Genomic DNA, 54,074 nt, shown 5'->3' on the forward strand with positions numbered 1-54,074 from the left:
CTGTCAGTTGCAGCCGGTTCACGAGATGATTCTGCTTCCCTGGTGGCTTGACAGTGATGAACTGTCGTTAAGCCTGCGCTTCGGTCGGCTGAGCAGCCGCCTTCTTGGCTTCTTCGCGCTGCACTTCCTTCATCATCGGCGACGGGCCGGTTTCGGCCTTCTTCATCTTGACGATCAGATGGCGCAGAACGGCGTCGTTGAACTTGAACGCGTGTTCCAGTTCTTCGAGCGTCGCCTGGTCGCATTCGATGTTCATGCAGACGTAGTGAGCCTTCGCGAGTTTCTCGATCATGTAGGCCAGTTGGCGGCGGCCCCAGTCCTCGATGCGGTGGATCTGGCCACCGTGCGACGTGATCGTGGCCTTGTAGCGCTCGATCATGGCGGGCACTTGCTCGCTCTGATCGGGATGCACGATAAAGACGATTTCGTAATGACGCATATTCACTCCTTGGGCTACTTGTGGATTAGAGCCGCCCGGGCGTCGGACCGGTGCGGCAAGTGAGAAGCCGAAGATTATAGCTTTTTGTATGCGCTCGCGCAAATCCGATTTGAACGCGTTTTCAAGCAGTTAGCTTGCGTGCGCGTGAATCGGCTGCGGCTCGCCTGGCCACGTGAGGCGGCGGCTCCAGTATCCCGGCTGCGCGTAGATTTCCTTAAGGTAATCAATGAAGTAGCGCACCCGCGCGGGGACATAACGCTGCTGCGGGTAAACGGCGAGGATGTCGTAAGCGGGCAGTTCGAAGTCGTCGAGCACGGTTTCGAGTTCGCCCGCCTCCAGTTGCCGCTGGATTTCCCACGTCGATCGCCAGCCGAGCCCCAGCCCTTCCGATACCCAGCGATGCAGCAGTTCGCCGTCGTTGCAATCGAGGTTGCCGGCCACGCGCACGGTCGCGAGCTTGCCGTTGCGCTGAAAGTACCAGCCGCGGTTCTGCCCGCCCTGCAGGTTGAAGGCGAGGCAGTTGTGATTGGGCAGATCGTCCAGCGTCTTCGGCTTGCCGTGCTTCCTGAAGTACGCGGGCGTGCCGCAGACGACGCGCCGGTTGCCCGCGAGCTTCACCGCGACGAAGTTCGGATCGACCGCCCCGCCGATGCGGATCGACAGATCGTAGCCCTCGCGCACGAGATCGACGACGCGATCGGTCAGATTGAACGACATCTGCAATTCGGGCTTGTCGGCGATGAATGCCGGCGCGTGCGGCGCGACGTGCATCCGGCCGAACGCCGCCGGCGCCGACACGATCAGATGGCCGCCCACCGCGCGGCGCCCCGCCGCCAGTTCGTTCTCCGCCTGGTCCCACTCCGCGAGCAGATTCTTGCAGCGGTCGAGAAACGCGGCGCCGTCCTCGCTCACGACGAGACGCCGCGTCGAGCGATACATCAGCTTGACGCCGAGACGCTTTTCGAGCGCATCGATGCGCCGTCCCAGAATCACCGGCGACACCCCCTCCTCCAGCGCCGCAGCCGCGAGGCTGCCCGCCTCGGCTACTCGCACGAACGTCTCGATCTGTTTGAAGCGGTCCATTTGCGTGTCTCCTGGCTCAAAAGCGAGCCGCACAGCATGGGCATTCGATACTTTTGGTTTGGGAAAAAGCGACTCGTGCTGATCTTATCAAACCTTTTTCACAGTTCTAAAGTGCAACGGAACCCTGCTTCGATGCAGACAGCATTCACGGATAGAGACAAACGAAGGAGACATTCATGGCCAAGATGAGAGCCGTCGACGCAGCCGTTCTCGTGCTGGAAAAAGAAGGGATCGACACCGCGTTCGGCGTGCCGGGCGCCGCGATCAACCCGTTCTACTCGGCGATGAAGAAGTCGGGCAGCATCAGCCACGTGCTCGCGCGTCACGTCGAAGGCGCGTCGCATATGGCCGAAGGGTATACGCGCGCCGCGGCCGGCAACATCGGGGTATGCATCGGCACGTCGGGACCTGCGGGGACGGACATGATCACGGGCCTCTACTCCGCTTCCGCCGATTCCATCCCGATTCTCGCGATCACCGGCCAGGCGCCGCGCGCGCGTCTCTACAAGGAAGACTTTCAGGCGGTCGATATCGAATCGATCGCGAAGCCGGTCACGAAGTGGGCCGTCACGGTGCGCGAGCCCGCGCTCGTGCCGCGCGTGTTCCAGCAGGCGTTCCATCTGATGCGCTCGGGCCGTCCGGGTCCGGTGCTGGTCGATCTGCCGATCGACGTGCAGGTCGCCGAAATCGAGTTCGATATCGATACGTACGAACCGCTGCCGGTCTACAAGCCGAAGGCGACGCGTGCGCAGATCGAGAAGGCGCTCACGATGCTCAACGAAGCCGAGAAGCCGCTCATCGTCTCCGGCGGCGGCGTGCTCAACGCGGCTGCGGAGGACCTGCTCGTCACCTTCGCGGAAACGCTCGGCGTGCCGGTCATCCCGACGCTGATGTCGTGGGGCGCGATTCCCGACGATCACCCGCTGATGGCCGGCATGGTCGGCTTGCAGACGTCGCATCGATACGGCAACGCGACGATGCTCGCATCCGACTTCGTGCTCGGCATCGGCAATCGCTGGGCAAACCGTCATACGGGCAGTGTCGAGGTCTATACGAAGGGCCGTAAGTTCGTGCACGTGGATATCGAGCCGACGCAGATCGGCCGCGTGTTCGGACCGGATCTCGGCATCGTGTCGGATGCGAAGGCGGCGCTCGAACTCTTCGTGGAAGTGGCGAAGGAATGGAAGGCCGCGGGCAAGCTCAGGGACCGCAGCGCGTGGGTCGCCGATTGCCAGCAGCGCAAGCGCACGATGCTGCGCAAGACGCACTTCGACAACGTCCCGATGAAGCCCCAGCGCGTGTACGAAGAGATGAATCTCGCGTTCGACCGCGACACCTGCTTCGTGACGACGATCGGTCTTTCGCAGATCGCCGGTGCGCAGTTCCTGCACGTGTTCAAGGCGCGCAACTGGATCAACTGCGGTCAGGCGGGGCCGCTCGGCTGGACGATTCCGGCTGCGCTCGGCGTTCGCGCGGCGGACCCGCAGCGCAAGATCGTCGCGCTTTCGGGCGATTACGACTTTCAGTTCATGATCGAAGAGCTGGCCGTCGGCGCGCAGTTCAAGCTGCCTTATGTGCACGTCGTCGTGAACAACTCGTATCTCGGACTGATCCGTCAGGCGCAGCGCGGCTTCGATATGGACTACTGCGTGCAGCTTGCCTTCGACAACATCAACGCGCCGGAACTCGAAGGCTATGGCGTGGATCACGTCGCGGTTGCCGAAGGCCTCGGCTGCAAGGCGCTGCGCGTGCACAAGCCGGAAGACATCGCCGGCGCGCTGAAGCAAGCGCAGGCGCTGGCCGCGGAGCATCAGGTGCCGGTCGTCGTCGAGATGATTCTCGAACGTGTGACGAACATCGCGATGGGCACGGAGATCGATGCGATCAACGAGTTCGAAGAGCTCGCCGAAAGCCACGCCGATGCGCCCACCGCCGTGATGCCGCTCGACTGAACACGTTCACCCGCTGACCGACCATCAGCAAGACAATCAGGAAGACACATGCCGAAATTTGCCGCGAATCTGACGATGCTGTTCAACGAAGTCCCCTTCCTCGACCGCTTCGCCGCGGCCGCGAACGCGGGCTTCAAAGCGGTCGAGTTCCTGTTCCCCTACGCCTGCTCGATCGGCGACATTCAGACGCGCCTCAGGGACAACGATCTTCAGATCGTTCTGCATAACCTTCCCGCCGGCAACTGGGATGCGGGCGAGCGCGGCATCGCCTGCCTGCCCGATCGCGTCGCCGAGTTCCGCGAAGGCGTGCCCCGCGCGATCGAATATGCGAAGGCGCTGAACGTGCCGCAACTGAACTGCCTCGTCGGCATTCCGACGGCGGGCGTATCGGCGGACGAGGCGCGCGCGACGATCATCGAGAACCTGCGCTTCGCCGCCGACGCGCTGAAGAAGGAAGGCATCAGGCTGCTCGTCGAACCGTGCAATGCGTACGACATTCCGGGCTTCGCGCTGAACCGGTCGCAGGAAGGACTCGACGTGATCCGCGCGGTCGGATCGGACAATCTGTTCCTGCAGTACGACATCTATCACATGCAGCGAATGGAAGGCGAACTGGCCGCGACGATCAAAAAGAATCTGCCGTCGATCGCGCACATTCAGCTTGCCGACAACCCCGGCCGCAACGAGCCGGGCACCGGCGAAATCAACTACCCGTTCCTCTTCGGGCTGCTCGATTCGATCGGCTATGAAGGATGGATCGGCTGCGAATACAAGCCGCTCAACGGCACCGAAGCGGGCCTGGGCTGGCTGCAAAACGTCGGCGGTGTGGAAGCTGCCGTTACCGCGTGAATAAAGGAGGAGCACACAGTATGGCAACGATCGGTTTCATCGGGCTCGGCATCATGGGCGCCCACATGGCGCGCAATCTTCTGAAGGGCGGCCACACGCTTGTCGTGAACGGCAAGTATCCGGTTCCCGACGATATCCGCGCGCAAACGCAGGTCGTCGCGGACTCGACGGCCGTCGCACGAGCCAGCGAGATCGTCATCACGATGGTGCCCGACACGCCCGATGTCGCCAACGTACTCTTCGCCGACGATGGCGTCGCGAACGGTCTGACGAAGGGCAAGGTCGTAATCGACATGAGTTCGATCAGCCCGCTGGATACACAGGAGTTCGCGAAGAAGATCAACGCGCTCGGGTGCGATTATCTCGATGCGCCCGTGTCCGGCGGCGAAGTCGGCGCACGCGAAGCCACGCTGACGATCATGGTCGGCGGCCCGCAGAAATCGTTCGATCTGGCAAAGCCCCTGTTCGAACTGATGGGCAAGAACATCTCGCTCATCGGCGATAACGGCGCGGGCCAAACAACGAAGGTTGCGAATCAGATCATCGTCGCGCTGAACATCGAAGCGGTGGCGGAAGCGCTGCTGTTCGCATCGCGTTCGGGCGCCGATCCGGAGCGCGTGCGCCGTGCGCTGATGGGCGGCTTCGCGTCGTCGCGCATTCTCGAAGTGCACGGCGAGCGCATGACGAAGCGCACGTTCGATCCGGGCTTCCGGATCGAACTGCATCAAAAGGATCTGAATCTCGCGCTCGATGGCGCGCGCAAGATGGGCCTTACCCTGCCGCATACCGCGAGCGCGCAGCAGTTGTTCAGCGTGTGCGCGGCGAACGGCGGCAAGGCGTGGGATCACTCGGCGCTCGTGCGTGCGCTCGAGATCATGTCGAACTATCAGGTGGCGGAAGAGCCGCAGCAAGCCAAGGCTGCGTGAAGCTTTCCTGCCTGAACCGTGGGGCGTCCCGCGTATGGGCACGCGGGACAAATGCCGCTCTGGGCTGAGGGCGGCAAGTGGGGTCCGAGAGCGGCATCCGGCGGTGCGCCGGGTAAGCCTTGGTCGGTCAGACGGTTTGCCGTCGGGTGTCCGCGTCGGATTGCTGTGTGAGTTTTCATCGATGCGCGCGCGGTGCGGCGTGCGACGAAATACCTTGTTCGAACCGAGAACTATCTGGTGACGCGCGGGACTAATGTGCCTCTAGTTCGCAAGCGGCGCCACTTAGTCATTCAAGGAGTTGAACAATGGGAATCCTCAGTTTCATCAAGGAAGCAGGCGAGAAACTGTTCGGTGCTACGACGCCGTCCGCTCAGGCCGCACCGGCGAATGCGCCCGTGGATGTCGCCGCGCTGAATCAGAAGGCCGGCGAAGCGATCGCCACGTATATCCGCTCGCAAGGGTTGAATGCGGACAACCTGCAGGTCAGGTATGACGGCGCATCCCATACCGTCACGGTCTCGGGCCAGGCGGCGGACCAGGCCACGAAGGAGAAGATTCTGGTCGCAGCGGGCAACGTGCAGCACGTCGACAAGGTCGATGACCAGTTGACCGTGCCGAACGCCGCGCCCGAGTCGCAATATCACACGGTCGCATCGGGCGACAATCTGTGGAAGATCGCGGAAAAGTATTACGGCAGCGGCGCTAGGAACGATCTCATCTTCGAGGCGAACAAGCCGATGCTGAAGAGTCCGGACAAGATCTATCCCGGTCAGGTGCTGCGCATTCCGCCGGCTAACTGATTGTTTTTGCCGCTTGTGAATGAACGGAAAACGCGAACCTCGGTTCGCGTTTTCTTCTTGTCAGTACCGGTCGAACACGCCCTGCAATCCCCCTGCCTCCGTCACCCCCGCCGCAAGCGCGAGCATCAACAGCACGCGCGCCTTGTACGGATTGAGCGTACCCGCGCTGACGCTGCCCAGCGCATCATCCGACGCCGCGCCGTTTCGCATGACATGGCCCGAGCCCACGCGCGATGCCCGCACGACCGCGACGCCCGCCTTCACCGCATCGACGAGGGCTTGCGTCATGCTCGCATGGATGGACCCGTTACCCGTCCCCGCCACGACGATGCCCTTCACCCCGGCCGCAACGAGCGCGTCGACCGTGATGCGCGAAACGCCCGCATGGCTCGTCACGATCTCCACCATCGGCCACTGTGCGCCGATCGTGAATTCGCTGGCCTGCGTATGCGGCTTCGTCACCGCGCGCTGGAACTCCACGCGGCCGTCCTGCACGAAACCGAGCACGCCGACTTCCGGCGAGCGAAACGCATCGACGGCATAGGTGCTCGTCTTGGTCACGTCGCGTGCGCTGTGAATCTGGTTGTTGAACGCGACGAGCACGCCCTGCCCCTTCGCATCGGCTGAGGCGGCGACCGTGACCGCGTTGAGCAAGTTCAGCGGACCGTCGGCGGAAAGCGCGCTCGACGGACGCATTGCAGCCGTCAGCACGACGGGCTTCGCGGTCTTCACCGTCAGATGCAGCAGATACGCGGTTTCTTCGAGCGTATCCGTGCCATGCGTGACGACGATGCCCGCGATATCGTCCTGCGCCGCGAGTTCGTCGATGCGTTGCACAAGCGTCGTCCAGAGCGCGTGGCTCATGTCCTTGCTGTCGACGCTCGCAATCTGCTCTGCCTGAATGCGTGCGACGTTGCCGAGCGCGGGCACGGCGTCGAGCAGGTCGTTCACTCCGACGACGCCCGCCTTGTAGCCCGCCGTCACGGAAGCATCGCCGGCGCGTCCGGCGATCGTGCCACCCGTTGCGAGGACGGCAATCAGAGGAAGATGTTCGGGAAGAGAGTCAGGTTTCATGCCGGCGATTGTAAATCAGCCGGCGCTATTCACGCGGTCTCGCGCAGCTGCGCGGCGATCTGCGTTTCATCGAGCTGCGGCGCGAACATCTCGATCAGCCGGTATGCATAAGCACGCAAGAATGCACCACGGCGCAAGCCCACACGCGTCGTGCTCGCTTCGAACAAATGCTGCGTATCCAGCGCGACGAGTTCCGTATCGCGTTTCGCGTCATACGCCATCGCCGCCACGATGCCGATGCCCATCCCGAGCTCGACATACGTCTTGATGACGTCGGCATCGATGGCGGTCAGCACGATATCGGGCATCGCGCCGGCGCTCGCGAACGCCTGGTCCACATGAGAGCGACCGGTGAAGTCGTTGTCATAGGTGACGATCGGATATTCCGCGATCTGGTCGAGCGTGATGTTCGCGCGCCCGACGAGCGGATGATCCTTCGGCACGACCACCGTGTGATGCCACGAATAGCACGGAAACGTGACGATGTCGGGATAGCGGTCGAGCGCCTCCGTCGAGATGCCGATATCCGCCTCGCCGTTGATGATCATCTGCGCGATCTGCTGCGGGCTGCCCTGCCGCAGCGCGAGGTGCACTTTCGGAAATACTTCGGTGAACTGTCGAATCACTTTGGGCAGCGCGTAACGGGCTTGCGTGTGCGTCGTCGCGACGACGAGATGGCCGTTGTCCTGATCCGCGAACTGACGCGCGACGCGCCGCAGATTTTCGGCATCGAGCAACATCCGCTCGATTACCTGATGCACCTGCTTGCCCGGCTCCGTCAGTCCCGTCAGGCGCTTGCCGCGACGAATGAAGATATCGACGCCGAGTTCGTCCTCGAGGTCCTTGATCTGTTTCGACACGCCCGATTGCGACGTATAGAGCACGTTGGCGACTTCCGTCAGATTCATGTTCTGACGCACCGCCTCGCGCACGAAGCGCAGTTGCTGGAAGTTCATTCTCTGCCTCTCTTGTCTGCTGTCTTTGTTCTATCTTCGTGTCATTGCGCCGGGAAAACGCGCAGCGCGCGCGGCACGGCGCGTACACCATCGCCGATATCGACCCGCAGCGCACGCCACGCTTCCCGGTCCAGTTCGGCTTCGAGCACACCGCCCGCATCGCCGGCGAGCTCCACGCGCACGGACCCGCCCAGCGTCACCACGCGCCGCACGCCGACCACGATGCCATCAGGATGCGCGACGCCTTCTGCATCGTCGGCGCGATACAGCGCGAGATCGTGCGGGCGCACATAAGCGAGCGCGCGCCCGCTGAAATGCGCCTGCGCGGTGATCGCTTTCGCGGCGCCATCGGCGATGAAACCGCTGGCATCCACGTTGCCCTGCAGGCGGTTGGCCGCGCCGAGGAACTCGTAGACGAACGACGTCTGCGGATGGTCGTACACATCCTGCGGGCTGCCCACTTGCTCGACGCGTCCATGATTCATCACCACGATGCGATCCGCCACTTCGAGCGCCTCTTCCTGATCGTGCGTGACGAAGAGCGTCGAGATATGCAGGTCGTCGTGCAGGCGGCGCAGCCAGCTACGGAGTTCCTTGCGGACCTTGGCGTCGAGCGCGCCGAACGGCTCGTCGAGCAGCAGCACTTTCGGTTCGACGGCGAGCGCGCGCGCCAGCGCGATACGCTGCCGCTGACCGCCCGACAGCTCCGACGGAAAGCGCTGCGCGAGCCAGTCCAGTTGCACGAGCTTGAGCAATTCATGCACTTTCTCGCGGATGGCCGCTTCGGTCGGGCGCTCGCGGCGCGGCTTCACGCGCAAACCGAACGCGACGTTCTCGAACACCGTCATGTGCCTGAACAGCGCGTAATGCTGAAACACGAAGCCCACTTGCCGATCGCGTGCGCCGACATGCGCGACGTCTTCGCCGTTCAGCATGACCTGGCCCGCATCGGCGTGTTCGAGGCCCGCGATCACGCGCAGCAGCGTGGTCTTGCCGCATCCCGACGGCCCGAGCAGCGCGACCAGTTCGCCCGCCGGAAAGTCGAGCGTGACGTTGTCGAGCGCGGTGAAGTCGCCGAAGCGCTTTTGCAGATTACGAACGATGATGCTCATGATGATCCTCAGTTCTGTGCGCCTTGTTTCGCATCGTCGAGCGACTGCGACATCCGCCGCTCGGCGATCAGCTTCAGCCCGAGCGTGACGAGCGCGAGCAGGGCCAGCAGCGACGCCACCGCGAACGCGGCCGAGAAGTTGTATTCGTTGTAAAGAATTTCGACATGCAGCGGCATCGTGTCGGTCTGTCCGCGGATATGACCCGAGACCACCGACACCGCGCCGAACTCGCCCATCGCGCGGGCGTTGCAGAGAATCACGCCGTAGAGCAGGCCCCACTTCACGTTCGGCAGCGTCACGCGCCGGAAGATCTGCCAGCCGGATGCCCCCAGCACGTGCGCGGCTTCCTCTTCGTCGTTGCCTTGCGCCTGCATCAGCGGAATCAGCTCGCGTGCGACGAACGGAAACGTGACGAAGATCGTCGCGAGCACGATGCCCGGCACCGCGAAGATGATCTGCACGTCATGCGATGCGAGCCACGGCCCGAACCAGCCCTGCGCGCCGAACATCAGCACGTAGATGAGGCCGGAGATGACCGGCGAGACCGAGAACGGCAAATCGATGAGCGTCGTCAGGAGCGCCTTGCCGCGAAACTCGAACTTCGCGATCGCCCAGGACGCCGCGAGACCGAACACGAGATTCAGCGGCACGGCGATCGCGGCGGTCATCAGCGTGAGCTTGATCGCGGACCACGCGTCCGGGTCCTTCAACGATTCGAAGTAATAGTCGATGCCCTTCGCGAATGCCTGCGCGAACACCGCAACGAGCGGCACGACGAGAAAGAGCGCGAGAAAAAGAAGCGCGATCGCGGTGAGCAGCCAGCGTATCGCGCGCGGCTCCGTCACCGGATTGAGCGCAGGAACTTCGCGCTGGTCAGCGGTGTTCATCGCGATCGCCTTGCTGTCGGGCGTGCTCATGCGCGGCCTCCGTCGACATGCAGCGTCGGGACCGGCGGTGCGACCGTCCTGCTCGTGCGCCGTTGCAGAAACCATTGCAGCGTATTGATGAACAGCAGCATCAGGAACGATACGCACAGCATCACCACCGCAAGCGCCGTTGCACCGGCATAGTCGTACTGTTCGAGCTTCGTGATGATGAGTAGCGATGTGATTTCCGACTTCATCGGCACGTTGCCGGCGATGAAAATCACCGACCCGTATTCGCCGAGCGCGCGCGCAAACGCGAGCGCGAAGCCCGTCAGCAGCGCGGGGAAAAGCGATGGCAGCACGACGCGGCGAAACGTCAGCCAGCGGGTCGCGCCGAGGCACGCAGCGGCCTCTTCCTGCTCTCGCTCGAATTCCTCGAGCACCGGCTGCACCGTGCGCACGACGAACGGCAAGCCGATGAACGTCAGCGCCACCAGCACGCCGAGCGGCGTGAACGCCACCTTGATGCCGAGCGGCGCGAGCAATTGCCCGATCCAGCCGTTGCCCGCATAAACCGCGGCGAGCGAAATGCCCGCGACGGAAGTCGGCAGCGCGAACGGGAGATCGACGATGGCGTCGACGATACGCTTGAACGGAAACGTATAGCGCACCAGCACCCACGCGACGAGAAAGCCGAACACCGCGTTGATGAGCGCCCCGCCGAGCGCGGCGAAGAACGTCAGCCGGTACGACGCCAGCACGCGCGGCGAGCTGACCGCGCGCACGAACTGCGCCCAGTCGAGCGTCGCCGTCTTGGCGAAAGTAGCCGCAAGCGGTATGAGCACGATGAGGCTCAGATACGCGAGCGTGATGCCGAGCGTCAAGCCGAAGCCCGGTAGCGCGCTCGGCTTGCGCAGGTTGAAAGTGGTCATGCTCGAATTGTCCTGTCCAGTGCGCCGGGGCGGGCGCTTGTTGCTGCACGTGCGACGAGCGGCGTCATGGCGCGCCGCTTGGTCATTTGCCGATCCGGCTCGATGCTCCATCATCGAGCCGCCCTGCTCCGTGTCGTTACTGCCTTGCCGTTACTGCCGTGCCATTACTGCGGCTGATAGATCGAGTCGAACACGCCGCCATCCGCGAAGTGCGTCTTCTGCGCCTTCGTCCAGCCGCCGAAGGTATCGTCGATGGTGTAGAGCTTCAGCTTCGGAAACTGCTTCGTCAGACCGGCCGGAACCGTGTTCGAACGCGGGCGATAGAAGTTGCGCGCCGCAATCTGCTGTCCTTCGTCGCTGTACAGATACTTCAGATACGCCTCGGCGAGCTTGCGCGTGCCGTGCTTGTCGACGACCTTGTCGACCACCGCGACCGGCGGCTCCGCCAGGATGCTCACCGACGGCACGACGATCTCGAACTTGTCCGGCCCGAACTCCTTGAGCGACAAGAACGCCTCGTTCTCCCACGCGATCAGCACGTCGCCTTGCCCGCGCTGCACGAAGCTCGTCGTCGCGCCGCGCGCGCCGGAATCGAGCACGCCCGCGTTCTTGTAGAGCTTCGAGACGAAGTCCTTCGCGGTCTGCTCATTGCCGCCGGGCTTGTGCTGCGCATACGCCCACGCTGCGAGATAGTTCCAGCGCGCGCCGCCCGAGGTCTTCGGGTTCGGCGTAACGATGGATACGCCCGGCTTCGTCAGGTCGTCCCAGTCCTTGATGTGCTTCGGATTGCCCTTGCGCACGAGGAACACGATCGTCGACGTGTACGGCGACGCGTTATCCGGTAGGCGCTTCTGCCAGTCGCCGCTGACGAGCCCCTTGCCGGCGAGCGCGTCGATGTCATAGGCGAGCGCGAGCGTTACGACGTCGGCCTGCAGTCCGTCGAGGACCGCGCGGGCCTGGCCGCCCGAACCGCCGTGCGACTGCTTGAAAGTGACCGTTTCGCCGGTGTCGGCCTTCCATTTCTTCGCGAACGCCTGATTGAAGTCCTGGTACAGCTCGCGCGTCGGATCGTAGGAGACGTTCAGAAACGATGTCTGTGCGTGCGCCTGAACACCGATGCCAATCGTCGCCGCCGCCAGCGCCAACGCGGTGAGCAGCTTTCTTCCCCTGGTCCCCAATCCCGCTTTCGTGCTTTGCATTCCCCGTTCTCCGTCTTATCCAATTGACGGAATCAGTCTATCGGCGCGGCTATATGATTAGAAATAATCGTTTTTCATCTTTTTATACCGAAACGTGCTAACGACCGGCGCTTTGGCGTCCTTCCATCGAAAACGCCCGCTGCGGGGCGCTGCCGGGGCGAAGTTAAAGTAATGCTTGAAAAGTATGAAATACTGTATAAAAATACAGTCATCTGTTCATCCATACAGCGCAGCAGGGGCCAGCCAGTGACTAGAACCTCAAGACTTACCGCTCGCCAGCAGCAGGTCTTCGAACTCCTGCAGCGCGCTATCGAGCGCACCGGTTTCCCGCCCACGCGCGCCGAAATCGCTGCGGAACTCGGCTTCAGTTCGGCCAATTCCGCCGAGGAGCATCTTCGAGCGCTGGCGCGCAAGGGCGTGATCGAATTGGCCGCAGGGTCGTCGCGAGGCATCCGGCTGATCAGCGAAGCCGCACGCTCCGACGAGCTTCCGCATCAGTTCACGCTGCCGCATCCGAGCATCATGCAATTGTCTCTGCCGCTCGTCGGCCGGGTGGCGGCCGGCAGTCCCATCCTCGCGCAGGAGCACATTTCACAGCACTACGCGTGCGATCCGGCGCTCTTTTCCAGCAAGCCGGACTATTTGCTGAAGGTGCGCGGGCTGTCCATGCGCGACGCCGGCATCCTGGATGGCGACCTGCTCGCGGTGCAAAAACGCACCGAAGCCAAAGACGGGCAGATCGTGGTCGCGCGTCTCGGCGACGACGTCACGGTCAAGCGCTGGAAGCGTCGTTCGGACGGCGTCGAACTGATCGCCGAGAACCCGGACTACGAGAACATTTTCGTGCGCTCCGGCAGCGGTGAATTCGCGCTGGAAGGCATCGCGGTCGGTCTGATCCGCTCGGGCGAGTTCTAGCGCGCCCGCTTCCCCCACGCCACGCACGACGCGGCGCGTTTCGAGTACATCAAAGCATGACGGCAGCCGTTCGCGGCTTGGCCGCAGTGCGTCCTATCGCCTGGAGAGTCATCATGGAACGTTTTGCCCGTTTGTTGCCCTTCCGCCAGTTCGGCCGCCTGCGTCATCTGCGTGCGTTGATTCCCTGCGGCGTCGCGGCGCGTCCGCTTGCTGAAGCCACGCCGGATCTGTTCGATGAAATGCCGGTGCTGCCGTCGCGTCAGCCGGCGTTCGCCCGGGTGTCGCTTGCCAAGACGGTCCATGCGGAGCCGGCGCAGCGCGCCCCGGTGCGGGTCTATCGCAGCGAATCGCGCGTCATCATGGTCGGCAAGATCAGCGAGGTGTCGCGCATGCTCGACCGCTGCATCGACGAGGAACGTGCCGGCGGCGCGGGCGGGTTTCTGGCGTGAACGTCGCGGGTTGCGGGATCGTTCTTGCACCGGCGCGGTCAATCTGAGTCAGACCGACGCTCGAGAGGCTCGTGCACCGCATGTCGCGAACTACCCGTCTTGTCGCTATTGCACTCGCTGTCGTTCTGTGCGGCGCGGCGGTGGCATTCATGTATGCGTCGCCGTATCTGGCGCTGGATCGCGTCAAGCGCGCGGCTGATGCGCGCGATGCAGAGACTGTCAGCGAGTACGTCGATTTTCCGGCGTTGCGCAGCAGCCTGAAGGAACAGGTCGCGGCGCTGCTGACGCGTCGCATCGACATTCAGAAGAGCGGCAATCCGCTCGCGATTCTCGGGGCGATGATCGGCGCGGCGCTCGTCGGGCCGCTGGTCGACTCCTATGCGACACCCGATGGCGTCGCCGCGATACTCAACGGCATTCCGCCGCGCGGCGTTCCTGGCGAACGGCCGCCCGCGCCGTCACGAAACGGCGCGAGCGTCACGGCGGCGTCCGGTCCGCTGCCGCAACCGCCCGGTCTGCCGCAGCCGCCACAGACGACCGCCAGATACCGCGACATCAATACCTTCGTCGTGACCTATCAGCACGGCGCTGGCGATGCACGGTATTCGGCCATCTTCCGCCGCAGCGGTCTCGTGTCATGGAAGCTCGTCGCCGTCGATCTGAACGGCTGACGAGCGCGACGCCGAACTACGCGCCCTCTTCCGCCTTGACCGGCTTGGCGGCATACGCGGCGGCGTCTTCGGCTTCGGCGGATTCGCCTGCCTGACAGACCGCCACCAGAATGCTGCACGACACGCGATCGAGCAGCGGCGTGTTGCCCGCGCCCATCCACCATCGCGCCAGTCCGCTGCGGCAGCGATGCCCCACCACGACGAGATCGACCTTGAGGTTATCGGCGAGCGCGGCAATTTCGTCGATCGGATGCCCGAACGCGAAGTGCCCCTGGGCCTGCAATCCGCGCTCACGCAGCCAGTCGACGCCCTCCTGCAGGATGTCGCGCGCCGCATCCTCGAAACGTCCGCAAGCCACGTCGGTCAGCAGACCGGCGCTCTGCGCAATACTCGATCGCATGTCGACCACGGCGAGCACATGCGTTTCCGCGTTCAGATCGAGCGCGAGGTTCGCGCCCTGGCGCAGCGCTTTGCGGCCTTCTCGGGAGCCGTCGTAGCAGAGCAGAATTTTTCGGTAGCTTGTCATCATGCCTCCCTGCCGCATCGCAAGAGTGCGGCGTAACTTGATGATCGTGTGCCGCGACCCGCGTCGCAACGATGGAAAACGCTAATCTTGCGCAACGCCGCACCGTGTTAGCTTTAGCCGTGCCAGTTGCTGCCCGCCTTGTCCCGCAAGGCCGGGCACTTGTCGCCCGACACGTGCCTGACGCATCCGGCACGCGATTGAATCGCGCGTGCAGCATGCGGTTGCATGCAAAGCGCCGCACTGGTGCATTGGATTACACTAGCCCGCTGGATTCCCTTCTGGCAGGCGATGCATGACGAGCGACATCCCGCGCGGCGCAGCCGACGCACCCGACGACACTTCAGTGCCCGCGCCCGCCATCGAATTCACCGAAGTCAGAAAACGATACGGCGGAAAGAATGTCGTCGACGGACTGACCTTCCACGTGCGCCCCGGCGAATGCTTCGGTCTGCTTGGCCCCAATGGCGCGGGCAAGACGACGACCCTCAAGATGCTGCTCGGCATGACGTCGCCAGATAGCGGCACGATTCGCCTCGTCGGCGAGCCCGTGCCGGCCCGTGCACGTTTCGCCCGGCAGCGCGTCGGGGTCGTGCCGCAGTTCGACAATCTCGATCCCGACTTCACCGTGCGCGAGAACCTGCTCGTCTTCGGCCGCTACTTCGGGCTGACGGGCGCGCGGATGGCCGCGCTGGTGCCGTCGCTACTGGAGTTCGCGCGGCTGGAGAGCAAGGCGGACGCGCGCGTCGGCGAACTGTCGGGCGGCATGAAACGGCGGCTGACGCTGGCCCGCGCGCTCGTCAACGATCCCGACGTCCTCGTGATGGACGAGCCTACGACCGGCCTCGATCCGCAGGCGCGGCACCTGATCTGGGAGCGCCTGCGCTCGCTGCTCGCGCGCGGCAAGACCATTCTGCTGACGACGCACTTCATGGAGGAAGCCGAGCGCCTTTGCGACCGCCTGTGCGTGATCGAAGAGGGACGCAAGATCGCGGAAGGCCGGCCGCACGACCTGATCGCATCGGTGATCGGCTCGGACGTCATCGAGATCTACGGGCCGGACCCGCGTGCGCTTGCTGCCGAGCTGGAGCCGCTCGTCGAGCGAATCGAAGTAAGCGGCGAGACGATCTTCTGCTACGTCGACGATCCGCAGCCCGTGCACGCGCGCGTGAAGGGCCGCGCGGACGTGCGCTACCTGCATCGTCCGGCGAATCTGGAAGACGTGTTTTTGCGCCTGACCGGGCGCGAGATGGTGGATTGACAAAAAACAATGGACACTTTCGACCAGTCCGGTGTACGCGCCGGCAATCTCCGTGAGCAGGCCGGCCACCTGACGCCGCTTTCGAGCGCCCTGCCCGCCAACGCGACGCACTGGATAGCGGTGTGGCGGCGCAACTACCTCGTCTGGAAGAAGCTCGCGGTGGCGTCGATGATCGGCAATCTCGCCGATCCGATGATCTATCTCTTCGGCCTCGGGCTCGGTCTCGGGCTGATGGTCGGGCGAGTCGACGGCGTGTCGTATATCGCGTTTCTCGCAGCGGGCACGGTGGCCTCGAGCGTGATGATGTCCGCGAGCTTCGAAGCGATGTACTCGGGCTTCTCGCGGATGCAGGTTCAGCGCACCTGGGAAGCAATCATGCACACGCCGCTCACGCTCGGCGATATCGTGCTGGGCGAGATCGTGTGGGCCGCGAGCAAGTCGGTGCTTTCGGGCGTGGCGATCATGGTGGTCGCGGGCGTGCTCGGCTATGCGAATTTTCCGTCGATGCTGCTCGCGGTGCCGGTGATCGTGCTGACAGGACTGGCGTTCGCGAGCACCGCGATGATCGTCACCGCCATCGCGCCGAGCTACGACTTCTTCATGTTCTATCAGACGCTTGCGCTCACGCCGATGCTGCTGCTCTCCGGCGTGTTCTTTCCGGTGACGCAACTGCCGGCGCTCGCGCAGCACGCGACGCAGGCGCTGCCGCTCTTTCACGCAGTCGAACTGATTCGTCCCGCGATGCTCGGACGCGCGCCCGATGGCGTCGCGCTGCACCTGGGCGTGCTGATCGCCTATTCGGTGCTGCCGTTTTTCGCGTGCGCGTGGCTTTTCAGGCGGCGCATCATGAAATGAAAAACGGCGATGAAGTCATCGCCGTTTGCCGTGACGCACCGTAACGCAGGCGCTCACTTCACCGGAAACTCCTTGTGTCCGCCGAAGCCGAAGCGCATCGCGGACAACATGCGCTCGGGGAACAGGTCGGCGTCGCGCGAGCGAAAGCGCGTGTAGAGCGCCGCGGACAGCACTTGCGCCGGCACCGCTTCCTCGATCGCCGCTTCGATCGTCCAGCGCCCTTCGCCGCTGTCGGCCACTTCCGTCGAGAACCGCTCGAGTCCGTCGTCGCTGGCGAGCGCGCCCGCCGTGAGATCGAGCAGCCATGACGACACGACACTGCCGCGCCGCCACACTTCCGCGATATCGGCGAGATCGAGGGTGTATCGCTCGTTCTCCGGCAACTCGGCCGACTCCTTGTGCTTCAGGATGTGAAAGCCCTCCGCGTACGCCTGCATCAGCCCGTACTCGATGCCGTTATGCACCATCTTCACGAAATGGCCGGACCCGACGGCGCCGCAATGCATGTAGCCGTTCTCGACGCGCGGATCGCGTCCTTCGCGGCCCGGCGTTTCCGGGATGTCCCCGCGTCCGGGCGCGAGCGTCGCGAGAATCGGATCGAGCCGGCGGACCACGGCTTCATCGCCGCCGATCATCATGCAATAGCCGCGCGTCAGGCCCCACACGCCGCCCGACGTGCCGACATCGACGTAATGCACGCCCTGCTCCCGGAACTGCGCGGCGCGGCGGATATCGTCCTTGTAAAAGCTGTTGCCGCCGTCGATCACCACGTCGTCCGCGTGAAGAATCTCGTGGAGGTCCGTGAGCGTGTCCTCGGTGATCTTGCCCGCGGGGAGCATGAGCCAGATGACGCGCGGCGCGGCGAGCTTCGAGACGAGATCGCCCAGGTCCTTCGCACCGGTCGCGCCTTCCGTTGCGAGCGCGTCGGTGGCCTGCGGATTGTGATCGTAGACGACGCATTCGTGCCCGCCCCGCAAGAGCCGCCTGGCGATATTGCCGCCCATGCGTCCCAGCCCAACGATGCCGATCTGCATGGTGTGGTCACTCCTTGCCGTTGGCGTCGGCTTTCACGCGCTCGATTTGCTTCTTCGCCGCTTCGTAGACGCCTTCGAGCGTGAAGCCGAACTTGGTCTTGAGCGCCTTGAGCGGCGCGGACGCACCGAACGTATGCATCACGATCTGCGCGCCGAGACGCCCCGTGTAGCGGTCCCAGCCGAGCGTCGCCGCCTGCTCGACCGCCACGCGGGCATTCACGTCCGACGGGAGCACGGATTCCTTGTACGCCTCGTCCTGCTTCTCGAAGATATCCCACGATGGCATCGACACGACGCGCGCCGCGATGCCTTCGCCCTTCAGCTTCTCATACGCCTCGATGCACAGCGAAACTTCGCTGCCGGTGGCGAGCAGCAGCACTTCGGGCTTCTTGCCATCGGCGGCGTCGGCGAGGACGTACGCGCCGCGCCGCACGCCTTCGGCCGACGCGTACTTCGTGCGGTCGAAGGTCGGCAGCGGCTGACGCGTCACGACGATGCACGACGGCTCCTTGTTATGCGACAGCGCCACGCGCCACGCTTCGCTCACCTCGTTCGCATCGGCGGGGCGCAGCGTCGTGAGACCGGGCACGCCGCGCAGCGACGCGAGCTGCTCGATCGGCTGATGCGTCGGACCGTCTTCGCCGACGCCGATCGAATCGTGCGTGAACACGTAGATCACCGGCACTTCCATGATCGCCGAGAGACGGATCGGCGGCTTCATGTAGTCGCTGAAAATCAGGAACGTCGATGCGAACGGCCGCACCCCTGACAGCGCGAGTCCGTTGGCGACCGCGCCCATGCCGTGCTCACGGATGCCGAAGTGCAGATTGCGCCCGCCGTAGTTGTCGTGCTCGAAGCTGCCCGCGCCTTCGAACTTGAGATTCGTTTTCGTCGATGGCGCGAGGTCCGCCGCCCCGCCGATCATCCACGGAATGCGCCGGGCGATCGCGTTCAGCACCTTGCCCGACGATTCGCGCGTCGCGATGCCCTTTTCGTCCGGCTCGAACGTGGGAATGTCGGCGTCCCAGCCTTCCGGGAGCTTGTTCTCGAGCATCAGCCAGGCTTCTTTCGCGAGTTCCGGATTGGCCTTTTCGTAGGCGTCGAAACGCTGCTTCCATTCGGCGTGCGCCGCCTTGCCGCGCGCGCCCATGCCATTGGCGAAGTGCTGCATCACGCCGTCCGGGACGAGAAACTGCGCGTCTTCCGGCCAGCCGTAGAACTTCTTCGCGAGCTTGATTTCCGCGTCGCCGAGCGGCTCGCCGTGCGCGCCCGCGGTGTCCTGCTTGTTCGGCGCGCCCCAGCCGATGATGCTCTTCACCACGATCAGCGTCGGCTTGTCCGTCGACGCCTTCGCTTGGTTGAACGCGGCTTCGAGCGCGGACGCGTCGTTGGCGTCGTCGACATGGAGCGTGTTCCAGTTGTAGCCGCGAAAGCGGGCCTCGACGTCGTCGCTATACGCGAGGTCCGTGTGGCCTTCGATCGTCACGCGGTTGCTGTCGTAGATCCAGATGAGGTTCGACAGTTGCAGATGCCCCGCAAGCGAAGCCGCCTCGTGCGAAACGCCTTCCATCATGTCGCCGTCGCCGCATAGCGCGTAGACGCGGTAATCGAAAAGCGCCGTGTCGGGCTTGTTGAAGTGCGTTTCCTTCCAGCGCGCGGCCATCGCCATGCCGACGCTGTTGCCAAGACCCTGGCCGAGCGGACCGGTCGTGGTTTCGACGCCGGTCGTCATGCGGAACTCGGGGTGGCCCGGCGTCTTGCTGTCGAGCTGGCGGAACTGCCGGATATCGTCGATGGAGACGGCGGGCTTGCCGGTCGGCTTGCCGTTTTCATCGACCTCTTTCACGCCCGCGAGATGCAGGAGCGAATACAGCAGCATCGACGCGTGGCCGACGGACAGCACGAAGCGGTCGCGATTCGGCCATAGCGGCGCATCCGGGTCGTAGCGAAGGTGGTTCTGCCAGAGATGGAACGCGACGGGCGCGAGCGCCATCGGCGTGCCGGGGTGGCCGGAATTGGCTTTCTGCACGGCGTCCATCGACAGCGTGCGGATCGTGTCGATTGTGAGGCGATCCAGATCCTGGGACTGCTGCGTGACTTGCGACATGAGCGACGACTCCTTTCTCGAAGAGCGCGCTGTGGCGAGAGGCGCCGCAGCGGGCAACCAGAACCATCGAGCAAGTGCGGTGCCCTGGCAAGCGGCATCGCACGCGAGTAAGACAGAAAGCGCGCGAACAGGCGCGGCTTTCGCATTCGGCAGACGCACACGCGAGGCGCGTGCGTCCGGTGATTCGGCCGGGCGGCGTCGCGGTGACGAAGCGCCCGGTTCATGCATCAATGCTGACACATCCGCGGCCCGATCACTCGAACCGCGTTGCGGCGTTACGGCGCGGGGTTCGGCTGACGCTCGTGCAAGGCCTCGATTTCCGCGAGGATCTCATCGGACAGTTCGATGTCCACGCTCGCGACATTCTCCTGCAACTGCGCCATCGACGTCGCGCCGATCAGCGTGCTCGTCGTGAACGGACGCGTGTTGACGAAGGCGAGCGCGAGTTGCGTCGGCGTCAGGCCGTGGCGCTTCGCGAGTTCGACGTAAGACGTGGTCGCGGCGATCGCCTGCGGCTTGCTGTAGCGCTGGAATCGCTCGAACAGCGTGATGCGCGCGCCCGCCGGACGCGCGCCGCCTTCGTACTTCCCCGACAGCCAGCCGAAAGCGAGCGGCGAATACGCGAGCAGCCCGACGCCTTCCTTGTGCGTGAATTCGGACAGCCCCAGTTCGTATGTGCGGTTCACGAGACTGTAGGGATTCTGAATGCTGACGATACGCGGAAGCCCCGCCTTCTCCGCCGCGCGCAGGAATTGCGCGACGCCCCACGGCGTTTCGTTCGACACGCCCACGTAGCGGATCTTGCCTGCCTTCACGAGATCGCCGAGCGCGGCGAGCGTTTCCTCGATGGGCACGGTGTATTCGTCGTCGATGTACGGATACGCGCCGCGGCCGAAGGTCATCGTGCTGCGGTCGGGCCAGTGCAGCTGATACAGATCGACGTAATCCGTCTGCAGGCGCGCGAGGCTGCTGTCGATCGCCTCGTTGATGTTCTTGCGATCGAACTGGTTGCCCGCGCCGCGAATGTGACGCGGATTGTGCGGCTGTCGCGCCGGCCCCGCGATCTTCGTCGCGAGCACGATATCGCCGCGCTTGCCCGCGTTTTTCGCGAGCCACGTGCCGATGTATTCCTCGGTGCGCCCCTGCGTTTCAGGGCGCGGCGGCACCGGGTACATTTCGGCCGCATCGATCAGGTTCACGCCTTGCGCGAGCGCGTAGTCGATCTGCTCGTGCGCTTCGCTTTCCGTGTTCTGCTCGCCCCAGGTCATCGTGCCGAGCCCGATCAGACTGACGTCGACGCCCGAATCGCCCAGTTTCCGATACTTCATCGTTTGGTTTCCTTGTATTGAAGCCTGCTGTTGACGCCTGCCGGCGAACTGTCCACGGCGGACCATGCCGACCAACCGCAGAAACTACCATAGGCGCGCGACGTCTGCTTCCACGGCTAGAATTCACGCACCGCGCTTTCCAACCTTCGAACAATCCTGCCGATGTCCTCTTCCACTGCCTCCAGCGGACCCGAACACGCGAAACGAGGCGCCTCGATCATCGTCATGCTGGTCGCTGCGACGTTCTTCATGGAGAACCTCGACGGCACGATCATCGCGACCGCGCTGCCGCAGATGGCGCATTCGTTCGGCGTGCATCCCGCCGACATGAGCCTCGGCATCACGGCGTATCTGCTCACGCTCGCCGTGTTCATCCCGATCAGCGGATGGGCCGCCGACCGCTTCGGCCTGCGCACCGTGTTCGGCAGCGCGATTGCCGTGTTCACGGCGGCGTCGGTGCTGTGCGCGACGACATCGACGCTGCCCGCGTTCGCCGCGGCGCGCGTGCTGCAGGGCATCGGCGGAGCGATGATGGTGCCGGTCGGACGACTGGCCGTGCTGCGCGCGACGCCGAAGGACGGGCTGATGCGCGCCATCGCGATCATCACCTGGCCGGGACTCGTCGCGCCGGTCATCGGGCCGCCGCTCGGCGGCTTCATCACGACGTATTCCTCCTGGCGATGGATCTTCTATCTGAACGTGCCGCTCGGTCTGATCGGCTTGTTGCTGACCTGGCGCTTCGTCGACAACGTGCGTGAAGATGCAAAGCGCCGCTTCGATTTCGTCGGCTTCGTGCTGTGCGGCATCGCCTGCGTGACGCTGCTCTATGCGATGGAACTCGTCGGCCGCAACGATGCGTCGTGGCCGCTCGTGGGCGCGCTCGTCGCCGTGGGCGGCGTGGCGGGCGTCGCGTCGTGGCGGCATCTGCGGCGCACGGAGCAGCCGGTCGTCGATCTGGCGGCGCTTCGCATCCAGACCTTCGCCGTGGCGATGGGCGGCGGCTCGCTGTTTCGCATCGTCATCAGCGCCGCGCCTTTTCTGCTGCCGCTGATGTTTCAGGTCGGCTTCGGCATGAACGCGTTCGATTCGGGCCTGCTGACGCTGGCGGTATTCGCGGGCAACCTGTCCATGAAGGTCGTCACCACGCCGGTGATGCGGCGCTTCGGCTTTCGTCCGGTGCTGATCGTCAACGGCGTGATCGCCGCCCTTTCGCTCGCCGCGATGAGCCTGCTGGCGCCATCGACGCCTACGTTCGTCATCGTCGTGGTGCTGTTCGCGAGTGGCCTGTCGCGCTCGTTGCAGTTCACGGCGCTGAATACGCTCAGTTTCGCCGACGTGCCGAAGGCACAGATGAGCGGCGCGTCGGCGCTATCGAGCACGCTCTTTCAGATGACGATGGGCGTCGGCGTCGCGGTCGGCGCGATTGCGCTGCGCATCGGCGAGTGGCTGCACGGGCACGATGCGCAGTCCATCGCACCGGAGGATTTCAGCGTCGCATTTCTGATCGTGGGGTTCGTGGGTCTCGCCGCCGTGATCGACCTGCTGAGGCTGCCGAAAGACGCGGGGGCGCTCGTGTCGGGGCATGGCAAGGCGAACGAGACGCGGCGCTAAATCTTGCGCGTTGCGTGCCGTAAACCACGGTATGAACATGCAAAGTCTGGAATCGATCGCCGCCGTGAGCGAAGCGGTCGCCGTCATCCGCCATGCGCGCGGCCTCAAGAACCCGAACGATCTCCCGGCCGGCACGCCGGAATGGAAAGCCGCGAGCGATGCGTTCGCCGACGACTTCCTGCGCGCGCTCGACGGCGAGCCGAGCGTGCGCTCGTGGTGGACGTTCTGACTGCCTCACCGTTTCAGCCAGTCTAGCCATCCGAGCGCGATCGCCGCGTTGACGATGACGCCGGCCGTCGCCGCGAGCGCCGCGATCATCGTCCAGAAGGCCGAGCGGCGGGAAGCGAGCGCCGATTCGCGGGCAAGCTGCGCCGCATCGTTCGCGGATGAAACCGACGCGAACATCGCCCGGAACTGTTCGTTCTGGCGCTCGGTATCCTTGTCGCGCAGCCAGGCGCGTTTGCTGGCCGCTTCGGGATCGGCGTGCGAGGCTTCCTCGAGATCGGCGCGAATCGATGCTTCGCCGGCGGATTCGTACCGGCGATAGCGGGCCTGCCGGGCGGCTTCTTTGTCGTTGTCGCTCATCGTTCCTGAGAATATACGGCCGGTCGTCGCGCAAAAGATCGCTCCACGCACCGCGCAGCGCCGTGCGTCGCCAATTGAAAAGCGTCGCCGCTCCTGCGTCAGCGATCGTTCGCCATCGCCTTGAGACGATCGTTGCCGGCGTCGCGTGCGGCGTCGGCGGTGGCGAAGTTTTCTTCCGACACCATCGCGCGCTTGACCTCCTGCGCCTCGAAATCGACGAGCGCGAGCACCCACACGAAGCCGCCTGCCTGTTCCGCCGTCTGCACGAACGCGCGGAGCCTGCCTTCATTCGACGATGCCATCACGATCTCCCATTCTTGAATGCGCTGCCGTCAGGGTTCGAAGTCGAGTCCGCCGAGCAACACCGACGGCTCCGCTTGCGAGCGCGTGACGAAATCGACTTCGCGCGCGCCTTGCCATGCGGCGAACTTCGCGCCGAGCGAATCCAGATACCGTTGAAAGCGCGCTTCGCCGCCGGGGCGCAGCAGGCGCTCGATTTCGTCCTCGTCCCAGGTGAGGAACACGCTCAGATCGAACGGATATTGACGCGCCCGCTCGCCGTTGTCATGCGGCGGCGCACTGACGTGCAGCCGCGTCGGTGCAAAAGGATGTTCGTACGGAACGATGTCGATACGCAGCCCACGGCCGATCTGCCGCGCGACGCATTCGACGATGCGCGGCATGAGTTCGGCTTCGAACCTGAGCGCCTGTTCCCGATTCAATGCATGTTCTCCGCTGCGCCCGAGCCGGATGCGATCAGACGGGCGGCAGGTCTTCGAGCGATTTCTCGATCTGCCCGTCCTGCACGCGCGCCTCGATGCCGACGTGGCCGTTCGCGTAGGGCAACGCGCTGACCTTGGGTCCGAGAAACGTTCGGCCGCCGAGAGTGAACAGCGTGCGGACTTCCTTGCCGCTTTTGATGGCGTCCACGACTTGCCGGACATCCACGATGCTGGTGGGAGCCGCCCATTCGTTCCTGGCGGAATCGAAACTGCCCCAGCGCACGTTGGTCACACGGTCGTTGACCCAGCGCACGCCGTCGATCGCCAAAGTAGCCATAGCTGCCTCCATGGTCGTCGTTCGGGGGTGGTGCTCTGACGATGCTAGCACGGTGCATCGTGCCGTGGCGCACTTGCCCATCGGCTTACTTCGCGATGGCGTCGCTCGCGGGACTGTTGTGCAGCATGCGGTCGCTGTTCGGCGGCGGGTTCGGGCGCTTGACGGGCATGTTGTCGGGGTTGTGCGGGCGCGTCGCGCTCGCTGCGGGCGACCCCGGCGCGTCGGGCGGCTTGACCATCGACGCGTTGTCGTCGGGGCGCGCGGCCTGCGTGTGTTGTGCCTGTGCGGCGAGCGCGGCGCAGAAAAGCGCGCCTGCCGCGATCAGTTGCTTTGCCATGGTCGCCTCCGTTCGAACGCCATCGTTCTGATGTGACAGGCGTTTGTCCGAAAGATTCGCGTCCCGGGCGGCGCAAACGTGATTGTCCCTCTGCGTTAAAATCGTGGATTCGCCGCCATTCGACGCCGTTCGTCTCATCGCCATGTCCGCCGTTCCCCAGATCAGCCCCCGCCGCGTGTCCGTTGCCCCGATGATGGACTGGACGGATCGCCATTGCCGGTCGTTGCATCGGCTCGTCTCGCGCCATGCGTGGCTGTACACAGAGATGGTGACGACCGGCGCGCTGCTGTACGGCGATGTCGCGCGGCATCTTGCCTTCACGCCGGACGAAGCGCCTGTCGCGCTGCAACTCGGCGGCAGCGAGCCCGACGATCTCGCCAGAAGCGCGAAGCTCGGCGAGCAGTGGGGCTACGACGAAATCAACCTGAATTGCGGATGCCCGTCCGAGCGCGTGCAGCGCGGCGCATTCGGCGCGTGCCTGATGAAGGAACCGCAGCTCGTCGCCGACTGCGTGAAGGCGATGCGCGATGCCGTTTCCATTCCGGTGACCGTCAAGCACCGCATTGGCGTCGATGCAGTCGAGGACTACGCGTTCGTGCGCGATTTCGTCGGCACGGTGGCGGATGCGGGGTGCGAGGTGTTCATCGTCCATGCGCGCAACGCCATCCTGAAGGGCCTCAGTCCGAAGGAGAATCGCGAGATTCCGCCGCTCAAGTATGAATATGCGTACCGGCTGAAGCGGGATTTTCCGCATCTGGAAATTTCGATCAACGGCGGCATCAAGACGCTGGATGAAGTCGAAGAGCACCTGAAGCATGTCGATGGCGTGATGCTCGGGCGCGAGGCATATCACAATCCTTTCGTCCTGGCTGAAGTCGATAAGCGCTTCTATGGCGCTACGTCGCCGGTTCCGACGCGGGAGGACATCGAGGCGGGGCTGATCGAGTATGCGCGTGCGGAGCTCGCCCGCGGCACGTATCTCGGCGCGGTGACACGTCATGCGCTCGGCTTGTATCGCGGCGAAGCGGGTGCGCGCGGATGGCGGCGCGTGTTGTCGGACAGCAAGAGACTCGCGAAGGGCGACCTCGGCATCTTCGATGAAGCGCGCGGCCACTTGCGCGATGGCGTCGAAGCGATCGAGGCGTGAAGCATGCCGGCAAGCACGGATCGCAAAAAAATGCTCGAAAGGGCTAGGCAAGCGGAAACTCAGTTCGTATAATCTCGCTTCTCGATCGGCAAGGCAATTCTGCTGAAGCGAGAAGGCAGTAAAACTGCTGTCAGTGGTGGCTGTAGCTCAGTTGGTAGAGTCCAGGATTGTGATTCCTGTCGTCGTGGGTTCGAGTCCCATCAGCCACCCCAAGATCTCAGGCAAAAAGCCCAGTCGAAGACTGGGCTTTTTGCTTTCCGGCGCTTCCAATGTGGTCATGCATCGGCCGGCTGCTCAACGCCCGCCCCTATAATGGCGCTCGTCACGATAACCGAGCGAGCCGCCGTCTCGCCCGCCTGCGGTCCAGCCAATGCAAAAACTCATTCTGCCGTTCGTCTCAGGCTTTCTCGCCGCCCTCTTCTTTCGTGAATCGACATACGCGCTGCTGCACGCAGCCGGACTCATCGATGCAACCGGCTTCTCCACCGCGCCGTTCCTGCCGCTCGGCATCCCCGAGTTCATCGCGCATGCGTTGTGGAGCGCCGTCTTCGCCGTCCTGATGGCGTGGCTGCTGCGCGTCGCGCCCGACAACCGCGCACCGTGGATCGGCGCGCTCGTGTTCGGCGGCATCGTGCTGACGGCGGTGAGCGCCTTCGTGATCGATCCGGCCCGCGGCATCTGGCCGGCCGGCAACATGCTGCCGCGCCTCGCGCCGAGCTTCATCGCGAACGCCATCTGGGGCTGGGGCGCGCTCGTCTTCATGCGCGCATTCATGGGACGCGGCGAGGCGCACTAGGCGCCTCACGCGCGAGTGCAACGACCGTCAGTCCTTGAGCAGCCGCAGCGGGTGCGTCGCCGGCGACCACGCGCTGTCGAACATGTGCTCGACGTCTTTCGGCTCGACATCCTCGGCGCGCCTGACCTTCCATGCCGGCTGATCGTCCTTGTCGACGATACGCGCGCGTATTCCCTCCACCACGTCGCCGCGCTCGAAGACCGAGCGCGTGAGATCGAGGTCGCGGCGCAGCGTCTCGGCCATCGTCGAGAAGCGCGCCCGATCCACCTGCTGAAGCGATACATCGACGGACAGCGGCGAGCGTTCGCGCAACTGCGCCGCCGTGCTGCGCGCCCACTTGCTTCCCGACGCGTCGGCTTCGCGTTCCAGCGACGCCAGAATCGCCGCGCCGTTGCCCGCCGCGAAACACTTGTCGATGAGCGGTCGGGCTTCCGCCAGCGCGCTGGCGTCGGGAATCGGCGAGACCTTGTACTTCGTCGTCTCGTTCTCGATGAAACGCATGATGTCCACGCCATCCAGAAAACGCTGGTGCCGCAGCGATTCGATCAGCCCGGGCAGCGCGCCATCGTCGAGATAGGCGTCGGCCATGCGGGCATAGAGCGCATCGGCCGCGCCCATGCTCGCGCCCGTCGCCGCGAGATAGCGGCCGATCGCGCCCGGCGCACGCGCCAGGAACCAGCTCACGCCGACATCCGGGAACAGGCCGATGCGCGTCTCGGGCATCGCCATCTTCGTGGACTGCGTGACGATGCGCAGCCCGCCCGTATGATGCGCGCCCTGCGAGATGCCCATGCCGCCGCCCATCACGACGCCGCCGACGACCGCGACATACGGCTTCGGAAACGTGAAGATCGCGTGGTTGAGCTTGTATTCGTCGATGAAGAACGCGTCGATCGCATCGCGGTCGCCCGCCTTCGCCGCGTCGTATAGAAAGCGGATGTCGCCGCCCGCGCAGAACGCGCGCGCATGCGGGCTGTAAATCATGACGGCGCGGATGGCCTGATCGTGACGCCAGGCCCGCAGCGCTTCGCTGATCGCGCGCAGCATCGGCGGCGTCAGCGCGTTGAGCGCCTTCGGACGATCGAGCGCAATGAAGCCGATGCCGTTGGCGGTGTCGATACGGATGTCTTCAGTGGTCATCGTGTTGAGAGTCGGAACGTTCTTTCGGTCAATCACCAGAGCCAGCGGCGCGCCCGGAGCCAGCGGCGAGCCATGCATCGAGCGACAGTTCGACGAGCGCCGCCACCGGCGTCGCTGGCGGCGTCGCGCCTGTCAGTTCCAGCGCGACGATGCCATGCAGGTTCGCCCACAACGCCTGCGCGCACGCAAGCGGCGCGACGGCCTTCAGCGCGGCAAACGCATCCGCGAAAACCGACAGCATCGCGGTGTCGGCAGCGCCCGCTGCATCGGCGGGTTCCATGAACATCAGCCGATACATCTCCGGCTCCGCCATGCTGAACTCGACATACGCGCGACCCATCGCTCTCAGGCGCGCGGCGGGATCAGCAAGCGTCGCGTGCGGAGCAAAGGCCGCGCGCAGTTGCGCATGTCCTTCCTCGCGCAACGCTCGCGCGATCTCGCCGCGGCTCCTGAAATGAAGATAGAGCGCCGCCGGCGAGTAGTCGATCGCATCGGCCAGCTTGCGCATGGAGAGCGACGCGAGTCCCTCGCTCCTCACGATGCCGCGCGAGACTTCGAGTATGCGCTCACGCAGCGCGTCGCGCTGCCGTTGCTTGTGCTGGCGCAATTGCCGTGTCCGCTCTTCATCCGGACCTATGCGAGGCATTGTCGGCACCGTTACTTTCCACGTCAATTTTGAAAACGGGCGGCGATGCCGCGCAAGACGCCGCCGCTCAGACGATCATCGGTCCGTCGTCGTCCCTGCGTGTTGCCGAAGCCGCACGATAAAGCGGCTCGTCCGAGTCGCCCAGCACGACCGAAGCGAACACGATGCAGAAGCCAAGAATCAGGACACCGACGGCCGCCCAGATGAGCCACAGTGCATTGGACTCGACGAGCGAATGAAGAAAAGAGTGAAGCATGACGACCCCGAGCGATTTTTATAATGGATGCTCTGTAGAGCGAGTGCTCCCGAGCAAGTAATATGCCGAGCGAATCGCATCGCACGCGGCAGAATCGTTGTCATGTTACTCCGAGGCGCGAGCGCGCGAAAGGAGACCGCCGCCGCTGGAAGCTCTTACACCGCATGCGTGTAAGAGGGTAAGAGGCGCTCATGTCACTCGCCTGTCACCGCAGCACTACTCCACCGTCACGCGTCCCGGCGGAAAATGCCCGCTTTTAAGAAGCACGGGCATGCCGTTCGTCACGCGCAAGTGTTCTCGCGCGACTTCCTCGATGCGCGCGCGCCCCGCATCGAACGCGCCGATCCAGCCGGCGCTGTCGTACGTCTGTGCGCCAAAGTGATCTTCGAGCGCTTCGACAGAAATGGCGCACGGCACGCGCCGGCCGTCGACCAGCGCGGCGAACTCGATCGTGAGATTGGAATCGCGATAATCCGGCGCGTCGGGAAGGAAACGAATGTCCATGATTGTCTCGTTGCAGAAACGTCTTTCCGCTCGGTGTCGCTGCGGCAAGCGGACTCGCGCGCGCATGACGTTCAGGGCGACCATGGTACTCGCCGATGCGCCGGCAGGTCCAGCGCGCGCCATCGCGCACGCGCGACTCAGGCGTCGAGCACGTCGTCGTCGATGTCGACGACGAGCAGTGAGCTCGCGCGCGGATCGGCGTAATTGAAATCGAGGTGACGGCTCATTTCGCGCACGCGCTGGCATACTCGCTCGCGTGCATCGTTCGGCAGATGCGGATAGTCGCGCAGCACGCGCGGGTTGAAGCGGTAATGTACGCCCCACGCGATATTGCCCGCATGATTCGCCACGCCGCCCGTGCGCCAGCTGACGAACAGCGCAGGTGTCGTGTCCGTGCCGATCTCGGCGATATCCGCACTGCTCGGAAACAGATCGACGAGGCAGTGCGCGATATCGTAAAGCACGGCGTGGCGAAGATGGATGGCTCGCATCATGTCGATTGCAGCAACCGGTCGATGTAATCGCGCGCCGCCTGTTCGACGTGCGCGAGTGCTTCCTCCTCGGTGGCGAAGCGCCGCTCGGGGCCGAGGTCGACGAGCGCCTCGAAGTGGCGCGCGTTGTCGGGACCGCCCTGCCCGAGGCTCACCGAACCGACGTAGATGCCCGCGCCCGCCTGACCGTCCTTGCCCTCGTGCGCGTGCACGAGTCGCGCCGATGCGCTGATGTAATAGCTCCGGTACGGTCCCGTGACTCTTTCCGCCATTGCTGTTGCCTCCTTGCCTGGTCGTGTGCTCGCGTCGCTCCGTACAGCACGAGGCGACTGCAAATCGAACCGATTACGAATCGAATAAGGCGCGCGATCCGGCAAATAGTTCACGGCACGTCAATGCTGGATCGAGCTCGCGCCTCGTGATCGACGACTCGCAAGGGGCGCGCCCGCGTCGCGTCGCCGGCGTATGGGACAATGCGGATCTCAAAAAGACGCGCGGCGCGGACTCGGCATCGCGCAGTCAGAACTCAAGAGGTACAGATGAAGGGATCCGATCGGCGAAAGAGCCGGCTCTCCGCTACTGCGAATACGGTTTCGATGCCGCGCGATATGCGCGACGTTTCATGGCTGCGCGCGTCCATGTTCGGCGCGGCGGCGTTAGCGATGGCGGGGCTGGGCGCCTGCGCGTCGTCGAATGATGCTTCGCTCATCAATCTGCCCGATGGGCAGACCGGCTACGCCGTCAATTGCAGCGGCGCGGACGCCGGATCGAGCTGGGCAAGCTGCTATGTGCTTGCCGGCAAGGCGTGCGGCGCGACGGGTTACGACATCGTGTCGAAGGACAACGAAGAAGGCGGGCCCACGGGCGGCGGCATCAGCAACGTGATATCGGCGAACGTGAAGAATCGTTCGATGATCATTCGCTGCAAGTAGGCTGGCGACGCCTGCCCCAAGCGACGCCGCCTTCTAGTGACGATCGAGCTCGAGCGACGCGAAGCTGTGTCCGAGGACGGCGCACAACGCCTCGACGACCATCTCGTGATCTTTCCGCTGCGGCAGTCCCGACACCGCGACCGATCCGATCACGCCCGCATTCGCGACGCGAATCGGAAACGCCCCGCCATGCGCGGCATAGTGAACAGGATCGAGGCCGTATTTGTCGGCGAGCGTGGCGCCGCTTTGCTGGAGCGTCAGTCCGATGGCATATGAACTGCGGCGGAAGTGCTCGACCGTTTTCGATTTACGCTCGGCCCAACGCGCATTGTCGGGCGTAGCGCCATCGAGTGCGGCGAAGAACAGGCGATGGCCGAAGGTGCGCACGTCGATCGCCACGGCTGCATCGCGCGCAAGCGCCATCTCGCGCAATTGCGATCCCAATTGCCAGGCGTGATCGGCGTGGAACTGCGGGAACACGAGCGTGTTCTCCTGCTGCGCGATGGCTTGAAGATCGTGTGGAAGGTCCATCGTCTTTCCTTGCGTGAGTTGGATCGGATGATGCCCGGATCGGCAGCGTGTCGCGCAAAAACAAAAAACCCGCTCAGAGGCGGGTTTGATGATGCGACGGGCTTTCCGGTTCTGCTAGTGGTTGCGGGGGTAGGATTTGAACCTACGACCTTCGGGTTATGAGCCCGACGAGCTGCCAGACTGCTCCACCCCGCGTCCGTCGAAGAAAAGATTATAGGGCATCGTTCTATCAAGCGCAATGATTAGTTGAACATTCGCGCTTTTGCCTAACAAACAAGCCGCGCGTTTTCGGCCACTCGGTCGCAAAGGCGTCCGAAGCGTGCGTGGCATAATCGACGGCTATCAATTCACCATCATCATCGGTACAAGAACGCGGCATGCAGGCTTTGCGTCGGGGAAAAATCGGGAGAGTCGGGGGGATCGTGGCCCTGTGTGCGATGCTGCTGCTCTCCTTCGCGCCCGCCGCATCGCAATGGCTGAACGCACAGCGCGTCGATGCGCAGTTCGCTTCCGTCTGCGCGTCGGGAGACTCGCGGGCGGAAGCGCCATCGCACGCCGATGACCACGCCCTCACCCAACTCGAAGCCTGCGGCTACTGCGACTTCATCGCGCATGCTCCGACGCCGCCGGCGCCTCATGTCGCGCTCGCGTCATTGCGCTTGCCGCGCGACTCATTCCCTGCGATAGAACGCGCCGGCACCATGCATCGCGTCCGCTTCGACGATGCCCAACCGCGCGCACCGCCCGCCCTCGCCTGACCTGCTGTTTCTCTTACAAGCTAATCAGGCATCACCAAGGACAACACCATGACGATCCAATCCGGCTTGCGCGGCATGCTCGCGTTCGCGCTCATCGCGTCGGCACAAGTCGCATTCGCTCACGCGCTTCCCAAGCTGCAGCAACCCGGCCCCGGCGCAACGGTCAGCGCGCCCCACGAGGTGTCGATCGTATTCGGCGAAGCGCTCGAACCGACGTTCAGCTCCATGCTCGTCACCAACGCGCAAGGCACGCAAGTCAATACCGCGAAGTCCGTCGTCGATACGAACGACAAAAAACACATGAGCGTCGCACTGGGCGATCTGCCGCCGGGCGTTTATAACGTGCAGTGGACGGCGGTCGCCGCCGACGGACATCGCACGCAAGGTCACTACAACTTCACGGTCAAGTGAGGCCGCAATGAAAAAAACCGCTGTACTGTTGGGCGCGCTCGTGTGTGCGTCCTTCGCGCCGTTCCTCTCCGCCGCGCACGCGGCCACGCTCGAAGCGCGCGACTGCTGGGTCCGTGCGATGCCGCCGAATCTGCCGTCGTCGGGATACTTCGTGGTCGCGAACAACGGCGACAAGCCCGCGACGCTCAGCGCCGCCGACACCCCCGCGTTCGGCATGACGATGATGCACAAGTCGGAAAACAAGGGCGGCACGGCGACGATGTCCGCGGTCGAAACCGTCGATGTCCCCGCGCACGGCACGCTCGCGTTCGCGCCGAAGGGCTATCACCTGATGCTCGAAGAGCCGGGCAAGGCGGTGCAGGTCGGCGCGACGATTCCGCTCACCCTCACGTTCGCCGACAAGAGCACGGTCAAGGTCGATTGCGCGGTGAAATCGGCGGCGACGGTCGGCAAGTAACGCCGCCGCAGAAGCGTTCGGAAAACGAAGCGCGCCGGGAGTCGTCAGACGCCCGGCGCGCTTTTTCATGCGTTCGACGAAGCCGTTACCTCACGGCCTGTTGAACATGTCCATGATCTGCCGGCGCTCGTCGGTGGTGACTTGCGGCACCGGCGGCGCCTGCATGCCGGCCGGGCCGACGCCGCCCGCCGTGGTGGAATCGCCGGCCATCGGATTGCTGTTGTCGAGGCCGATGCTCGCGACGAAGCCCGCGCCCGGCGTACGGTCGGCGAAGAAGAGTTCGCCGTCGACAGTCGCGATGCCGTCGGGCATCGGCATCTGCTGCTGCGGGATGCCACGCAGCGCGCGTCCCATGTACTCGACCCAGATCGGCAACGCGAGCTGCGCGCCGAACTCCTTGCTGCCGAGCGACTTCGGCTGGTCGTAGCCCATCCACGCCACCGCCACGAGCTGACGCTGATAGCCCGCGAACCAGCCGTCCTTCGCGTCATTGGTCGTGCCGGTCTTGCCCTGCAGATCGTTGCGCTTGAGCACGTTGGTGCCGGAGCCGGTGCCCGACGTCGCCACCGTATGCAGCAGGCTGTTCATCACATACGCGTTGCGCGGCTCGAGCGTCTGCGGCGCATTGCTCCCCGCGGTCAGCGGATCGGCGCGAGAAATCACCGTGCCGCGCGCATCCGCGATCTGCGCGATCAGATACGGATTGATGCGATAGCCGCCGTTCGCGAACACCGAATACGCCCCGCTCAACTGCAGCGGCGTGACGAGTCCTGCACCGAGCGCGAGCGGCAGATACGGCGGCGTCTTGTCCTTGTCGAAGCCGAATTTCTGCGTGACGAAGTCCTGCGCGTAGCTCGTGCCGATATACGAAAGGATGCGGATCGACACGAGGTTCTTCGATTTCTGCAAGCCGGTGCGCATCGACATCGGGCCGTCGGGCTGGTCGTCGTCCTTCGGCTCCCACGGCTCGCCGCCCGCCGGCGCGGGGAAATACAGCGGCGCATCGTTGATGATGGTCGCGGGTCCGAGCCCCTTGTCGAGCGCCGCCGAATAGATGAACGGCTTGAAGCTCGAGCCCGGCTGACGCCACGCCTGCGTGACGTGATTGAACTTGTTCTTGTTGAAGTCGAAGCCGCCGACGAGCGCGCGAATCGCGCCGTCCTGCGGCGTCATCGAAACGAGCGCGCCCTCCACTTGCGGCAACTGCGTGATCTGCCAGTTGCCCTTCGCATCCTTCGTCAGGCGAACGATGGAACCCGGCTTGATCGCAAGCGCCTTCGACGCATTGCTGCGCAGCGCCGCCGCGACGAAGCGCAGGGCGTCGCCGGAGATCGTCGCCGTCTCGCCGCCGACGAACTGCGCCGTCACCTGCTTCGGCGTCACCGACGTGACTACCGCCGCGACGAGATCGCCGTTGTCCGGATGATCGACGAGCGCATCTTCGATCGACTCGGCGCGATCATCCGATGCCGACGGCAAATCGATATGCCCTTCCGGCCCGCGATAGCCGTGACGGCGCTCGTAATCCATCACGCCCTTGCGCACGGCGCGATAAGCGGCGTCCTGATCGGCGGAACTGATGGTCGTCGTGACGGTGAGGCCGCGCGTGTATGTCTCTTCCTTGTACTGCGCGTACATCATCTGCCGCACCATTTCCGCGACGTACTCGGCATGCACGCCGTATTCCGTTCCGGACGACTTCGTGTGCAGCTCTTCGGCGATGGCCTGATCGTACTGATCGCGCGTGATGAAGTTGAGGTCCAGCATGCGTTTGAGAATGTACTGCTGACGCACTTTCGCGCGCTTCGGGTTCACCACCGGGTTATAGGCCGACGGCGCTTTCGGCAGGCCGGCGAGCATCGCGGATTCCGCGAGCGTGATGTCCTTCAGGTCCTTGCCGAAGTACACGCGCGCCGCAGCAGAGAAGCCGTACGCACGCTCGCCGAGATAGATCTGGTTCATGTACAGCTCGAGAATCTGATCTTTCGTGAGCGCGCGCTCGATCTTGTACGCGAGCAGCATTTCGTAGATCTTGCGCGTGTAAGTCTTTTCGCTCGACAGGAAGAAGTTGCGCGCCACCTGCATGGTGATCGTGCTTGCGCCCTGCGATGCGCCGCCGTGCATCAGATCCGTCACGCCCGCCCGAAGAATGCCGATGAAATCGACGCCGCCGTGATCGTAGAAGCGATAGTCCTCGATCGCGAGCACCGCTTTCTTCATCTGATCAGGAATGTCCTGGAAGCGCACGAGGCTGCGCCGCTCTTCGCCGAATTCGCCGATCAGCACGTGATCGGCCGTATAGACGCGCAGCGGCACCTTCGGCCGATAGTCGATGAGCGCGTTGAGCGACGGCAGGTTGGGCTCCATCACGACGAGCGCATACCCGACGATCAGCGCGCCGACCACTGCGGCGATCGCCGCGAGCCCCGCGAACCACATTGCGATGCGTGCGAATGGAGAGCGTCCGCGCCCGCCACGGCCGTCGCGTCCGCCGCCGCCATTGCGGTTATTGCGGTTATTGCGGTCTTTGCGGCCGTTGCCGCCGCCATCGTCGCGTGAGTCGTTGCGTGAGTCGTTCCAGCGAGGCTCGCGGTCGTATCGCGATGTTTTCGAAGAGTCGGGACGTTTGATGATAGGCATGACAGGGATGGTTCCGCGCGCGTAGAAGCGCGCGCTGCGTCGCTGATCGAGGCGCCGGCGAGCGCATGTACGCGGACGCGGCAAAGACGAGACGAGCGGATGAGCGGGCCGGTATCGACCGTGGGTAACAGCGCATTTTAAAGAATTCGGCCACGCTGCTACAAAACGCACCGCATTTTTTTGTAAGTAAATGCCGCCGGTCAGCCGATTCGCGCGGCTCAGGGAAAACGCGCGGTTACCCACAGAAAGTGTTGAGAGCCTTGTGGACAACCTTATGAGAAAATAGGCAAGCCATTGATCGGGCGCGGTTTTCCCTGCACGCTCAAGCGCTGTCCAGTTCGAAGCGAGTGACGGCGAAAGCGGGACTGCGTGCACGCACACTGACGCGCCGAACCGATATGATGGATGCTCGTTTTCCCGTCGTTTCGCCGGCGAACGATCGCAATAATGAAGTGACGCTGTTTCGATAATCAGGACCGCGTTTGCTATGTTTGCAATCGCCTTACTGTCTGCGAGCTGCTCATGACGACCAAGCCAACCGAACGCATCGTTGTATTCGTGACCCCCGCGCAGAAGCTCGCTATCAGCAAGACTGCGGACGATCTCGGCGTCAGCGTGAGCGAGCTGATGCGGCGCGCGGTGCTTAACTTCAATGCGACGAGCGAGCAGATCAAGGCCGCAGGCATCGTCGATCGCCTGCGCGCGCCGAAGACGCCCGATCCTCTCCATATCGCGCTGCGCAGCGTCGCCGCGAAAGCCGCGGCCCGCGAAGCGCGCGAAGCCGCGAACGCAAACCGGCGCGCGGCGAGTACGCAGATCGTGACGGGTTCGCCGACACCGCAACCCGTGCTTCCCGCCGATGCGGAACCTGCTAGCGAAGACGCGTCGCTGACCGGCGACGGACGCGCCGGCCACTGACATCATCGCGCCTCTTTTCGTGCCGCCTTTCCTTCGCGGCATGCGCTCGCGCGCCTTCACGCGCCGTTACACTCCTTAACGTTGCTTAAGTCCACATTAAGTCGCGGCGTGCTCTAATAGACGGGGTAAACCCGCGCACGAACGTGACACGCACGAGGCTTGCAAACCGCTCGACGCCCCCTCACATTCGACGCGCGGACAACAGTTCATGCGCGCATATGCGCAACGCATGCAGCGGTTCCATCAAGGAGAAATACATGTCGCTTTTCGATTCCATCTCGCGCACCGTCAAGGGCCTTCTGAACGACGCCGCCGACACCATGCAGGACCCGTCGCGAGACGCGCGGCAGATCGTGCGCGAACTCGACGACAGCATCGGCAAGGCGGAGAACTCGCTCATCGAGATCGAGGCGCAGGTCGCCACGCAGCAAAGCAAGCGCGACGCCGCCGCCGACAAGGCGAAGAAGTACGAAGACGGCGCGAAGCGCGCCTTGCAGGCCGGCGACGAAGCCCTCGCACGCGAAGCGCTTGCCGCGCAAGCCAATGCCGAGACGGAACGGGATGCACTCGCCGCCGAACTGCTGACCCTCGTGCCCTCGGTCGATCATCTCAAGCAGCAGATTGCGGATATGCGTCAGCGCCGCAACGACCTCAACGCGCGCTCGAACATCCTGCAAGCGAAGCAGCAGATCGCGCAAGCGAAGGACACGGCGGCGACGGCGCTCGGCGGCATCGGCGGAAAGAATCTGTCCGAGGACTTCCAGAAGCTCGAAGACAAGGTGCAGCTTGCGAACGCCCGCTCGGACGCGCGCCTCAATTCCGCTGACCAGAAGTCCGGCAAGGCGCTCGACGACAAGCTCGCCGCGCTCAACCGCGGGCCATCCGTCGAAGACCGTCTGGAAGCGTTGAAGAAGCAGTTGAACACGCCGGCGCAGTAACGATGCCTCTTGCCGCGCCGGGCATCCGCCTTGCGTCGGCCCGGTATCCGGCAATTCGCATGAGACCGGAGCTCGAAGCTCCGGTCGACAATGGAGACGGGCGTTTATCGCGTCCGGCCCGCTCATGAAAAAAACACTGACGGCTCTGGCCTTATCGATGTCCATCGCGCTGTCCGTCGCGTCGCCGCTTGCGTTCGCGGTGCCGACGGCGCAGCAGGTCGAGCAATCGATGACGCAGGGCAACTGGCGGCAAGCCGATGCGCAACTAAGCGAAGTGCTTCAGGCGCATCCGAACAACGCCCACGCGCATTACCTCTACGCGCAGGTTCTCGACCGCGAAGGCCGCTATAGCGATGCCCTCTCGCACCTGCAGCAGGCCCGCTCGCTCGATCCTTCGATCAAGTTCACGGATCCGTCGCGGTTCGCGTCGACCGAGGCGCGCATCCGCAACGACGCGAGCCGCGCGAGCACGAACGCCGGTACCGCAACGAATCGCAGCTCGAATGGCTGGGTCACGCAGAATCCCTTCAACCCGGGACAGGCGGCGGCGCCTCGATCGCATGGCCCGTCGATGGGTATGTGGATCGGCCTCGTCGTCCTTGTCGCGGCGATTGCGCTCGTCTTGCGCTGGGGCCTGCGACGCGCCCGCGCCCGCGACGACGGCCGCGCCACGGACGACCGCCGCGCGCAACTGAAGCGCGCGACCGAACTGCTGAACGACGTGCGTACCCTGAAGCTCGATGTGAAGCTGTCCACGGCGCCCGGCCACGAAGCGCTGCTGCGGGATGTCGAAGGCACGGAAACGCAGCTGCGCGAGATGGTCGAAGCGCTGTCGAACTCGAAGAATCCAGTGCCGCCGTATGCGATCGAGGATCTCGAGAATCAGATGGAAAGTCTGAAGGCGCGCGCGGAAGGCCGGCCCGATCCGAACGCCGCTCAGGCAGGTTCGCCGGGACAATCGCCGTATGCGCAGGAAGCCGAGCGTTTCGGGCGCTATCAGCAGCAGCCGTATCCGCAACAGGGACAAGCGCCCTATCCACAGCAGGGGCAACAGCCGCCCGTCATCATCCAGCAGGGCGGCGGCGGGTTCGGCGGCGGCATGGGCGGGCTTCTGACCGGCGTGTTGCTGGGCCAAGCGCTCTCGCATGGGCGCGACCGTGTGATCGAGCGCGAAGTCCCCGTCGAACATCGCAACGACGGCGGCAGCGGCGGCTTCGACTTCGGCAACAACGGGCTTGGCGACGCGGGCGGCGGCGGCCTCGACTTCGGCAACGGCTCGAACGACTGGAACGACAATAGCGGCGGAGGCATCGACCTCGGCAGCAACGACGACAACTGGCGCGATTCCTGATCGCGTCGTATCGATCAAGGCCCCGTTCCTACGGGGCCTTCGTCATTTCGGCCAGCGATTCACCCGCCGCCCAGAAAGCGGAGCAGCGCCCAGAGAAACTTGAAGAAGCCGACGATGAACTCCCAGACGCGCTCGAGCTGATCCCAGCTCGCGACGCGCAGCACGGTCTGTAGCATCATGCGGCATTGCCTGAAAAACGCATCGGAAACAATAAGGGCGGCTTTCGCCGCCCTTCTGCGATTGCAAAGATCGCATCATAACAATCGACGCCCGGCTCAACCGCCCGACTTGTTCTCGCCCTGCTCCGGCGGCACTTCGTCCGTCAGCGCGTCTTCCAGCCCCTCGATGATCCGTTGTGTCGCGCCACGCGCCTGAAGCGCGAAGAGCAGCAGCGAGCGGCCCGTCACCTGATAGACATCGCCGGCTTCGAACGTCGGCAATTCCTCGCGGATCGGCGCGTTCGTGTCGATCAGACAGCTCCACTGATCCGGCCCGGGGATATCCGGGAGCGTGAAGTCGACGACATCGTGATACGCATTCACGACCAGCAGCAACGTCGCGTCCGATGCCGGCTTGCGGATGCCCGTCGCCTGCGCGCGGCCGTCGATGACGAGCCCGAAGCAGCGCATGCCGGGATCGTCCCATTGCTCGGGCGCGAGCGTATCGCCGCTCGGGCTCAGCCACTTCACGTCGGCGACATCCATGTCCTCGCGATATTCGCCCGTGAGGAAGCGCTGGCGGCGAAGCACCGGCAGCGTATGGCGCAGCGTCGTCAGCTTGCGGACGAAATCGGTCAGCGCGCGGCCGTCGTCGTCGATGTCCCAGTTGACCCAACTGATGTCGTTGTCCTGACAATACGCGTTGTTGTTGCCCTGCTGCGTGCGGCCGAACTCATCGCCGGCGAGCAACATGGGCGTGCCTTGCGAGAAAAGCAGCGTCGCGAGCAGATTGCGCTTCTGGCGCTCGCGCAACGTGCGGATGTCGGTGTCGTCGGCCGGGCCTTCGACGCCGCAGTTCCACGACTTGTTGTCCGAGTGGCCGTCCTTGTTGTCCTCGCCGTTCGCGTCGTTGTGCTTCTCGTTGTAAGAGACGAGATCGTTGAGCGTGAAGCCGTCGTGCGCGGTGATGAAGTTCACGCTCGCCCACGGACGACGCCCGCGCTTGTTGAACTTGTCGCCCGACGCGGTGATGCGTTTCGCCAGTTCCGCCGCTTCGCCCTCGTCGCCCTTCCAGAAGCCGCGCACGGTATCGCGATAGCTGTCGTTCCATTCGGCCCAGCCCGGCGGAAAGCCGCCGACCTGATAGCCGCCGGGGCCGCAATCCCACGGCTCCGCGATGAGCTTGACGCTCGAAAGAATCGGGTCTTGCCGGCAACTGTCCAGAAAGCCGCCGCCTTCGTCGAAGCCGTACGGCTCGCGGCCGAGGATGGTCGCGAGATCGAAGCGGAAGCCGTCGACGTTCATCTCCGTCACCCAGTAGCGCAGGCTGTCGGTGACCATCTGCAGCACGCGCGGATGCGAGAGATTGAGCGTGTTGCCGGTGCCGGTATCGTTGATGTAGTAGCGCGCCTGCTCCGGCATCAGCCGATAGTACGACGCGTTGTCGATGCCCCGGAACGACAGCGTCGGTCCACGTTCGTTGCCTTCGGCGGTGTGGTTGTAGACCACGTCGAGAATCACTTCGAGTCCGGCCTCGTGAAGCCGGTCGACCATCTCCTTGAACTCGGCGACGACGCCCGCGCCGCGCGCGAAGAAGCGCGGATCGGCCGCGAAGAAACCGATCGTGTTGTAGCCCCAGTAGTTCGTGAGGCCCTTGTCGAGCAGATAGCTGTCGTTCACGAACGCGTGGATCGGCAGCAGTTCGACCGACGTGACGCCCAGGCTCTTGATGTAGTCGACCACTTCCTTCTGGCCGAGCCCTTCGAACGTCCCGCGCATGTGCTCCGGAATCGCCGGATGCCGCTTCGTATAACCGCGCACGTGCGTTTCGTAGAAGATGGTGTGCTCCCACGGCACACGCACGCGCGTGGCATGCGTCCAAGTGAAATTCTGATCGACGACCTGACACTTCTGCATGAACGGCGCGCTGTCGCGTTCGTCGAAGGTGAGATCGTCGCCTTCCGCGTTCAGCGTGTAGCCGAACACGGCCGGGTCCCATTTCAACTCGCCGACGTGCGCCTTGGCGTACGGATCGAGCAGCAGCTTGTTCGGATTGAAGCGATGCCCGGCTTCCGGCTCATACGGACCGTGCACGCGATACCCATAGACGGCGCCCGGCGCGAGGCCCTGCACGTAGACATGCCACACTTCGTCGGTGTACTCGGGAAGTTCGATGCGCTGCGTCTCCTTCTCGCCCTTCTCGTCGAAAAGGCAGAGTTCGACCTTGGTCGCGTTCGCGGAGAACAGGGCGAAGTTGACGCCCTTTCCGTCCCACGTGGCGCCGAGCGGGAACGGGGAGCCTTCGGCAATGCGATATTCGTTCGGCATGAGATGATAGTTGGATGAGGTGACGCGCACGGCGTCGGGAAAGAGGTCAGCTGCGTTGCACGGCGGAAATGGCTTAGGTCCGGCCTGGCGTCGCTATGTGTTACGTCGATCGAAGCAACGTCGAGCAAGCCGCGTACCCGCCCGGCGGACGCGGCTGGCGCGATGCATGCTCCCGATCAATCGTTTCGCTCGCCGAAGGAGAACACGCTTTGTCCACGCGCCTCACCTCCATTTCGACGGCAACCGCCACAGGCGCCGCCGACGAGAGCCGCGCGGCCGGCCGCGCGCTGCGCGACGCGGTCCCGTTCGAAGCCCACGCCGCATGGAAACCTGAGCCAGACCGGCCCGATCCCGTCGAGCGCGTGCTCGCGGGCAACGCGGGGCGCCAGGAACGCCTGCTGCCGCTGCGCATGGCGCGCATGGCGGAATCGCCGTTCGCGTTCCTGCGCGGGTCGGCCACCGTGATGGCGTGGGACCTTGCCAGATCGCCGTCCATCGGCCACAACGTCATCATCGACGGCGACGCGCACATCAATAATTTCGGGCTCTTTCGCACGCCGCGTCAGGACGTCGTCTTCGATCTGAACGATTTCGACGAGACGCTCGTCGGTCCGTGGGAGTGGGACCTGAAGCGCCTGACCGCGAGCATCAACGTCGCGGCGCGCGAGAATGGAGTCGACATGCCGGGGCGCGAGCGCGCGGTGCGCTCGGCGTGCGCGGCGTATCGGACGTCGATGGAAAAGCTCTGGCGCGTGAGCCCGTACGAGCTCTGGAACATGCGATCGTATGCGAGCGCGCTGCACATCGATGCACCGACCGTGCTCACCGACGACGAGAAGGCCACGGTCGAGAAGACCGTCGAGCGGGCGATGAAACGCTCGCACGCGACGATGCTCGCCAAGATGGCTGAGCCGGTCGGCAAGAGCTGGCGCTTCATCGTCGATCCGCCGATCCTCACGAAGCTCGACGCCGCCGAAAAGAACCACGTGATCGACGGCCTCAAGGCTTATCTGCAGACCATCGCGGGCGAGTGGCGAATCATGCTCGAACGGTACGACGTCGTCGATGTCGCGCATCGCGTGGTCGGCGTGGGAAGCGTCGGCACGCGCGCCTATCTCGTGCTGATGCTCGGCCGCGCGCTCGGCGATCCGCTCTTCATACAGGTAAAGGAAGGCATCGTACCGGCCGCCGCGCCCTTCGTGCCGCCGCTCGAAGAGCCGTATCGTCATCAGGGCAGACGTGTCGTGCATGGACAGCGGCTGATGCAGAGCTCATCCGATGCGCTGCTCGGCTGGACGACCATCGCCGGCCGCGATTTCTACGTGCGCCAGATGAAGCAGATTCGCGGCTCGATTCCGGTCGACTGGCTCCACGGCGCGACCTTCGACTTCTACGCTTGGTGCCTCGGTCTGCTGCTCGCCCGCGCGCACGCCCGCAGCGGGGACGCCGCGCTCATTTCCGGCTATTGCGGAAGCTCCGACCGGCTCGACGCCGCCTATGCGACGTGGGCCGAACGCTACGGCGCGCAGACGGTGGCGGATCACGCGGCGTTTTGCGCGGCGATCAGCGTCGGGCGCGTGAAAGCGGCTTAGCGGCCCGGCCGGTCGCGGCACGGAATCGGCGGCTGGCGGTTCGATTGACTATCATGGCGAAGCCACGCTTCGATGCACTTCTCATTGCGACGCCTCGCGGCGGCGCGATATCCATCGTTTCGAACTTCAAAAGGAGGAAGCCCGCATGAGCATGATCCAGGAATTCAAGAACTTCGCTCTCAAGGGCAACGTGATGGACCTCGCGGTCGGGGTGATCATCGGCGGTGCGTTTTCGACGATCGTGAACTCCGTCGTGAAGGATCTGATCATGCCGGTCGTCGGCCTCGCGACCGGTGGCCTCGATTTCTCCAATCTGTTCGTCCGCCTCGGCAACATACCGCCGACCTTCAAAGGCAATCCCGATTCGTACAAGGACCTGCAGACGGCGGGCGTCGCCGTGTTCGGCTACGGCTCGTTCATCACCGTGTTGATCAACTTCATCATCCTCGCGTTCATCATCTTCCTGATGGTCAAGTTCATCAACAATCTGCGCAAGCCCGAGCAGACAGCGCCGGCCGCCACGCCGGAAGACGTGCTGCTGCTGCGCGAGATTCGCGACGAACTCAAGAAATCGCCGCGCGTCTAGCCGGATATTCCCGCCTTATTGGCGCCCTGGCGCCTCGATTCGCTCACGGGTCGCGGCGCGTACAGCTTCCGTACGCGCCGCTTGGTTCGCACGCCCGCTTTTTTCTTCGTGAAGGCTATTCGCGCGGCTAGCAGCAGGTCTATTATTGAGACAGAAGTCAGATCGACACCCACAGGGGCATGCCGAGGGGATACCAGCGGGCCGCCAAGGTCATCGGCACGATTCGTGCGCGTCAGGTGCGTATCGGCAACCAGCCGGTCGCACGTCCGGACGGCCCGATTCACCGTGACCTGATCACATCGATGCGCTATAAAAGATCGACGTGCGGCACGCAAGACGGGAGTGGCCGCATGAGGACGCTGCGTTATCTGCAATTCTTTTTCAGGCGAATTTTTATGTCCTTCCCGAAAAAGCGTAGACGCGTGAAGGCCGATGGCGACGAATCGTTTCTCGCCGTGCTGCGGCATTTCAAGCCGTTCGGTCAACTGGATACCAAGATTGCACGCGCTCGCGCGCAGGACGAACCGGTGCTCTATGCGCATGTGCTGCCGGGACTCGATGTCCTGCTGTGCAGCGTGCGGGGCGCCCAGCCGCCCTATCCTGCCATCGACGAGCTGCACAGGCGCTGCGTCGAGTCCATCACGAACGCACTGGAGCAGCCGCTCGACGGACTCGAGAACGGCGGCTACTGGTACGAGGCGAATGGCTTCGGTTTTCTCGTGTTCGCAAGCCGCGCCCGCACCCAGATCCTGAGTGAATTCGGCGCCACGGCGTCAGCGCGCACGCGTCGCGGCACGCGCCGTCAGGATGCCGGCGACGCGGCTTCGCGTCCGCTGCGGTAGTTCTTTCGATGGTTTGAACCGGTCGGGGCCCGTTGGCCAGGGCACGCCGCGGCGCGTTCGCGCAAATGCGTTTCTCTGGCGTGGCGCGTGACTTGCTGCAGTGCGGCTTCGGGCACATCACAAGGAGAACATCATGTCGGAACACGTCTATAAGCAGATCGAACTCACCGGCTCGTCGACGCAATCGAGCGACGACGCCGTGCGCGTCGCGCTGGCGAAGGCATCGAAGACGTTGCGCAACATGCACTGGTTCGAAGTGACGGAGACGCGCGGACACGTCGAGAACGGTCAGGTGCTGCACTGGCAGGTGACGATCAAGGTCGGCCTGCGCATCGAAGACTGAACCGGGCGTCACGCTCAGTCGCTGCAAAAACGAACCGCGCCTCGAAGGCGCGGTTTGTCGTTTGTGGTGAATCGTGCGGGCAGCCGCTTATTTCGGCAGCGAGCCGTCCACGCCTTCCACGTACCAGTTGATGCGCTGCAGTTCCGGATCGGACAGCGTCTTGCCGGCCGGCACCTTCTCCGCGCCCGACTGATCCTTGATCGGACCGGTGAACACGTCGCGCTTGCCCGAGTGAAACTCTTCGCGCTTCGCAGCGACGTCCTGCATCGCCTTCGCCGGGATCACGCCGCTGTTCAGGTCTTCCAGATCGACGGCCTTCTGCGGGATACCGAGCCAGACCGGATCGTTCTTCCACTTGCCGTCCATCACCTTCTGGATCACGTCGTTGTAGTACACGCCCCAGTGCGCGACGACCGAGCCGAGATGCGCGTTCGGGCCGAACTTCTTCATGTTCGAGTCCCAGCCGAACGCATAGACGTGCTTCTCGTTGGCGGTGTTGAGCGTTGCGTTCGAATCGGTGTTCTGCAGCAGCACGTCCGCGCCCTGCCCGATCAGCGTTTCCGCCGCCTGCTTTTCCTTGCCCGGATCGAACCAGCTATTGATCCAGATGACCTTCGTATGGACCTTCGGATTCACCGAACGCGCGCCCATCGTATACGCGTTGATGTTGCGCACCACTTCGGGAATCGGCACGGACGCGACGAAGCCGAGCGTGTTCGTCTTCGTCACATAGCCCGCGGCCACGCCCGCGAGGTACGCACCCTGATACATCCGCACGTCGTACGTGCCGAAGTTCTTCGCCTTCTTGAAGCCGGTCGCCGACAGGAAAACCGTGTCCGGAAAGTCCTTCGCCACCTTCAGCGCGAAGTCCTGATACCCGAAGCTGGTAGCGAAGATGATCTTGTTGCCCTTGTTCGCCAGGTCACGGAATACGCGCTCCGAATCCGCCGATTCCGGCACGTTCTCGACTCGCGTGATCTTGATCTTGTTGCCGAACTTCGCTTCCGCTTCCTTCGTGCCGGCGTCGTGCGCGAACGTCCAGCCGGCATCGCCCGGATTGCCGATATAAACGAACGCGACGCCGGGCGCATCGGCGGCATGTGCGCTCGCCGCCGCGAGCGTCGCGGACAGCGCGACCGTGGCCGCGATCGCCTTCAGTCCTGCTCTATTCATTGCGTGATTCTCCTTTTGGATGTTGTATGCAAAACAGAAAACGGTTCGCCTGAGTGTCGGCGGTCAAAAAGCGGCGGCAGGCTCGGCGGGCGCGGTGCCGCTTGCGAGCAACAGCGCCGCGCGTGATCGTTCGGGGCTGGTTCTGCATGTTGCGTGATGCATGCAATGACTGCATGCAAAGAAAGCATGCAAAAAACCGAACGCAAAGAACCCAGAGCCGGCGCGCATCAGCTCGCCGCGAAAAACGGCTTGCCGAGCGATGCCGGCGCGTTGAGCTTGATCGTGTTCGGGTTACGCGAGATCAGCACGAGCACGACGATCGTCGCGAGATACGGCAGCATCGCGAGGAACTGCGTGGGCACCGGCACGCCGATGGCCTGCGCGTAGAACTGCAGCGCCATCACCGCGCCGAAGAGCAGCGCGCCGATGAGCAGCCGCCCCGGCCGCCACGTCGCGAAGACGACGAGCGCGAGCGCGATCCAGCCGCGCCCCGACGTCAGTTGCTCCTGCCAGACGTGCAGATAAACGATCGAGTAGTAGCCGCCGGCGATGCCGGCCATCGCGCCGCCGAAGAGCGTCGCGCCGTAGCGCACGCCGACGACCGGAAAGCCGACCGAATGCGCGACCGCCGGCGATTCGCCGACCGAGCGCAGCACGAGCCCGGCGCGCGTCTTGTACAGAAACCAGCCGATCAGCGCGAACATCGCGAACGCGAGATAGCCGAGCGGCGTCAGCGAGAAGATTGCGGGCCCGAGCACGGGAATGCCGGAGAGTGCCGGAATCGGCATGACGTCGATACTGGCGCGCACCGCCGCCGACGTGTACGGCTTGCCGACATACGCCGAGAAACCGATGCCGAAGATCGTGAGCGACAGGCCCGTCGCGACCTGATTGGCGAGCATCGTGATGGTGAGAAAGCCGAAAAGCAGCGCCATCGCGAGTCCGGCGAACACCGAGGCGCCGATGCCTAGCCACGGGCTGCCGGTCATCGCCGTGACCGCGTAGCCGGTGACTGCGCCCATCAGCATCATTCCCTCGACGCCGAGATTGAGCACGCCCGATTTCTCCGCGACGAGTTCGCCCGCGCCCGCGAACATCAGCGGGATCGCCGCGACGACCGCACTCGATGCGAGATTGCTGGCTTGATTGATGTCCATCTGTCTCTCTCTTAAGCGACGTAATGCGCGGGCGTGCGACGCCGGATGCGGTAATTGACGAAGAGATCGCAGCCGAGCAGGCAGAACAGCAGCAGCCCCTGAAACACGCCCGCCAGCGCCTGCGGCAGTTGCAGCGACGTTTGCACCGCTTCGCCGCCGAGGTAGAGCAGCGCCATCAGCAAACTGGCGAGCACGATGCCGACCGGATGCAGCCGCCCGACGAACACCACGATGATCGCCGTGAAGCCATAGCCCGGCGACCAACTCGCCTGAAGCTGCCCGATCGGACCGGCGACTTCGCCCATGCCCGCGAGGCCCGCGAGGCCGCCTGACAAGAGCAGCGACGTCCAGACCGTCTTCTTGTCGGAGAAGCCCGCGTAGCGCGCGGCGAGCGGCGCGAGACCGCCGACGTTCATCCGGAAGCCCGCGAAGCTCTTGCGCATGAAAAGCCACACGAGCGGGACCGCGATCGCCGCGAGAAACACCGAGGCGTTGATGCGCGTGCCCTTGAGCCAGGTCCAGTGCCAGTCGCCGTAGAGTCGCGGGAAAAGCGCATCGTCGGCGAACATCGCGGAGATCGGGAAGTTCATGCCTTCCGGGTCGCGCCAGGGGCCGCTCACCAGGTAGATCAGCAACTGGGTCGCGACATAGGTGAGCATCAGGCTCGTGAGAATCTCGTTGGTGTTGAAGCGGCTCTTGAGCAATGCGGGAATCGCGGCCCAGGCCATGCCGCCCGCGACGCCGCCCGCCATCATCAGGGGCAGCGTCCACCAGCCGGAGGCATCGCCGGCGTGGATCGCAATGCCGCCCGCGACGATCCCGCCGAGCAGCATCTGCCCTTCCGCGCCGATGTTCCACACGTTCGCGCGATACCCGACCGCGAGCCCGAGCCCGATCAGGCACAGCGGCGACGCCTTCAGCACGAGCTCCGACCAGCCGTTCACGTTCGACAGCGGTTCGATGAAGAACGCGTGCATCGCGCGCAGCGGGTCCTGCCCGACCACGCTGAAAATCAGGAAGCCGATGACGAGCGTGGTCACCGCGGCGACCACCGGCACGGCAAGCTGCATGACGCGCGACGGCGTCGGGCGCGCTTCGAGTCGATAGGGAAAGATCATGCTTTGTGGCTCAGGGAGTCGGGTTCGGCGGCGGCCGAGCGTTTGCCGTCGAAGAGGCCTGCCATGAAGAGGCCGATTTCCTCGGCATTGGTTTCGCCCGTCGCGCGCACCGGCGAGAGCTTGCCGCGCGCGAGGACGGCGAGCCGGTCGCAGATATCGAAGAGTTCTTCGAGTTCTTCGGAAATGACGAGGATAGCGACGCCGCGCGCGGCCAGATCGAGCAATTGCTGGCGGATGAAACCCGCTGCGCCGACATCGACGCCCCAGGTCGGCTGCGCGACGACGAGCACCTTCGGCGCCTGCAGAATCTCGCGCCCGACGATGAACTTCTGCAGATTCCCGCCCGAGAGACTTTGCGCGAGCGCGCCGCTGCCGCCGCACCGTACGTCGAATGCCTCGATGCAGCGGTCGGCGAATGCTTTCATCGCATTCGACCTGATCCAGCCGCCGCGCACCAGGTCCTGGCGATGCGCGGTCAGCAGGCCGTTATCGGCGAGCGACATGGCCGGCACCGCGCCGCGTCCGAGACGTTCTTCGGGTACGAACGCGAAGCCGAGCCGCCGGCGCGCGCCCGCCGTCAGACGCGCGGCGGGCGTGCCGCAGATCGCGACGGCATCGGCCCGCGCGTGACGATCGCGAATCTCGCCCGAAAGCGCGGAGAGCAACTCCGCCTGGCCGTTGCCCGAGACCCCCGCGATGCCGAAAATCTCCCCCGCCCGCACCGCGAACGATACGTTCTGCAGCGAGGTGCCGAAGGGATCGGGACTCGCCACCGACAGATCGTTGACCGCGAGCCGGACATCGCCCGGCGTATGCGCGCGCCGCGTGTAATCGGGCAGGCTGTGGCCGACCATCATCTGCGCGAGCGACGCGTGCGTTTCGTTGCGCGGATCGACGTTGCCGGTCACGCGGCCGCCGCGCATCACGGTGGCGTTCTCGCAAAGCGACTGGATCTCGTCGAGCTTGTGGCTGATATAGAGGATGCTGCAGCCCTCCGCAGCCAGCCGGCGCAGGACCGTGAAGAGCTTCTGAACGGCTTGCGGCGTGAGAACGGACGTCGGCTCGTCCATGATGAGCAGACGCGGATTCTGCAGCAGGCATCGCACGATTTCCACGCGCTGCCGTTCGCCGACCGTCAGGCCGTGAACGTGCCGTTGCGGATCGACGTCGAGCCCATAGTCCGCCGATACCTCGCGGATGCGCTTCGACAGCGCCTTCATGTCGAACTTGTCGTCGAGCGCGAGCGCGATGTTCTCGGCGACGGTCAGCGTCTCGAACAGCGAGAAGTGCTGAAACACCATGCCGATGCCGAGCTTGCGCGCCGCAGCCGGACTGCCGATCTCGACGGCTTCGCCCTGCCAGCGAATCTGGCCTTCATCCGGACGCACCGCGCCGTAGATGATCTTCATCAGCGTGGACTTGCCCGCGCCGTTTTCGCCGAGCACGGCGTGAATCTCGCCCGGCATGACGACGAGGTTCACGCCGTCGTTCGCCCGCACGGACGGGTACTGCTTGCTGATGCCGGACAACGCCAGGCGCGGTGGCGTCATCGAATTCGAAATGGCGTCGCCCATTGAGTTCAGGAGATGCGTCCGGCCACCGAGCAGGCCGGACTGGAAAAGTTACCGCGACAGCGAACGAACCTGGGAACGTCGCGCATTTTCATGCCGCGGGCAGAATTTACAGAATTCGAGACACTAAGTCGATAACTCAAAATTATGCGCCGCTCCCCGCAGAGCCAATATTTGCGGGTTAGCCACACCTTGACGTCACGTCCGCGTCATATTAAAAATGATATGGTGCACCCCTGCATCGATCAGCCAGAACATATAGTGGAGATAACATGAGTCAGCAACGCGAGGCGATCGATACGTACTTGTTGCGCGTCTTGCACACCCTGCTGATGGAGCGCAGCGTCACCCGCGCGGCCGTCAAGCTCAATCAGTCACAACCTGCCATCAGCGCCGCGCTGCGCCGGCTGCGCGACATCACCGGCGACCCGCTACTCGTGCGCGGCAAGTCCGGCATGGTGCCGACCGAGTACGGCCTGCGCCTTCTGGAGCCGACGCAAAACGCCTTGCGCGAAATCGAGCGCATCAAGGTCCAGCAACACAACTTCGATCCGTCGACTTCCGTTCGCTGCTATCGCATCGGCTGTCCGGACTATCTGAACGTGCTGTTCGTGCCGACCGTCGTCGAACGGTTTCGCCAGGCGGCGCCGAACGCGACGCTCGAATTCCATTCGCTCGGGCCGGCATTCGACTACGAACTCGCGCTGGAGGACGGCAAGCTCGATATCGTCGTCGGCAACTGGCCGGAGCCGCCCGAACAACTGCATCTGTCGAATCTCTTCGTCGACAAGATCGTGTGTCTCGTCAGCAACACGCATCCGTTCGCCAAGCGCGGCGGCCTCACGCTCGATCAGTACCTCAACGCGCCGCATCTCGCGCCGACGCCCTACTCCGTCGGGCAACGCGGAGCAATCGACGTGCATCTCGCGCGCGAGCGGTTGAAGCGCCATGTCGTCGTGACGCTGCCTTACTTTAATCTCGCGCCTTACGTGCTGATCAAGTCGGACCTCGTCTTCACGACCACGCGCCTCTTCGCCGACCACTACGCGAAGTTTCTGCCGCTCGCGGTCGTGCCCGCGCCGCTCGATTTTCCGCCGATGCAGTACTACCAGTTGTGGCACGAGCGCTGTCACTACTCCGATGAAGTCCGCTGGCTTCGCGGTCTCGTCGCCGAAGCCACGCGCTCGCTCATCGATCAGCCCTGACGCTTTCGCGTTATCGCGCGCGGTTCGCGAGATCGCGCGCGAGCGTGTTGTGCCGCTCGACGACCGCCTGAAGGTCCACCGTCGCGAGGCGCCCTTCCTTCACGACCACTTTTCCATCGATGACGCTCGTCGCGACCTGCGACGGCGCGCAGAACACCAGCGCCGCGACGGGATCGTGCAGCGCGCCCGCGAACGCCGGTTGCGACAGGTCGAACGAGACGAAGTCCGCCGCCATGCCGGGCGCGAGCGCGCCGATGTCGTCACGGTTGAGCACTCTTGCGCCGCCGAGCGTCGCGATTTCGAGCGCTTCGCGCGCCGTCATCGCGTCGGGGCCGAAGCCGACGCGCTGCAGCAGCAGCGCCTGCCGCACTTCGGCGACTATCTGCGCGCCGTCGTTCGATGCGGAACCGTCCACGCCGAGGCCGACGGGCACGCCGGCGTCGCGCATCGCTCGGATCGGCGCGATGCCGGACGCGAGCCGCATGTTCGAGCACGGGCAGTGCGCGACGCCCGTGCCGGTGCGCGCGAAAAGTTCGATGCCCGGCTTGTCGAGTTGCACGCAGTGCGCGTGCCATACGTCGTGGCCAACCCAGCCGAGGTCCTCGGCATATTCGGCGGGCGTCATGCCGAACTTCTCGCGGCTGTACGCGACATCGTTCACGTTCTCCGCCAGATGCGTGTGCAGCGAGACGCCGTGTTCGCGGGCGAGCAGCGCGCTGTCGCGCATCAATTCGCGGCTCACCGAAAAAGGCGAGCACGGCGCGACGACCACGCGCAGCATCGCGTAGCGGCCTGCGTCGTGATAGGTCTCGATGAGGCGCTGCGAGTCTTTCAGAATCGCGTCTTCCTTCTCGACGACCGAATCCGGCGGCAGGCCGCCATCTTTCTGGCCGACGCTCATGCTGCCGCGCGCCGCATGAAAGCGCATGCCGATGCCACGCGCGGCCGCGATGCTGTCGTCGAGCCGGCTGCCGTTCGGATAGATGTAGAGATGATCGCTGGATGCCGTGCAGCCGGAGAGCAGCAGTTCCGCCATCGCGGTCGTCGTCGACACGTGGATCATCTCGGGCGTGAGGTGCGCCCAGATCCTGTAGAGATTCGTGAGCCAGCCGAACAGCTCGGCGTTCTGCGCGGCCGGAATGGCGCGCGTGAGGCTCTGATACATGTGGTGATGCGTGTTGACGAGGCCCGGAATCACGAGATGGCCTTGCATGTCGAGCACGTCGTCGGCGGTTTGCGGCAGTTCGCGCGTCGGGCCGACGGCGACGATGCGGTTGTCTTCGATATAAAGCCCGCCATCGGCGATTTCGCGGCGATCCGCGTCCATCGTGACGAGCATGTGGGCGTTCTTGACTAGCAGTGTGGGCATCGATCGATTCTCCGCAGACGGTTCGAACAAGGAATGAGGACAATAAATCCCGGTTACCCAGCGTTCGATCGCCGTCTTCGGGACGCGCATGCGTGCCACTGTCCGCAGCCAAAAACATCGCCGCAATCAGTCAGCCGTCATAGTCGTCGCCAGCCGCGCGATATGTACGCGATTTTTGGCGAAGGTAGCATCGCGCTGACGAGCGCCGCATCTGTCGTCACCGGCCGCCATGCGAAACATGCGCCCGGCATTATCTTTCTTATCGCGGGCGCACGGCGCATCTCAAATTTCTACAATGCTGTACACGGCGCGCATCTGACAACGCCGACGGGTATGTAGCCACTGACGTGGAGCCTCGATCCGCCGCCGCCGCACGACTCCCCAGTGCGGACCTGGATCGATGCGCGAGCCGGACATCGCACAACACAAGGAACATGCGAATGGGCAAGCTCACCACCCACGTCCTCGACACCGCGCACGGCCGACCCGGCGCCAACATCAAAGTCGAGTTGCTCGCGCTCACCGGCGACACCCGCCGCGCGATCAAGACCACGCTCACCAACGACGACGGCCGCTGCGATTCCCCGCTGCTCGAAGGCGCGGAACTCCAGCCGGGCGAATACGAACTCGTTTTCCACGCAGGCGATTACTTCGCGGCGCTCGGCGTGCGCGTGCCCGAGCCGCGCTTCGTCGATCGCGTGGTCTTGCGCTTCGGCATCGCGGATGCGGCGGCGCACTATCACGTGCCGCTGCTCGTCTCGCCGTGGGCGTACAGCACTTATCGCGGCAGCTAATCATCAAGACCAGCACGACGTGCATATAACGAATCGGTAGTGGAGGAGTACATGGAAGGCTTTATCACCGACTGGCTCAATCTGGCCTTGCGCTGTCTGCACGTGATCGTGGCGATCGCGTGGATTGGCGAATCGTTCTACTTCGTCGCACTCGACAACAGCCTGAAACCGCCGCAGGACCCGAACGCGCGCCGGCGCGGCGTGTTCGGCGACTTCTGGCATGTGCACGGCGGCGGTTTCTATCACATGCAGAAGTACTCGGTCGCACCGCAGGACATGCCCGAAAACCTGCACTGGTCGTTCTGGCCGTCGTACACCACGTGGATGTCGGGCTTCGGTCTCTTCCTCGTGCTGTATCTGCTGTCGCCGAGCACGTATCTCATCGACAAGAACGTGCTCGACATGGGGCCGGTGGTCGCCGTGGCGTCCGCGATCGGCTTTCTGCTGGCTGGGTGGATCGTCTATGACTCGCTGTGCCGTCTGCTCGGCACGAAGGACAAGCTGCTCGGCATCTGCGTCGGCATTTACGTGCTGATCGCGGCGTTCGTCGCGTGTCACGTGTTCTCGGGCCGTGCGGCGTATCTCATTACGGGCGCGATGCTCGCGACGATCATGTCGGCCAACGTGTTCTTCGTGATCATTCCGGGGCAGCGCAAGATGGTCGCGTCGATGCTGAAGGGGGAAACGCCGAACGCGATCTACGGCAAGCGCGGCAAGCAGCGCTCGGTGCACAACACGTATTTCACGCTGCCCGTGGTCTTCGCGATGCTGTCCAATCACTACGCGATGACCTACACGCACAAGTACAACTGGGTGATCCTCGTGCTCATCATGCTGGCGGGCGCGCTGATCCGTCAGTTCTTCGTGATGCGGCATCGCGGACAGGTGCTGTGGTACATGCCCCTCGCCGGTCTCGTGCTGGTGCTCGGCGCCTTCGCCTGGACGATGCCCGCGCCGACCGTGCCTGTCGCGCAAGCCGCCGGCGCGCCGACGATCAAG

Annotated in this window: 60 protein-coding genes and 2 tRNA genes (2 of these 62 only partly in view); 29 read left to right on the forward strand and 33 right to left on the reverse strand. The window is 64.2% G+C overall.

Annotated features, from left to right (window positions below; all coding sequences use genetic code 11):
• The 3 genes from priB to P9220_RS11380 form a co-directional block, all read right to left on the reverse strand.
• A protein-coding gene (priB, locus tag P9220_RS11370) for a primosomal replication protein N (RefSeq protein WP_309764936.1) crosses the window boundary here: on the reverse strand, window positions 1-22 show its 5' end (the start). It extends 278 nt beyond the left edge of the window; only the first 22 of its 300 coding nucleotides appear in the window; its start codon is at window positions 20-22; its stop codon lies beyond the left edge, outside the window.
• Between the two features lie 45 nt (window positions 23-67).
• Window positions 68-439: a 30S ribosomal protein S6 gene (gene rpsF, locus P9220_RS11375; RefSeq protein ID WP_309764937.1), complete on the reverse strand. Its 372-nt coding sequence runs from the start codon at window positions 437-439 to the stop codon at window positions 68-70.
• A gap of 129 nt (window positions 440-568) precedes the next feature.
• The gene (locus P9220_RS11380; protein WP_309764938.1) at window positions 569-1,522 is read right to left on the reverse strand and encodes a LysR family transcriptional regulator; all 954 of its coding nucleotides are present in this window, start codon (window positions 1,520-1,522) and stop codon (window positions 569-571) included.
• Window positions 1,523-1,698: 176 nt separating this feature from the next.
• Here P9220_RS11380 and gcl point away from each other — a divergent pair, with 176 nt between their 5' ends.
• The 4 genes from gcl (at window position 1,699) to lysM (ending at window position 6,049) form a co-directional block, all read left to right on the forward strand.
• Window positions 1,699-3,474, forward strand: coding sequence for a glyoxylate carboligase (gcl, locus tag P9220_RS11385; RefSeq protein ID WP_309764939.1), 1,776 nt, complete (start codon window positions 1,699-1,701; stop codon window positions 3,472-3,474).
• Between the two features lie 48 nt (window positions 3,475-3,522).
• Entirely contained in the window at window positions 3,523-4,323 is an 801-nt protein-coding gene (hyi, locus tag P9220_RS11390; protein WP_309764940.1) for a hydroxypyruvate isomerase, read from the forward strand.
• A gap of 20 nt (window positions 4,324-4,343) precedes the next feature.
• Window positions 4,344-5,249 (forward strand): 2-hydroxy-3-oxopropionate reductase, encoded by a 906-nt coding sequence (locus P9220_RS11395; RefSeq protein WP_309764941.1) that lies wholly within the window; start codon window positions 4,344-4,346, stop codon window positions 5,247-5,249.
• A 305-nt stretch (window positions 5,250-5,554) separates the two neighbouring features.
• On the forward strand, window positions 5,555-6,049 hold the full coding sequence (lysM, locus tag P9220_RS11400) for a peptidoglycan-binding protein LysM (RefSeq protein WP_309764942.1): 495 nt from the start codon (window positions 5,555-5,557) through the stop codon (window positions 6,047-6,049).
• A 60-nt stretch (window positions 6,050-6,109) separates the two neighbouring features.
• On the opposite strand, the gene P9220_RS11405 is transcribed toward lysM, so the two are convergent.
• From P9220_RS11405 to P9220_RS11430, 6 genes are all read right to left on the reverse strand, one after another.
• A complete protein-coding gene (locus P9220_RS11405; protein WP_309764943.1) occupies window positions 6,110-7,123 on the reverse strand; it encodes an asparaginase in 1,014 nt (337 codons plus the stop codon).
• A gap of 29 nt (window positions 7,124-7,152) precedes the next feature.
• Window positions 7,153-8,079: a CysB family HTH-type transcriptional regulator gene (locus P9220_RS11410; RefSeq protein ID WP_309764944.1), complete on the reverse strand. Its 927-nt coding sequence runs from the start codon at window positions 8,077-8,079 to the stop codon at window positions 7,153-7,155.
• Between the two features lie 41 nt (window positions 8,080-8,120).
• Window positions 8,121-9,191 (reverse strand): sulfate ABC transporter ATP-binding protein, encoded by a 1,071-nt coding sequence (locus P9220_RS11415; protein WP_309764945.1) that lies wholly within the window; start codon window positions 9,189-9,191, stop codon window positions 8,121-8,123.
• Between the two features lie 8 nt (window positions 9,192-9,199).
• Window positions 9,200-10,078 carry a sulfate ABC transporter permease subunit CysW gene (gene cysW, locus P9220_RS11420; protein ID WP_309765471.1) on the reverse strand — a complete coding sequence of 293 codons (879 nt, stop codon included), beginning with the start codon at window positions 10,076-10,078 and terminating at the stop codon, window positions 9,200-9,202.
• Window positions 10,079-10,104: 26 nt separating this feature from the next.
• Complete coding sequence (gene cysT / locus P9220_RS11425; RefSeq protein ID WP_309764946.1) at window positions 10,105-10,989, reverse strand: sulfate ABC transporter permease subunit CysT; 885 nt, start codon at window positions 10,987-10,989, stop codon at window positions 10,105-10,107.
• A 164-nt stretch (window positions 10,990-11,153) separates the two neighbouring features.
• Window positions 11,154-12,188 (reverse strand): sulfate ABC transporter substrate-binding protein, encoded by a 1,035-nt coding sequence (locus P9220_RS11430; RefSeq protein ID WP_309764947.1) that lies wholly within the window; start codon window positions 12,186-12,188, stop codon window positions 11,154-11,156.
• Window positions 12,189-12,434: 246 nt separating this feature from the next.
• Between P9220_RS11430 and lexA the strand changes: the two genes are divergently transcribed.
• From lexA to P9220_RS11445, 3 genes are all read left to right on the forward strand, one after another.
• On the forward strand, window positions 12,435-13,103 hold the full coding sequence (lexA, locus tag P9220_RS11435; RefSeq protein WP_309764948.1) for a transcriptional repressor LexA: 669 nt from the start codon (window positions 12,435-12,437) through the stop codon (window positions 13,101-13,103).
• Between the two features lie 113 nt (window positions 13,104-13,216).
• Window positions 13,217-13,552, forward strand: a complete 336-nt coding sequence (locus P9220_RS11440; protein ID WP_309764949.1) for a hypothetical protein — start codon at window positions 13,217-13,219, stop codon at window positions 13,550-13,552.
• Window positions 13,553-13,632: 80 nt separating this feature from the next.
• Window positions 13,633-14,223, forward strand: coding sequence for a DUF2939 domain-containing protein (locus tag P9220_RS11445; protein WP_309764950.1), 591 nt, complete (start codon window positions 13,633-13,635; stop codon window positions 14,221-14,223).
• Window positions 14,224-14,239: 16 nt separating this feature from the next.
• Here P9220_RS11445 and P9220_RS11450 read toward each other — a convergent pair whose 3' ends face one another.
• Entirely contained in the window at window positions 14,240-14,749 is a 510-nt protein-coding gene (locus P9220_RS11450; protein WP_309764951.1) for a universal stress protein, read from the reverse strand.
• Between the two features lie 343 nt (window positions 14,750-15,092).
• On the opposite strand from P9220_RS11450, the gene nodI reads away from it, so the two are divergent.
• Both nodI and P9220_RS11460 read left to right on the forward strand, forming a co-directional pair.
• Window positions 15,093-16,007 carry a nodulation factor ABC transporter ATP-binding protein NodI gene (nodI, locus tag P9220_RS11455; RefSeq protein ID WP_309765472.1) on the forward strand — a complete coding sequence of 305 codons (915 nt, stop codon included), beginning with the start codon at window positions 15,093-15,095 and terminating at the stop codon, window positions 16,005-16,007.
• A 9-nt stretch (window positions 16,008-16,016) separates the two neighbouring features.
• The gene (locus P9220_RS11460; protein ID WP_309764952.1) at window positions 16,017-16,862 is read left to right on the forward strand and encodes an ABC transporter permease; all 846 of its coding nucleotides are present in this window, start codon (window positions 16,017-16,019) and stop codon (window positions 16,860-16,862) included.
• A gap of 53 nt (window positions 16,863-16,915) precedes the next feature.
• Here the strand turns inward: P9220_RS11460 and gnd are convergent, their stop codons facing one another.
• From gnd to P9220_RS11475, 3 genes are all read right to left on the reverse strand, one after another.
• Window positions 16,916-17,896: a phosphogluconate dehydrogenase (NAD(+)-dependent, decarboxylating) gene (gnd, locus tag P9220_RS11465; protein WP_309764953.1), complete on the reverse strand. Its 981-nt coding sequence runs from the start codon at window positions 17,894-17,896 to the stop codon at window positions 16,916-16,918.
• Between the two features lie 7 nt (window positions 17,897-17,903).
• On the reverse strand, window positions 17,904-20,003 hold the full coding sequence (gene tkt, locus P9220_RS11470; RefSeq protein ID WP_309764955.1) for a transketolase: 2,100 nt from the start codon (window positions 20,001-20,003) through the stop codon (window positions 17,904-17,906).
• A gap of 275 nt (window positions 20,004-20,278) precedes the next feature.
• Window positions 20,279-21,331 (reverse strand): NADP(H)-dependent aldo-keto reductase, encoded by a 1,053-nt coding sequence (locus tag P9220_RS11475; protein WP_309764956.1) that lies wholly within the window; start codon window positions 21,329-21,331, stop codon window positions 20,279-20,281.
• A gap of 162 nt (window positions 21,332-21,493) precedes the next feature.
• On the opposite strand from P9220_RS11475, the gene P9220_RS11480 reads away from it, so the two are divergent.
• Both P9220_RS11480 and P9220_RS11485 read left to right on the forward strand, forming a co-directional pair.
• Window positions 21,494-22,942 carry an MFS transporter gene (locus P9220_RS11480; RefSeq protein WP_309764957.1) on the forward strand — a complete coding sequence of 483 codons (1,449 nt, stop codon included), beginning with the start codon at window positions 21,494-21,496 and terminating at the stop codon, window positions 22,940-22,942.
• A gap of 37 nt (window positions 22,943-22,979) precedes the next feature.
• Entirely contained in the window at window positions 22,980-23,171 is a 192-nt protein-coding gene (locus tag P9220_RS11485; RefSeq protein WP_309764958.1) for a hypothetical protein, read from the forward strand.
• Window positions 23,172-23,176: 5 nt separating this feature from the next.
• On the opposite strand, the gene P9220_RS11490 is transcribed toward P9220_RS11485, so the two are convergent.
• From P9220_RS11490 to P9220_RS11510, 5 genes are all read right to left on the reverse strand, one after another.
• The gene (locus tag P9220_RS11490; protein WP_309764959.1) at window positions 23,177-23,527 is read right to left on the reverse strand and encodes a hypothetical protein; all 351 of its coding nucleotides are present in this window, start codon (window positions 23,525-23,527) and stop codon (window positions 23,177-23,179) included.
• Between the two features lie 98 nt (window positions 23,528-23,625).
• Window positions 23,626-23,829 carry a hypothetical protein gene (locus P9220_RS11495; RefSeq protein ID WP_309764960.1) on the reverse strand — a complete coding sequence of 68 codons (204 nt, stop codon included), beginning with the start codon at window positions 23,827-23,829 and terminating at the stop codon, window positions 23,626-23,628.
• Window positions 23,830-23,859: 30 nt separating this feature from the next.
• Window positions 23,860-24,249, reverse strand: a complete 390-nt coding sequence (locus P9220_RS11500; protein ID WP_309764961.1) for a DUF5594 family protein — start codon at window positions 24,247-24,249, stop codon at window positions 23,860-23,862.
• A gap of 34 nt (window positions 24,250-24,283) precedes the next feature.
• Window positions 24,284-24,586, reverse strand: a complete 303-nt coding sequence (locus tag P9220_RS11505) for a hypothetical protein (RefSeq protein WP_250451351.1) — start codon at window positions 24,584-24,586, stop codon at window positions 24,284-24,286.
• Window positions 24,587-24,671: 85 nt separating this feature from the next.
• Window positions 24,672-24,923, reverse strand: coding sequence for a hypothetical protein (locus tag P9220_RS11510; RefSeq protein WP_309764962.1), 252 nt, complete (start codon window positions 24,921-24,923; stop codon window positions 24,672-24,674).
• A 142-nt stretch (window positions 24,924-25,065) separates the two neighbouring features.
• Here P9220_RS11510 and dusA point away from each other — a divergent pair, with 142 nt between their 5' ends.
• The 3 genes from dusA (at window position 25,066) to P9220_RS11525 (ending at window position 26,866) form a co-directional block, all read left to right on the forward strand.
• Window positions 25,066-26,070 carry a tRNA dihydrouridine(20/20a) synthase DusA gene (gene dusA, locus P9220_RS11515; protein ID WP_309764963.1) on the forward strand — a complete coding sequence of 335 codons (1,005 nt, stop codon included), beginning with the start codon at window positions 25,066-25,068 and terminating at the stop codon, window positions 26,068-26,070.
• 136 nt (window positions 26,071-26,206) lie between these two features.
• Window positions 26,207-26,282, forward strand: a tRNA-His gene (locus P9220_RS11520).
• A gap of 158 nt (window positions 26,283-26,440) precedes the next feature.
• The gene (locus tag P9220_RS11525; RefSeq protein WP_309764964.1) at window positions 26,441-26,866 is read left to right on the forward strand and encodes a hypothetical protein; all 426 of its coding nucleotides are present in this window, start codon (window positions 26,441-26,443) and stop codon (window positions 26,864-26,866) included.
• A gap of 27 nt (window positions 26,867-26,893) precedes the next feature.
• On the opposite strand, the gene P9220_RS11530 is transcribed toward P9220_RS11525, so the two are convergent.
• From P9220_RS11530 to P9220_RS11555, 6 genes are all read right to left on the reverse strand, one after another.
• Window positions 26,894-28,006, reverse strand: coding sequence for an enoyl-CoA hydratase/isomerase family protein (locus P9220_RS11530; RefSeq protein WP_309764965.1), 1,113 nt, complete (start codon window positions 28,004-28,006; stop codon window positions 26,894-26,896).
• A gap of 28 nt (window positions 28,007-28,034) precedes the next feature.
• Window positions 28,035-28,652 (reverse strand): TetR/AcrR family transcriptional regulator, encoded by a 618-nt coding sequence (locus P9220_RS11535; RefSeq protein WP_309764966.1) that lies wholly within the window; start codon window positions 28,650-28,652, stop codon window positions 28,035-28,037.
• 67 nt (window positions 28,653-28,719) lie between these two features.
• Window positions 28,720-28,908, reverse strand: coding sequence for a hypothetical protein (locus P9220_RS11540; protein WP_309764967.1), 189 nt, complete (start codon window positions 28,906-28,908; stop codon window positions 28,720-28,722).
• 216 nt (window positions 28,909-29,124) lie between these two features.
• Window positions 29,125-29,412, reverse strand: a complete 288-nt coding sequence (locus P9220_RS11545; protein WP_309764968.1) for a DUF1488 domain-containing protein — start codon at window positions 29,410-29,412, stop codon at window positions 29,125-29,127.
• 137 nt (window positions 29,413-29,549) lie between these two features.
• Window positions 29,550-29,906: a hypothetical protein gene (locus tag P9220_RS11550; protein WP_309764969.1), complete on the reverse strand. Its 357-nt coding sequence runs from the start codon at window positions 29,904-29,906 to the stop codon at window positions 29,550-29,552.
• Window positions 29,903-30,175, reverse strand: a complete 273-nt coding sequence (locus tag P9220_RS11555; RefSeq protein WP_309764970.1) for a hypothetical protein — start codon at window positions 30,173-30,175, stop codon at window positions 29,903-29,905. Before P9220_RS11555 ends, P9220_RS11550 begins: the two co-directional genes overlap by 4 nt.
• A 336-nt stretch (window positions 30,176-30,511) precedes the next feature.
• Here P9220_RS11555 and P9220_RS11560 point away from each other — a divergent pair, with 336 nt between their 5' ends.
• On the forward strand, window positions 30,512-30,835 hold the full coding sequence (locus tag P9220_RS11560; protein WP_404980453.1) for a hypothetical protein: 324 nt from the start codon (window positions 30,512-30,514) through the stop codon (window positions 30,833-30,835).
• Between the two features lie 33 nt (window positions 30,836-30,868).
• Here the strand turns inward: P9220_RS11560 and P9220_RS11565 are convergent, their stop codons facing one another.
• Both P9220_RS11565 and P9220_RS11570 read right to left on the reverse strand, forming a co-directional pair.
• Window positions 30,869-31,366: a heme-degrading domain-containing protein gene (locus P9220_RS11565; protein ID WP_309764971.1), complete on the reverse strand. Its 498-nt coding sequence runs from the start codon at window positions 31,364-31,366 to the stop codon at window positions 30,869-30,871.
• Window positions 31,367-31,484: 118 nt separating this feature from the next.
• Window positions 31,485-31,561: transfer RNA gene (locus P9220_RS11570), tRNA-Met, on the reverse strand.
• A gap of 182 nt (window positions 31,562-31,743) precedes the next feature.
• On the opposite strand from P9220_RS11570, the gene P9220_RS11575 reads away from it, so the two are divergent.
• Genes P9220_RS11575 through P9220_RS11585 form a run of 3 tightly spaced genes read left to right on the forward strand, consistent with a single transcriptional unit; the run spans window position 31,744 to window position 32,992 of the window.
• The gene (locus P9220_RS11575) at window positions 31,744-32,124 is read left to right on the forward strand and encodes a DUF2946 domain-containing protein (protein ID WP_309764972.1); all 381 of its coding nucleotides are present in this window, start codon (window positions 31,744-31,746) and stop codon (window positions 32,122-32,124) included.
• Between the two features lie 48 nt (window positions 32,125-32,172).
• On the forward strand, window positions 32,173-32,535 hold the full coding sequence (locus tag P9220_RS11580; protein ID WP_309764973.1) for a copper resistance protein CopC: 363 nt from the start codon (window positions 32,173-32,175) through the stop codon (window positions 32,533-32,535).
• 7 nt (window positions 32,536-32,542) lie between these two features.
• Window positions 32,543-32,992: a copper chaperone PCu(A)C gene (locus P9220_RS11585; protein WP_309764974.1), complete on the forward strand. Its 450-nt coding sequence runs from the start codon at window positions 32,543-32,545 to the stop codon at window positions 32,990-32,992.
• Between the two features lie 90 nt (window positions 32,993-33,082).
• On the opposite strand, the gene P9220_RS11590 is transcribed toward P9220_RS11585, so the two are convergent.
• On the reverse strand, window positions 33,083-35,632 hold the full coding sequence (locus P9220_RS11590) for a penicillin-binding protein 1A (protein WP_309764975.1): 2,550 nt from the start codon (window positions 35,630-35,632) through the stop codon (window positions 33,083-33,085).
• 522 nt (window positions 35,633-36,154) lie between these two features.
• Between P9220_RS11590 and P9220_RS11595 the strand changes: the two genes are divergently transcribed.
• The 3 genes from P9220_RS11595 to P9220_RS11605 all read left to right on the forward strand — a co-directional run bounded on the left by P9220_RS11595 (window position 36,155) and on the right by P9220_RS11605 (window position 38,839).
• Window positions 36,155-36,550, forward strand: coding sequence for a plasmid mobilization protein (locus P9220_RS11595; protein WP_309764976.1), 396 nt, complete (start codon window positions 36,155-36,157; stop codon window positions 36,548-36,550).
• Window positions 36,551-36,807: 257 nt separating this feature from the next.
• A complete protein-coding gene (locus P9220_RS11600; protein ID WP_309764977.1) occupies window positions 36,808-37,488 on the forward strand; it encodes a PspA/IM30 family protein in 681 nt (226 codons plus the stop codon).
• A 124-nt stretch (window positions 37,489-37,612) separates the two neighbouring features.
• Window positions 37,613-38,839, forward strand: coding sequence for a tetratricopeptide repeat protein (locus P9220_RS11605; protein ID WP_309764978.1), 1,227 nt, complete (start codon window positions 37,613-37,615; stop codon window positions 38,837-38,839).
• Window positions 38,840-39,114: 275 nt separating this feature from the next.
• Here the strand turns inward: P9220_RS11605 and glgX are convergent, their stop codons facing one another.
• Complete coding sequence (glgX, locus tag P9220_RS11610) at window positions 39,115-41,325, reverse strand: glycogen debranching protein GlgX (protein ID WP_309764979.1); 2,211 nt, start codon at window positions 41,323-41,325, stop codon at window positions 39,115-39,117.
• A 209-nt stretch (window positions 41,326-41,534) separates the two neighbouring features.
• On the opposite strand from glgX, the gene P9220_RS11615 reads away from it, so the two are divergent.
• The 4 genes from P9220_RS11615 to P9220_RS11630 all read left to right on the forward strand — a co-directional run bounded on the left by P9220_RS11615 (window position 41,535) and on the right by P9220_RS11630 (window position 44,688).
• Window positions 41,535-42,917, forward strand: coding sequence for a DUF2252 domain-containing protein (locus P9220_RS11615; protein ID WP_309764980.1), 1,383 nt, complete (start codon window positions 41,535-41,537; stop codon window positions 42,915-42,917).
• A 145-nt stretch (window positions 42,918-43,062) separates the two neighbouring features.
• Window positions 43,063-43,503 carry a large conductance mechanosensitive channel protein MscL gene (mscL, locus tag P9220_RS11620; RefSeq protein ID WP_309764981.1) on the forward strand — a complete coding sequence of 147 codons (441 nt, stop codon included), beginning with the start codon at window positions 43,063-43,065 and terminating at the stop codon, window positions 43,501-43,503.
• A 350-nt stretch (window positions 43,504-43,853) separates the two neighbouring features.
• Window positions 43,854-44,345 carry a hypothetical protein gene (locus tag P9220_RS11625; protein ID WP_309764982.1) on the forward strand — a complete coding sequence of 164 codons (492 nt, stop codon included), beginning with the start codon at window positions 43,854-43,856 and terminating at the stop codon, window positions 44,343-44,345.
• 133 nt (window positions 44,346-44,478) lie between these two features.
• Window positions 44,479-44,688: a dodecin gene (locus tag P9220_RS11630; RefSeq protein WP_309764983.1), complete on the forward strand. Its 210-nt coding sequence runs from the start codon at window positions 44,479-44,481 to the stop codon at window positions 44,686-44,688.
• Between the two features lie 87 nt (window positions 44,689-44,775).
• Here P9220_RS11630 and P9220_RS11635 read toward each other — a convergent pair whose 3' ends face one another.
• From P9220_RS11635 to P9220_RS11650, 4 genes are all read right to left on the reverse strand, one after another.
• Complete coding sequence (locus P9220_RS11635) at window positions 44,776-45,861, reverse strand: BMP family ABC transporter substrate-binding protein (protein WP_309764984.1); 1,086 nt, start codon at window positions 45,859-45,861, stop codon at window positions 44,776-44,778.
• Between the two features lie 227 nt (window positions 45,862-46,088).
• Window positions 46,089-47,018, reverse strand: coding sequence for an ABC transporter permease (locus P9220_RS11640; RefSeq protein WP_309764985.1), 930 nt, complete (start codon window positions 47,016-47,018; stop codon window positions 46,089-46,091).
• A gap of 11 nt (window positions 47,019-47,029) precedes the next feature.
• Complete coding sequence (locus P9220_RS11645) at window positions 47,030-48,136, reverse strand: ABC transporter permease (RefSeq protein ID WP_309764986.1); 1,107 nt, start codon at window positions 48,134-48,136, stop codon at window positions 47,030-47,032.
• The gene (locus tag P9220_RS11650) at window positions 48,133-49,710 is read right to left on the reverse strand and encodes an ABC transporter ATP-binding protein (protein ID WP_309764987.1); all 1,578 of its coding nucleotides are present in this window, start codon (window positions 49,708-49,710) and stop codon (window positions 48,133-48,135) included. Before P9220_RS11650 ends, P9220_RS11645 begins: the two co-directional genes overlap by 4 nt.
• Window positions 49,711-49,979: 269 nt before the next feature.
• On the opposite strand from P9220_RS11650, the gene P9220_RS11655 reads away from it, so the two are divergent.
• Complete coding sequence (locus P9220_RS11655; protein ID WP_309764988.1) at window positions 49,980-50,912, forward strand: LysR substrate-binding domain-containing protein; 933 nt, start codon at window positions 49,980-49,982, stop codon at window positions 50,910-50,912.
• Window positions 50,913-50,922: 10 nt separating this feature from the next.
• Here P9220_RS11655 and P9220_RS11660 read toward each other — a convergent pair whose 3' ends face one another.
• Window positions 50,923-52,281 (reverse strand): 8-oxoguanine deaminase, encoded by a 1,359-nt coding sequence (locus tag P9220_RS11660; RefSeq protein WP_309764989.1) that lies wholly within the window; start codon window positions 52,279-52,281, stop codon window positions 50,923-50,925.
• A gap of 162 nt (window positions 52,282-52,443) precedes the next feature.
• On the opposite strand from P9220_RS11660, the gene P9220_RS11665 reads away from it, so the two are divergent.
• From P9220_RS11665 to P9220_RS11675, 3 genes are all read left to right on the forward strand, one after another.
• Complete coding sequence (locus tag P9220_RS11665; RefSeq protein WP_309764990.1) at window positions 52,444-52,620, forward strand: hypothetical protein; 177 nt, start codon at window positions 52,444-52,446, stop codon at window positions 52,618-52,620.
• 101 nt (window positions 52,621-52,721) lie between these two features.
• Window positions 52,722-53,075, forward strand: a complete 354-nt coding sequence (gene uraH, locus P9220_RS11670; protein ID WP_309764991.1) for a hydroxyisourate hydrolase — start codon at window positions 52,722-52,724, stop codon at window positions 53,073-53,075.
• Window positions 53,076-53,126: 51 nt separating this feature from the next.
• Window positions 53,127-54,074, forward strand: the 5' portion of a protein-coding gene (locus tag P9220_RS11675; RefSeq protein WP_309764992.1) for a urate hydroxylase PuuD. Its footprint extends 246 nt past the window's final position; only the first 948 of its 1,194 coding nucleotides appear in the window; it begins with the start codon at window positions 53,127-53,129; the stop codon falls past the right edge of the window.

It is taken from the genome of Caballeronia sp. LZ016, from assembly GCF_031450805.1.
Classification (GTDB): Bacteria; Pseudomonadota; Gammaproteobacteria; order Burkholderiales; family Burkholderiaceae; genus Caballeronia.

Bases quoted from the DNA above. Each gene is read 5' to 3' on its own strand.
- rpsF (WP_309764937.1), bottom strand. From the start codon at position 439: ATGCGTCATTACGAAATCGTCTTTATCGTGCATCCCGATCAGAGCGAG.
- P9220_RS11380 (WP_309764938.1), bottom strand. From the start codon at position 1,522: ATGGACCGCTTCAAACAGATCGAGACGTTCGTGCGAGTAGCCGAGGCG.
- gcl (WP_309764939.1), top strand. From the start codon at position 1,699: ATGGCCAAGATGAGAGCCGTCGACGCAGCCGTTCTCGTGCTGGAAAAA.
- hyi (WP_309764940.1), top strand. From the start codon at position 3,523: ATGCCGAAATTTGCCGCGAATCTGACGATGCTGTTCAACGAAGTCCCC.
- P9220_RS11395 (WP_309764941.1), top strand. From the start codon at position 4,344: ATGGCAACGATCGGTTTCATCGGGCTCGGCATCATGGGCGCCCACATG.
- lysM (WP_309764942.1), top strand. From the start codon at position 5,555: ATGGGAATCCTCAGTTTCATCAAGGAAGCAGGCGAGAAACTGTTCGGT.
- P9220_RS11405 (WP_309764943.1), bottom strand. From the start codon at position 7,123: ATGAAACCTGACTCTCTTCCCGAACATCTTCCTCTGATTGCCGTCCTC.
- P9220_RS11410 (WP_309764944.1), bottom strand. From the start codon at position 8,079: ATGAACTTCCAGCAACTGCGCTTCGTGCGCGAGGCGGTGCGTCAGAAC.
- P9220_RS11415 (WP_309764945.1), bottom strand. From the start codon at position 9,191: ATGAGCATCATCGTTCGTAATCTGCAAAAGCGCTTCGGCGACTTCACC.
- cysW (WP_309765471.1), bottom strand. From the start codon at position 10,078: ATGAACACCGCTGACCAGCGCGAAGTTCCTGCGCTCAATCCGGTGACG.
- cysT (WP_309764946.1), bottom strand. From the start codon at position 10,989: ATGACCACTTTCAACCTGCGCAAGCCGAGCGCGCTACCGGGCTTCGGC.
- P9220_RS11430 (WP_309764947.1), bottom strand. From the start codon at position 12,188: ATGCAAAGCACGAAAGCGGGATTGGGGACCAGGGGAAGAAAGCTGCTC.
- P9220_RS11440 (WP_309764949.1), top strand. From the start codon at position 13,217: ATGGAACGTTTTGCCCGTTTGTTGCCCTTCCGCCAGTTCGGCCGCCTG.
- P9220_RS11445 (WP_309764950.1), top strand. From the start codon at position 13,633: ATGTCGCGAACTACCCGTCTTGTCGCTATTGCACTCGCTGTCGTTCTG.
- P9220_RS11450 (WP_309764951.1), bottom strand. From the start codon at position 14,749: ATGACAAGCTACCGAAAAATTCTGCTCTGCTACGACGGCTCCCGAGAA.
- P9220_RS11460 (WP_309764952.1), top strand. From the start codon at position 16,017: ATGGACACTTTCGACCAGTCCGGTGTACGCGCCGGCAATCTCCGTGAG.
- gnd (WP_309764953.1), bottom strand. From the start codon at position 17,896: ATGCAGATCGGCATCGTTGGGCTGGGACGCATGGGCGGCAATATCGCC.
- tkt (WP_309764955.1), bottom strand. From the start codon at position 20,003: ATGTCGCAAGTCACGCAGCAGTCCCAGGATCTGGATCGCCTCACAATC.
- P9220_RS11475 (WP_309764956.1), bottom strand. From the start codon at position 21,331: ATGAAGTATCGGAAACTGGGCGATTCGGGCGTCGACGTCAGTCTGATC.
- P9220_RS11480 (WP_309764957.1), top strand. From the start codon at position 21,494: ATGTCCTCTTCCACTGCCTCCAGCGGACCCGAACACGCGAAACGAGGC.
- P9220_RS11485 (WP_309764958.1), top strand. From the start codon at position 22,980: ATGCAAAGTCTGGAATCGATCGCCGCCGTGAGCGAAGCGGTCGCCGTC.
- P9220_RS11490 (WP_309764959.1), bottom strand. From the start codon at position 23,527: ATGAGCGACAACGACAAAGAAGCCGCCCGGCAGGCCCGCTATCGCCGG.
- P9220_RS11495 (WP_309764960.1), bottom strand. From the start codon at position 23,829: ATGGCATCGTCGAATGAAGGCAGGCTCCGCGCGTTCGTGCAGACGGCG.
- P9220_RS11505 (WP_250451351.1), bottom strand. From the start codon at position 24,586: ATGGCTACTTTGGCGATCGACGGCGTGCGCTGGGTCAACGACCGTGTG.
- P9220_RS11510 (WP_309764962.1), bottom strand. From the start codon at position 24,923: ATGGCAAAGCAACTGATCGCGGCAGGCGCGCTTTTCTGCGCCGCGCTC.
- dusA (WP_309764963.1), top strand. From the start codon at position 25,066: ATGTCCGCCGTTCCCCAGATCAGCCCCCGCCGCGTGTCCGTTGCCCCG.
- P9220_RS11525 (WP_309764964.1), top strand. From the start codon at position 26,441: ATGCAAAAACTCATTCTGCCGTTCGTCTCAGGCTTTCTCGCCGCCCTC.
- P9220_RS11530 (WP_309764965.1), bottom strand. From the start codon at position 28,006: ATGACCACTGAAGACATCCGTATCGACACCGCCAACGGCATCGGCTTC.
- P9220_RS11535 (WP_309764966.1), bottom strand. From the start codon at position 28,652: ATGCCTCGCATAGGTCCGGATGAAGAGCGGACACGGCAATTGCGCCAG.
- P9220_RS11540 (WP_309764967.1), bottom strand. From the start codon at position 28,908: ATGCTTCACTCTTTTCTTCATTCGCTCGTCGAGTCCAATGCACTGTGG.
- P9220_RS11545 (WP_309764968.1), bottom strand. From the start codon at position 29,412: ATGGACATTCGTTTCCTTCCCGACGCGCCGGATTATCGCGATTCCAAT.
- P9220_RS11550 (WP_309764969.1), bottom strand. From the start codon at position 29,906: ATGATGCGAGCCATCCATCTTCGCCACGCCGTGCTTTACGATATCGCG.
- P9220_RS11555 (WP_309764970.1), bottom strand. From the start codon at position 30,175: ATGGCGGAAAGAGTCACGGGACCGTACCGGAGCTATTACATCAGCGCA.
- P9220_RS11560 (WP_404980453.1), top strand. From the start codon at position 30,512: ATGCGCGACGTTTCATGGCTGCGCGCGTCCATGTTCGGCGCGGCGGCG.
- P9220_RS11565 (WP_309764971.1), bottom strand. From the start codon at position 31,366: ATGGACCTTCCACACGATCTTCAAGCCATCGCGCAGCAGGAGAACACG.
- P9220_RS11575 (WP_309764972.1), top strand. From the start codon at position 31,744: ATGCAGGCTTTGCGTCGGGGAAAAATCGGGAGAGTCGGGGGGATCGTG.
- P9220_RS11580 (WP_309764973.1), top strand. From the start codon at position 32,173: ATGACGATCCAATCCGGCTTGCGCGGCATGCTCGCGTTCGCGCTCATC.
- P9220_RS11585 (WP_309764974.1), top strand. From the start codon at position 32,543: ATGAAAAAAACCGCTGTACTGTTGGGCGCGCTCGTGTGTGCGTCCTTC.
- P9220_RS11590 (WP_309764975.1), bottom strand. From the start codon at position 35,632: ATGCCTATCATCAAACGTCCCGACTCTTCGAAAACATCGCGATACGAC.
- P9220_RS11595 (WP_309764976.1), top strand. From the start codon at position 36,155: ATGACGACCAAGCCAACCGAACGCATCGTTGTATTCGTGACCCCCGCG.
- P9220_RS11600 (WP_309764977.1), top strand. From the start codon at position 36,808: ATGTCGCTTTTCGATTCCATCTCGCGCACCGTCAAGGGCCTTCTGAAC.
- P9220_RS11605 (WP_309764978.1), top strand. From the start codon at position 37,613: ATGAAAAAAACACTGACGGCTCTGGCCTTATCGATGTCCATCGCGCTG.
- glgX (WP_309764979.1), bottom strand. From the start codon at position 41,325: ATGCCGAACGAATATCGCATTGCCGAAGGCTCCCCGTTCCCGCTCGGC.
- mscL (WP_309764981.1), top strand. From the start codon at position 43,063: ATGAGCATGATCCAGGAATTCAAGAACTTCGCTCTCAAGGGCAACGTG.
- P9220_RS11625 (WP_309764982.1), top strand. From the start codon at position 43,854: ATGAGGACGCTGCGTTATCTGCAATTCTTTTTCAGGCGAATTTTTATG.
- P9220_RS11630 (WP_309764983.1), top strand. From the start codon at position 44,479: ATGTCGGAACACGTCTATAAGCAGATCGAACTCACCGGCTCGTCGACG.
- P9220_RS11635 (WP_309764984.1), bottom strand. From the start codon at position 45,861: ATGAATAGAGCAGGACTGAAGGCGATCGCGGCCACGGTCGCGCTGTCC.
- P9220_RS11640 (WP_309764985.1), bottom strand. From the start codon at position 47,018: ATGGACATCAATCAAGCCAGCAATCTCGCATCGAGTGCGGTCGTCGCG.
- P9220_RS11645 (WP_309764986.1), bottom strand. From the start codon at position 48,136: ATGATCTTTCCCTATCGACTCGAAGCGCGCCCGACGCCGTCGCGCGTC.
- P9220_RS11650 (WP_309764987.1), bottom strand. From the start codon at position 49,710: ATGGGCGACGCCATTTCGAATTCGATGACGCCACCGCGCCTGGCGTTG.
- P9220_RS11655 (WP_309764988.1), top strand. From the start codon at position 49,980: ATGAGTCAGCAACGCGAGGCGATCGATACGTACTTGTTGCGCGTCTTG.
- P9220_RS11660 (WP_309764989.1), bottom strand. From the start codon at position 52,281: ATGCCCACACTGCTAGTCAAGAACGCCCACATGCTCGTCACGATGGAC.
- P9220_RS11665 (WP_309764990.1), top strand. From the start codon at position 52,444: ATGTACGCGATTTTTGGCGAAGGTAGCATCGCGCTGACGAGCGCCGCA.
- uraH (WP_309764991.1), top strand. From the start codon at position 52,722: ATGGGCAAGCTCACCACCCACGTCCTCGACACCGCGCACGGCCGACCC.